General features: G+C 72.7%; 50 protein-coding genes, 1 tRNA gene and 1 riboswitch (2 of these 52 cut by a window edge). Of the genes, 22 read left to right on the top strand and 29 right to left on the bottom strand.

All coding sequences use genetic code 11. The features are described 5' to 3' along the window. Both AB0Q90_RS13800 and AB0Q90_RS13795 read right to left on the bottom strand, forming a co-directional pair. Positions 1-570, bottom strand: the 5' portion of a protein-coding gene (locus AB0Q90_RS13800; RefSeq protein ID WP_363162033.1) for an OB-fold domain-containing protein. Its footprint begins 372 nt before the window's first position; the window shows 570 of its 942 coding nt (coding positions 1-570); the start codon lies at positions 568-570; the stop codon falls past the left edge of the window. A gap of 13 nt (positions 571-583) precedes the next feature. After that, positions 584-1,384, bottom strand: a complete 801-nt coding sequence (locus AB0Q90_RS13795) for a crotonase/enoyl-CoA hydratase family protein (RefSeq protein WP_363162032.1) — start codon at positions 1,382-1,384, stop codon at positions 584-586. A gap of 166 nt (positions 1,385-1,550) precedes the next feature. Between AB0Q90_RS13795 and AB0Q90_RS13790 the strand changes: the two genes are divergently transcribed. The 3 genes from AB0Q90_RS13790 (at position 1,551) to AB0Q90_RS13780 (ending at position 5,560) form a co-directional block, all read left to right on the top strand. After that, positions 1,551-3,143, top strand: a complete 1,593-nt coding sequence (locus tag AB0Q90_RS13790) for an acyl-CoA synthetase (RefSeq protein ID WP_363162031.1) — start codon at positions 1,551-1,553, stop codon at positions 3,141-3,143. Between the two features lie 310 nt (positions 3,144-3,453). After that, positions 3,454-5,004, top strand: a complete 1,551-nt coding sequence (locus AB0Q90_RS13785; RefSeq protein WP_363162096.1) for a sulfatase — start codon at positions 3,454-3,456, stop codon at positions 5,002-5,004. 190 nt (positions 5,005-5,194) lie between these two features. After that, positions 5,195-5,560, top strand: coding sequence for a hypothetical protein (locus AB0Q90_RS13780; protein ID WP_363162030.1), 366 nt, complete (start codon positions 5,195-5,197; stop codon positions 5,558-5,560). 85 nt (positions 5,561-5,645) lie between these two features. Here AB0Q90_RS13780 and AB0Q90_RS13775 read toward each other — a convergent pair whose 3' ends face one another. From AB0Q90_RS13775 to AB0Q90_RS13765, 3 genes are read right to left on the bottom strand one after another with little or no spacing between them, the layout of a single operon-like run. After that, on the bottom strand, positions 5,646-6,494 hold the full coding sequence (locus tag AB0Q90_RS13775; protein ID WP_363162029.1) for an alpha/beta hydrolase: 849 nt from the start codon (positions 6,492-6,494) through the stop codon (positions 5,646-5,648). Positions 6,495-6,544: 50 nt separating this feature from the next. After that, entirely contained in the window at positions 6,545-7,165 is a 621-nt protein-coding gene (locus AB0Q90_RS13770; protein WP_363162028.1) for a dihydrofolate reductase family protein, read from the bottom strand. 11 nt (positions 7,166-7,176) lie between these two features. Beyond that, positions 7,177-8,676 carry an acyl-CoA synthetase gene (locus AB0Q90_RS13765; RefSeq protein ID WP_363162027.1) on the bottom strand — a complete coding sequence of 500 codons (1,500 nt, stop codon included), beginning with the start codon at positions 8,674-8,676 and terminating at the stop codon, positions 7,177-7,179. Between the two features lie 133 nt (positions 8,677-8,809). Between AB0Q90_RS13765 and AB0Q90_RS13760 the strand changes: the two genes are divergently transcribed. After that, positions 8,810-11,221 (top strand): penicillin acylase family protein, encoded by a 2,412-nt coding sequence (locus AB0Q90_RS13760; protein ID WP_363162026.1) that lies wholly within the window; start codon positions 8,810-8,812, stop codon positions 11,219-11,221. A gap of 18 nt (positions 11,222-11,239) precedes the next feature. Here the strand turns inward: AB0Q90_RS13760 and AB0Q90_RS13755 are convergent, their stop codons facing one another. From AB0Q90_RS13755 to AB0Q90_RS13735, 5 genes are all read right to left on the bottom strand, one after another. After that, positions 11,240-12,112: a hypothetical protein gene (locus AB0Q90_RS13755; RefSeq protein WP_363162025.1), complete on the bottom strand. Its 873-nt coding sequence runs from the start codon at positions 12,110-12,112 to the stop codon at positions 11,240-11,242. Between the two features lie 31 nt (positions 12,113-12,143). Beyond that, positions 12,144-12,500 (bottom strand): hypothetical protein, encoded by a 357-nt coding sequence (locus tag AB0Q90_RS13750; protein WP_363162024.1) that lies wholly within the window; start codon positions 12,498-12,500, stop codon positions 12,144-12,146. Further along, complete coding sequence (locus tag AB0Q90_RS13745; RefSeq protein ID WP_363162095.1) at positions 12,497-14,236, bottom strand: hypothetical protein; 1,740 nt, start codon at positions 14,234-14,236, stop codon at positions 12,497-12,499. Before AB0Q90_RS13745 ends, AB0Q90_RS13750 begins: the two co-directional genes overlap by 4 nt. A gap of 160 nt (positions 14,237-14,396) precedes the next feature. Next, a complete protein-coding gene (locus AB0Q90_RS13740) occupies positions 14,397-15,950 on the bottom strand; it encodes an acyl-CoA synthetase (protein WP_363162023.1) in 1,554 nt (517 codons plus the stop codon). Continuing rightward, the gene (locus AB0Q90_RS13735) at positions 15,947-17,056 is read right to left on the bottom strand and encodes a nitronate monooxygenase family protein (RefSeq protein WP_363162022.1); all 1,110 of its coding nucleotides are present in this window, start codon (positions 17,054-17,056) and stop codon (positions 15,947-15,949) included. Before AB0Q90_RS13735 ends, AB0Q90_RS13740 begins: the two co-directional genes overlap by 4 nt. Positions 17,057-17,222: 166 nt before the next feature. Here AB0Q90_RS13735 and AB0Q90_RS13730 point away from each other — a divergent pair, with 166 nt between their 5' ends. Both AB0Q90_RS13730 and AB0Q90_RS13725 read left to right on the top strand, forming a co-directional pair. Further along, complete coding sequence (locus tag AB0Q90_RS13730; RefSeq protein WP_363162021.1) at positions 17,223-18,986, top strand: serine hydrolase; 1,764 nt, start codon at positions 17,223-17,225, stop codon at positions 18,984-18,986. 65 nt (positions 18,987-19,051) lie between these two features. After that, positions 19,052-19,112 (top strand) — tRNA-OTHER (locus AB0Q90_RS13725). 112 nt (positions 19,113-19,224) lie between these two features. Here AB0Q90_RS13725 and AB0Q90_RS13720 read toward each other — a convergent pair. From AB0Q90_RS13720 to AB0Q90_RS13705, 4 genes are all read right to left on the bottom strand, one after another. Further along, a complete protein-coding gene (locus AB0Q90_RS13720) occupies positions 19,225-19,440 on the bottom strand; it encodes a hypothetical protein (protein ID WP_363162020.1) in 216 nt (71 codons plus the stop codon). A 96-nt stretch (positions 19,441-19,536) separates the two neighbouring features. Next, complete coding sequence (locus tag AB0Q90_RS13715) at positions 19,537-20,532, bottom strand: MBL fold metallo-hydrolase (RefSeq protein ID WP_363162019.1); 996 nt, start codon at positions 20,530-20,532, stop codon at positions 19,537-19,539. Further along, the gene (locus AB0Q90_RS13710; RefSeq protein ID WP_363162018.1) at positions 20,529-21,383 is read right to left on the bottom strand and encodes an NAD(P)H-binding protein; all 855 of its coding nucleotides are present in this window, start codon (positions 21,381-21,383) and stop codon (positions 20,529-20,531) included. Before AB0Q90_RS13710 ends, AB0Q90_RS13715 begins: the two co-directional genes overlap by 4 nt. Next, positions 21,380-22,267, bottom strand: a complete 888-nt coding sequence (locus tag AB0Q90_RS13705; RefSeq protein WP_363162017.1) for an alpha/beta fold hydrolase — start codon at positions 22,265-22,267, stop codon at positions 21,380-21,382. Before AB0Q90_RS13705 ends, AB0Q90_RS13710 begins: the two co-directional genes overlap by 4 nt. Before the next feature lie 214 nt (positions 22,268-22,481). On the opposite strand from AB0Q90_RS13705, the gene AB0Q90_RS13700 reads away from it, so the two are divergent. Beyond that, positions 22,482-23,399, top strand: a complete 918-nt coding sequence (locus AB0Q90_RS13700) for a LysR family transcriptional regulator (RefSeq protein WP_363162016.1) — start codon at positions 22,482-22,484, stop codon at positions 23,397-23,399. A gap of 22 nt (positions 23,400-23,421) precedes the next feature. On the opposite strand, the gene AB0Q90_RS13695 is transcribed toward AB0Q90_RS13700, so the two are convergent. Next, positions 23,422-24,273 carry a helix-turn-helix transcriptional regulator gene (locus AB0Q90_RS13695; RefSeq protein WP_363162015.1) on the bottom strand — a complete coding sequence of 284 codons (852 nt, stop codon included), beginning with the start codon at positions 24,271-24,273 and terminating at the stop codon, positions 23,422-23,424. An 87-nt stretch (positions 24,274-24,360) separates the two neighbouring features. Between AB0Q90_RS13695 and AB0Q90_RS13690 the strand changes: the two genes are divergently transcribed. Continuing rightward, on the top strand, positions 24,361-25,140 hold the full coding sequence (locus AB0Q90_RS13690; protein WP_363162014.1) for a glucose 1-dehydrogenase: 780 nt from the start codon (positions 24,361-24,363) through the stop codon (positions 25,138-25,140). 147 nt (positions 25,141-25,287) lie between these two features. Here the strand turns inward: AB0Q90_RS13690 and AB0Q90_RS13685 are convergent, their stop codons facing one another. The 6 genes from AB0Q90_RS13685 to AB0Q90_RS13660 form a co-directional block, all read right to left on the bottom strand. After that, positions 25,288-26,859: an NAD(P)/FAD-dependent oxidoreductase gene (locus AB0Q90_RS13685; protein ID WP_363162013.1), complete on the bottom strand. Its 1,572-nt coding sequence runs from the start codon at positions 26,857-26,859 to the stop codon at positions 25,288-25,290. 23 nt (positions 26,860-26,882) lie between these two features. Further along, positions 26,883-29,147, bottom strand: a complete 2,265-nt coding sequence (locus AB0Q90_RS13680; protein ID WP_363162012.1) for a serine/threonine-protein kinase — start codon at positions 29,145-29,147, stop codon at positions 26,883-26,885. 63 nt (positions 29,148-29,210) lie between these two features. Beyond that, positions 29,211-30,059: an oxygenase MpaB family protein gene (locus AB0Q90_RS13675; protein ID WP_363162011.1), complete on the bottom strand. Its 849-nt coding sequence runs from the start codon at positions 30,057-30,059 to the stop codon at positions 29,211-29,213. Positions 30,060-30,184: 125 nt separating this feature from the next. Further along, positions 30,185-31,363, bottom strand: a complete 1,179-nt coding sequence (locus AB0Q90_RS13670; protein ID WP_363162010.1) for an acyl-CoA dehydrogenase family protein — start codon at positions 31,361-31,363, stop codon at positions 30,185-30,187. Between the two features lie 119 nt (positions 31,364-31,482). Further along, on the bottom strand, positions 31,483-32,244 hold the full coding sequence (locus AB0Q90_RS13665; RefSeq protein ID WP_363162009.1) for a CbtA family protein: 762 nt from the start codon (positions 32,242-32,244) through the stop codon (positions 31,483-31,485). A 25-nt stretch (positions 32,245-32,269) separates the two neighbouring features. Then, complete coding sequence (locus AB0Q90_RS13660; protein WP_363162008.1) at positions 32,270-32,500, bottom strand: CbtB-domain containing protein; 231 nt, start codon at positions 32,498-32,500, stop codon at positions 32,270-32,272. A 38-nt stretch (positions 32,501-32,538) separates the two neighbouring features. Beyond that, positions 32,539-32,694, bottom strand: a riboswitch (cobalamin riboswitch). 94 nt (positions 32,695-32,788) lie between these two features. On the opposite strand from AB0Q90_RS13660, the gene AB0Q90_RS13655 reads away from it, so the two are divergent. Further along, positions 32,789-33,379 carry a histidine phosphatase family protein gene (locus tag AB0Q90_RS13655; RefSeq protein WP_363162007.1) on the top strand — a complete coding sequence of 197 codons (591 nt, stop codon included), beginning with the start codon at positions 32,789-32,791 and terminating at the stop codon, positions 33,377-33,379. 17 nt (positions 33,380-33,396) lie between these two features. Here the strand turns inward: AB0Q90_RS13655 and AB0Q90_RS13650 are convergent, their stop codons facing one another. After that, the gene (locus AB0Q90_RS13650; protein WP_363162006.1) at positions 33,397-33,771 is read right to left on the bottom strand and encodes a ferredoxin; all 375 of its coding nucleotides are present in this window, start codon (positions 33,769-33,771) and stop codon (positions 33,397-33,399) included. Positions 33,772-33,877: 106 nt separating this feature from the next. Between AB0Q90_RS13650 and AB0Q90_RS13645 the strand changes: the two genes are divergently transcribed. After that, complete coding sequence (locus AB0Q90_RS13645) at positions 33,878-34,003, top strand: hypothetical protein (protein WP_363162005.1); 126 nt, start codon at positions 33,878-33,880, stop codon at positions 34,001-34,003. Between the two features lie 55 nt (positions 34,004-34,058). On the opposite strand, the gene ppdK is transcribed toward AB0Q90_RS13645, so the two are convergent. After that, positions 34,059-36,746, bottom strand: coding sequence for a pyruvate, phosphate dikinase (ppdK, locus tag AB0Q90_RS13640; RefSeq protein ID WP_363162004.1), 2,688 nt, complete (start codon positions 36,744-36,746; stop codon positions 34,059-34,061). Between the two features lie 10 nt (positions 36,747-36,756). Next, positions 36,757-37,659, bottom strand: a complete 903-nt coding sequence (locus tag AB0Q90_RS13635) for a universal stress protein (protein WP_363162003.1) — start codon at positions 37,657-37,659, stop codon at positions 36,757-36,759. 186 nt (positions 37,660-37,845) lie between these two features. Here AB0Q90_RS13635 and AB0Q90_RS13630 point away from each other — a divergent pair, with 186 nt between their 5' ends. The 12 genes from AB0Q90_RS13630 (at position 37,846) to hypE (ending at position 49,438) form a co-directional block, all read left to right on the top strand. Beyond that, positions 37,846-38,658: a universal stress protein gene (locus tag AB0Q90_RS13630; RefSeq protein WP_363162002.1), complete on the top strand. Its 813-nt coding sequence runs from the start codon at positions 37,846-37,848 to the stop codon at positions 38,656-38,658. Positions 38,659-38,772: 114 nt separating this feature from the next. Continuing rightward, positions 38,773-39,261, top strand: a complete 489-nt coding sequence (locus AB0Q90_RS13625; protein WP_363162001.1) for a hydrogenase maturation protease — start codon at positions 38,773-38,775, stop codon at positions 39,259-39,261. A gap of 250 nt (positions 39,262-39,511) precedes the next feature. Next, positions 39,512-41,797 (top strand): carbamoyltransferase HypF, encoded by a 2,286-nt coding sequence (hypF, locus tag AB0Q90_RS13620; protein ID WP_363162000.1) that lies wholly within the window; start codon positions 39,512-39,514, stop codon positions 41,795-41,797. Positions 41,798-41,803: 6 nt separating this feature from the next. After that, positions 41,804-42,061, top strand: a complete 258-nt coding sequence (locus tag AB0Q90_RS13615) for a HypC/HybG/HupF family hydrogenase formation chaperone (protein ID WP_363161999.1) — start codon at positions 41,804-41,806, stop codon at positions 42,059-42,061. 109 nt (positions 42,062-42,170) lie between these two features. Next, complete coding sequence (locus AB0Q90_RS13610) at positions 42,171-43,325, top strand: 4Fe-4S dicluster domain-containing protein (protein WP_363161998.1); 1,155 nt, start codon at positions 42,171-42,173, stop codon at positions 43,323-43,325. A gap of 3 nt (positions 43,326-43,328) precedes the next feature. Then, complete coding sequence (locus AB0Q90_RS13605; RefSeq protein ID WP_363161997.1) at positions 43,329-43,793, top strand: cyclic nucleotide-binding domain-containing protein; 465 nt, start codon at positions 43,329-43,331, stop codon at positions 43,791-43,793. Beyond that, positions 43,790-44,596: an FAD/NAD(P)-binding protein gene (locus AB0Q90_RS13600; RefSeq protein ID WP_363161996.1), complete on the top strand. Its 807-nt coding sequence runs from the start codon at positions 43,790-43,792 to the stop codon at positions 44,594-44,596. Before AB0Q90_RS13605 ends, AB0Q90_RS13600 begins: the two co-directional genes overlap by 4 nt. Beyond that, the gene (locus AB0Q90_RS13595; protein WP_363161995.1) at positions 44,596-45,348 is read left to right on the top strand and encodes an oxidoreductase; all 753 of its coding nucleotides are present in this window, start codon (positions 44,596-44,598) and stop codon (positions 45,346-45,348) included. Before AB0Q90_RS13600 ends, AB0Q90_RS13595 begins: the two co-directional genes overlap by 1 nt. Continuing rightward, entirely contained in the window at positions 45,345-46,694 is a 1,350-nt protein-coding gene (locus tag AB0Q90_RS13590; RefSeq protein ID WP_363161994.1) for a nickel-dependent hydrogenase large subunit, read from the top strand. Before AB0Q90_RS13595 ends, AB0Q90_RS13590 begins: the two co-directional genes overlap by 4 nt. Next, complete coding sequence (locus AB0Q90_RS13585) at positions 46,687-47,307, top strand: CBS domain-containing protein (RefSeq protein ID WP_363161993.1); 621 nt, start codon at positions 46,687-46,689, stop codon at positions 47,305-47,307. The genes AB0Q90_RS13590 and AB0Q90_RS13585 overlap by 8 nt, the downstream gene beginning before the upstream one ends. Then, positions 47,304-48,407: a hydrogenase formation protein HypD gene (hypD, locus tag AB0Q90_RS13580; protein ID WP_363161992.1), complete on the top strand. Its 1,104-nt coding sequence runs from the start codon at positions 47,304-47,306 to the stop codon at positions 48,405-48,407. Before AB0Q90_RS13585 ends, hypD begins: the two co-directional genes overlap by 4 nt. Continuing rightward, the gene (gene hypE / locus AB0Q90_RS13575; protein WP_363161991.1) at positions 48,404-49,438 is read left to right on the top strand and encodes a hydrogenase expression/formation protein HypE; all 1,035 of its coding nucleotides are present in this window, start codon (positions 48,404-48,406) and stop codon (positions 49,436-49,438) included. Before hypD ends, hypE begins: the two co-directional genes overlap by 4 nt. Before the next feature lie 143 nt (positions 49,439-49,581). Here hypE and AB0Q90_RS13570 read toward each other — a convergent pair whose 3' ends face one another. From AB0Q90_RS13570 to AB0Q90_RS13550, 5 genes are all read right to left on the bottom strand, one after another. After that, positions 49,582-50,571: a hypothetical protein gene (locus AB0Q90_RS13570; RefSeq protein WP_363161990.1), complete on the bottom strand. Its 990-nt coding sequence runs from the start codon at positions 50,569-50,571 to the stop codon at positions 49,582-49,584. A gap of 29 nt (positions 50,572-50,600) precedes the next feature. After that, complete coding sequence (locus tag AB0Q90_RS13565) at positions 50,601-51,104, bottom strand: flavodoxin domain-containing protein (RefSeq protein ID WP_363161989.1); 504 nt, start codon at positions 51,102-51,104, stop codon at positions 50,601-50,603. A 26-nt stretch (positions 51,105-51,130) separates the two neighbouring features. Then, on the bottom strand, positions 51,131-51,862 hold the full coding sequence (locus tag AB0Q90_RS13560; RefSeq protein WP_363161988.1) for a CBS domain-containing protein: 732 nt from the start codon (positions 51,860-51,862) through the stop codon (positions 51,131-51,133). A gap of 12 nt (positions 51,863-51,874) precedes the next feature. Next, positions 51,875-54,571 (bottom strand): GNAT family N-acetyltransferase, encoded by a 2,697-nt coding sequence (locus tag AB0Q90_RS13555; protein WP_363161987.1) that lies wholly within the window; start codon positions 54,569-54,571, stop codon positions 51,875-51,877. A gap of 186 nt (positions 54,572-54,757) precedes the next feature. Next, a protein-coding gene (locus AB0Q90_RS13550; protein ID WP_363161986.1) for a phosphoketolase family protein crosses the window boundary here: on the bottom strand, positions 54,758-56,003 show its 3' portion. 1,136 nt of this gene lie beyond the right edge of the window; the window shows 1,246 of its 2,382 coding nt (coding positions 1,137-2,382); its start codon lies beyond the right edge, outside the window; its stop codon occupies positions 54,758-54,760.

The following is a 56,003-nucleotide window of genomic DNA, read 5'->3' as shown; positions in this document are numbered from 1 at the left end:
GTCGGCGAGGGCGGTGATGTAGGCGGACTGGGCGCGGCCGGGTGAGTAGGTGTAGTCGAGCCGGGCCGGGGCGACGATGCCGGTGACCGGGTCGGCGAACGCGCCGCTGTGGCCGCCGGGTTCGGCCCGCTCGCCGTCGTGGGGTTCAAAGCAGGCGATGTCCGTGATGGCGCCGGATCGTGCGTCGGACCAGCGGATGCGGACGCGCATGCCGGTGCGGACGGCGTCGGGGCCGGGGGCGTCGAGGGCGTGCAGGAGGGCGGTGTCGGCGCCGTCGAGGCGGACGAGGACCCAGGCGAAGGGGGCGGAGAGGGGCTGGCCGCGGCGGGGGGCGTGGTTCCAGGCCCAGGTGGTGACCGTGCCGGTGGGGGCGACCTCGATCAGCTCGCGGAGCTCCTCGGCGGTGACGGGGTCGTACTCGACGGGCGGGACGAGGGTGCGGCCGTGGGCGGTGCGTACGCCGAGGACGACGCGTTCGCGCAGGCCGGTGAGGAAGGCGCTCTGGACGGGGCCGAGGGAGCGAGTGAAGGGGAACTCGACGACGAGGGGGGCTTTGAGGACTTCGGGCACGGTGGCTCTCCCCTTAGGCACGTTTGTAATCGGGCGGGCGCTTCTCCGCGAAGGCGCGGGCGCCTTCCTTGGCGTCGGCGGTGTCGAAGACCGGCCAGCCGCGCTTGAGTTCGGCGGCGAGGCCGTCGGTCTCGGTCATCTCGGCGGTCTCGTACACGGACGCCTTGACGGCCTCGACGGCGAGCGGGCCGCAGGCGTTGACCTGTTCGGCGATCTCCAGGGCCTTGGCGAGCGCCGTGCCGTCGGGGACGACGTGTCCGATCAGCCCGATGTCCGCGGCCTCCCGGGCGGTGTACGGGCGCCCGGTGAGCAGCATCTCCAGGGCGTGCGTGCGGGGAATCTGCCGTTGCAGGCGGACCGTTGAGCCCCCGATCGGGAACAGCCCGCGTCTGACCTCGAAGAGACCGAACGTGGCGGACTCGCCCGCCACCCGGATGTCGGTGCCCTGGAGGATCTCGGTGCCGCCGGCCACGCAGGGGCCCTCGACGGCGGCGATCACCGGTTTGCGGGGGCGGTGGTGGCGCAGCATGGCCTTCCAGTGCAGGTCCGGGTCGGCCTTGAGGCGGTCCCGGTAGTGCTCGCCCGTCATGCCGTTGCCGGCCAGGGCCTTGAGGTCCATGCCGGCGCAGAACGCGCCGCCCGCGCCGGTGAGGACGATCGAGCGGATCCTGTCGTCCGCGTCCGCTTCCAGCCAGCCGTCGTGCAGGCCGACGAGCATCGGCAGTGAGAGCGCGTTCCTGGCCTGTGGCCTGTTGAGCGTGAGCACCAGTGTGGCGCCTTCGCGCTGCACTGTGAGGTGTTCCGTCCCACCCATCGACCGTCTCCCCTCGATAAGAACGAGAACAGGTTGCAGGAGGCGCCGGGGCACTTCAAGGGTTTTCTGACAGACAGTCAGATTTCTTGTGCGCGGGCCCTTCCCAGTTGTGCCGCCCTTTGCTCTGATGACCGGCAGCCGGGTCAGAGCGAGGTCAGGAGGAGCGGTGGAGTACAACCTTGCCGACCTGTTCGAGTCGGTCGTCGACGTGGTCCCGGACCGTGAGGCGCTGGTGTACGTCGACCACCCGGGCACGGGTGCGGAACGCCGTCTGACGTACGCGGAGCTGGACGCGGCGGCCAACCGGATCGGTCACCATCTGCTCGACAGCGGGGTACGCCCCGGCGAACACCTCGGGCTCCATCTCTACAACGGCGTCGAGTACCTCCAGACAGTCCTTGGCTGCCTGAAGGCGCGGATCGTGCCGGTCAACGTCAACTACCGCTACGTCGAAGACGAGTTGGTGTATCTCTACCGGGACGCGGACCTGGTGGCGCTGGTCCACGACGCGGAGTTCGCGGACCGGGTGGCGGCGGCGCTGCCCCGGGCCCCGAAGCTGCGGCATCTGCTGCAGGTCGGCGACGGCACCGCCTTCACGGAGGCCGAAGCGCAGGGCTCGCCCGAGCGCGGGTTCCCGGCGCGGTCCGGCGACGACCAGTTCATCATCTACACCGGCGGCACCACCGGCATGCCCAAGGGCGTGATGTGGCGCCAGGAGGACCTGTTCTTCGCCGGTCTAGGCGGCGGCGCGCCGACCGGTGAGCCCGTCAAGAAGCCGGAGGAGCTGGCCGAGCGGGTCGCGGCCGGCGGGTCCGGGATCACCTTCTTCCCCGCTCCCCCGCTGATGCACGGCACCTCCACCCTCACCGCCTTCATCGGCTTCAACTTCGGGCAACGGATCGTGCTGCACCGCAAGTTCGTGCCCGAGCAGGTGCTGCGCACCATCGAGAAGGAGAAGGTCTCCAGCATGTCGCTGGTGGGCGACGCGATGCTGCGGCCGCTGATCGACGCGCTCAGCGGGCCGATGAAGGGCACGGACTGCTCCTCGATGTTCAGCGTGTCCTCGTCCGGGGCGATCATGTCGGAGACGGTACGCAGGCAGTTCCTGGAGCTCGTGCCGAACGTGATGCTGCTGAACAACTTCGGCTCCTCCGAGTCCGGCTTCAACGGCACCGCGACAGAGGACGCGGGCCCCGAGCGCGGCTTCCGGATCCGCGTCAACTCCCGTACCCAGGTGGTCGATCCGGCCACCCACGAGCCGGTGGCCGTCGGTGAGGTCGGCCGGGTCGCGCAGTGCGGCCATGTCCCGCTGGGCTACTACAACGACCCGGTGAAAACCGCCGAGACCTTCTTCGAGAAGGACGGCCGGCGGTGGGTGCTGCTCGGCGACATGGCGACCGTCGACGAGGACGGTGTCGTCACCGTCCTCGGCCGGGGTTCGCAGTGCATCAACACCGGCGGCGAGAAGGTGTACCCGGAGGAGGTCGAGCAGGCGCTCAAGTCCCATCCGGACGTGTACGACGCGCTGGTGGCCGGGGTCCCCGACGCCAAGTGGGGCCACCACGTGGCGGCCGTGGTCCAGCTGCGCGAGGGCGCGGACCGGCCCTCCCTGGAGGACATCCAGCGGCACTGCCGGGACCGTCTCGCCGGCTACAAGGTCCCCCGCCAGCTGGTGGTCACGGATGCCGTACGCCGCTCGCCGAGCGGCAAGGCGGACTACCGGTGGGCGCGGCAGGTGGCGGTGGCGGCCGACCGGTGACACGAACAGGGCCGAACCGGTGAATCACGGAACCGCGTGATTGAACCGAAGGTGACGTGCGACCGTACTGGTGGTGGCGGGCCCGGTCACCGGGCCGGCTCCGCCGTGCCATCACCGCAAGTCGCAGGGAAGGTTCTCCGTGTTGCACCTCGCGCGCCCTCGTCAGCTGCCGGACACCGAGGGCGGGGCCGCAGGGGGTGACGGCCGCCCGGGGTGGTTCGGCTGGCGGCACAAGTACCCCCGCGCGGCCCGGAGCGTCACCGTCGGCACCACCGTGCTGGCGGGCGCCCTGGTCCTGTTCGCCCTCCTCATGCCGAACCGGCTGGAGCGGATGTCGTTCGACATGTTTGTGCGCATCCCCGCCGAGGGCGTCCTGCTCGCCGGACTGCTGCTCGCGCTGCCGCCACGGGCCCGGCGGATCACGGCAGGTATCGCGGGGGCGTTCCTCGGGCTGCTCACCGTGCTGAAGTTCGTCGACATGGGCTTCTACTCGGTGCTGGCCCGCCCCTTCGACCTGGTCCTGGACTGGATCCTGCTCGACGACGCGGCCGAGTTCCTGCGGACGTCGGTGGGCCGCACCGGAGAGGTGCTTGCGATCGTCGCCGTCCTGGTGCTGCTCGTGGCCGTGCTGGTGCTGACGACGCTCGCGATGCTGCGGCTGACCTCGCTGATGGTGCGACACCGTCCCGTCGCCGCCCGGACCACGCTGATCCTCGGCACCGCGTGGATCACCTGCGTCACGCTCGGGGTGCAGTTCACCGATGTGCCGGTCGCCTCGAAGATCAACGCCGACTATGTCGACAACCGAATCGAGCAGGTCCAGGCCGGGCTGCGGGACGCGCGGGTCTTCGAGAAGCAGGCGGCCGTCGACGCCTTCGCCGACACACCGCCCGACCAGCTGCTCACGGGGCTGCGCGGCAAGGACGTGCTGTTCACCTTCATCGAGAGCTACGGCCGGGTGGCGATCGACGATCCGGACATGGCCGGGCAGACCGACGCCGTGCTCCAAGAAGGCACGCAGCGGCTGAAGGCGGCCGGTTTCGCCTCGCAGAGCGGCTGGCTCAGGTCGCCGGTGACGGGTGCGGGCAGCTGGCTCGCCCACTCGACCTTCCTGTCCGGACTGTGGATCAAGAACCAGCAGCGGTACCGGAGTCTGACCACCAGCGACCGGGCCACGCTCACCAGCTACTTCCAAAAGACCGGCGACTGGCGCACGGTCGGGATCGTGCCGGGCGTGCGGCGGGCCTGGCCGGAGGGCAAGTACTTCGGGCTCGACCACATCTACGACTCCGAGCACCTCGGCTACCACGGCCCGTACTTCAGCTGGACGCCCGTGCCCGACCAGTTCAGCCTGGAGGCCTTCGAGCGCCTTGAGCACGGCAGGAAGAACCGCGACCCGATCATGGCCGAGATCATCCTGGCCTCCAGCCACAACCCCTGGGCGCCCGTCGCCCGCATGATCGACTGGGAGGAGCTCGGCGACGGCTCGGTCTTCCACGGCATCAAGGAGGACGGCAAGGACCCCAAGGAGGTCTGGAAGAGCCCGGACAGCGTCCGCGCCGAGTACGCCAACGCCGTCGAGTACTCCCTGCGCAGCCTGGTCGAGTACGTCGAGCGCTACGGCGACGACGACACCGTTCTGGTCTTCCTCGGCGACCACCAGCCCGTGCCGACGGTCACCGCGGGCAGCGACAGCAAGGACGTGCCGGTCACGATCGTCGCCCGCGACCCGAAGGTGCTGGACCGGATCGCCGACTGGGGCTGGACGGACGGGCTGAAGCCGGCCGCGGACGCCCCGCAGTGGGGCATGGACAAGTTCCGGGACCGGTTCATGACGGCGTACGGCCCGGACGGCGGGTGACGTACGGGGCGTGGGCGTGCGGGATCCGGCACGCGGGTTCAGGAGGATGCCGAGCGACGGCAGTTCACCGGCCGGTGCGGTGGTGTCGATCTGCTGGTCGCGGCCATCGCGGTTGGCCACATCCGTCGGCTGTCGATCAGCCTCGTAACATCGTCCGCTGGTGGCTCACATCGCTGATCGGGGGACAATCATGGGACGGCCTGACGACCGCATCGCATCAACCCTGCGCTTTGCGACGGAACTTGTCGCCTGGGTCGCCACCCCCTGGGCGCTGTCCGGGTACTCGTGGCTGCTCGCCGCCCTGGCTGTGGCGGCTTTGATCGGTCTCCCGACTGTCTTCTCCACGCCGGGAGACAAGGCGCAGGTCATCGTCCCGGTGCCGGGCTGGGTCACGATCGTGCTTGTGCTGCTCCAGCTTGCCGCGGCCGTGATCTCCGCGTGGCTGGTTTGGCCCTCCTGGGCGGCGACCCTCGTGTCCCTGCTGGCCACCACCACGCTCGTAACGGAGCGCCGACGTTGGCGGTGGCTGATGTCAGCTGATCGGCACTCCGGCTGAGGCTTTCGCCCACCACGCCCCGGTGCGCTCGGGGGCCAGTCGTGCGGCACCGGCCCCACCGCGTTGTCCCGGCGGCGCTCGCCGTTCACCCTGAAGCGGGCCCGTCGAGGAAGCCGTCGACGCGGCGTGCGAACCACTCCGGATCGTCCAGCCAGGGGAAGTGACCGGCGCCGGGCTGGACCGCGAATTCGGCGTGCGGGAACACCTCGGCGGTGCGGCGGGCCAGCTCGGGGCTGGGTCCGCCGTCGAGCTCACCGGCGAGGACGAGCACGGGGGAAGGGAGGCGGGAGAGCGCGGCGCGGGTCGCGGGCGGGTCGAAGGCGCCGTCGGAGCCGTACACCTCGGCGGCCGCGTCGTTGAACTCCTCGTCCCCGCGGGCGTCGTGTTCCCGCGCCGCCTCGTCCCAGCGGCCGTAGAAGAAGGGCGCGAGTTCGGGGCGGAAGTCTCCGGTGCCCGTGAGCCAGGCCTGCAGTGCTCCGAACGCCTCCTCGAACCAGGGCTCGTCCTTGCGCAGCCGTGCGGCCGCCAGCCGGTCCTCGGGCGTGGCCGGTGTCCCGAGCGCCCACGGGTTGGCGGTGACCAGCACCAGCCGCCGTATCCGGTGCGGATGGCGGGCCGCGTAGAGCATGGCGAGGCTGCCGCCCGCGGAGTGCGCCAGCAGGTCCATGCGGTCCAGGCCCAGCTGGGCGCGCAGCGCCTCCACGTCGTCGACGAGCCGGTCGCAGCGGTACGTCGCCGGGTCGGCCGGGGCTTCGGAGTCGCCCGTGCCGCGCAGGTCGAGCCGGACCAGCCGGCGCCGGGCGGCCAGTCCGCCCAGGTCTCCGAGGTAGGCGGAGGCCCGCATCGGGCCGCCGGGCAGGACGACGAGCGGGTTGCCCTCGCCCTGGGAGTGGTAGGCGAGGGCGGTTCCGTCGGGTGCGGTGAAGATCGGCATGGCGCCGAGACTAGGCCGTTCGTGCTGCCCAGCGGGGGAAACCTGTCGGTTCAGGTCAGCACGCGATAGGTCACATGCGTCACCAGACTCGCCGCCCTCGACTTCACCTGCTCCAGCTTCAGCGGCGGAACGCCCTCGAACAGCCGCGTGCCGGCGCCCATCGTGAACGGCGCGATGTGCAGGCGCACTTCGTCGACCAGGCCGGCCGCGAGGTACTGGTTGATCGTGGTCGCCCCGCCGATGATCAGCACATCGCCGTTGCCGGCCGCCGCGCGGGCCTGGGCCAGTGCCGAGGCGATGCCGTCGGTGACGAAGGTGAACGTGGTGCCGCCGTCCATCGGCTGCGGTTCGCGCGCATGGTGGGTGAGCACGAACACCGGCGCGTGGAACGGCGGATTCTCGCCCCACCAGCCGTTCCACTTCCGGTCCCACTCGCCGCGCACCGGGCCGAACATGTTGCGCCCCATGACGAAGGCCTTGGCGGCGGCCAACTCGTCGACCTCGGCCCGGTTCTCGTCGGGGGTGTCGAACATCCAGGCGTGCAGCTTGCCGCCGGAGCCGTCGCCGCCGTCGTCGCCGAAGGGCCGCTCCTCGGTCTGGTTCTGCCCGGCCGAGTATCCGTCGACCGAGATCGTGATGTTGCAGATCACCCTGCCCGTGCTCTGGTTCATTGCTCTCCTCCTCAGGCACCAGTTAAGCGGTCCCGCAGCTCCCTTTTCAGGATCTTGCCGCTGGCGTTGCGCGGCAGTTCGTCGACGAAGAGGACCCGTTTGGGGGCTTTGAAGGAGGTGAGCTTCTCGCGGGCGTGGTCGATGAGTTCGGCCTCGGTGACCTCGCCGCGCGGCACGACGACCGCGGTGACCGCCTCGATCCAGCGCTCGTCGGGCAGTCCGACGACGGCGACCTCGGCGACGGCCTCGTGGGTGTAGAGGGCGTCCTCGACCTGGCGCGAGGCGACCAGGACGCCTCCGGAGTTGATGACGTCCTTCACCCGGTCGACGATCGTGAAGTAGCCGTGGGCGTCACGGACGGCCAGGTCGCCGGAGTGGAACCAGCCGTCGCGGAAGGCCTCGGCGGTCTCCTCGGGCTTGTCCCAGTAGCCCTCGCACAGTTGCGGGGAGCGGTAGACGATCTCGCCGGGTGTGCCGTCGGGCACGTCCTTGCCGTCCTCGTCGACGACCCGGGCGTCGACGAACAGGACGGTGCGCCCGCAGGAGTCCATCCGTCCCTTGTGCTCGTCTGGTGCGAGGACCGTGGCCAGGGGGCCGATCTCGCTCTGGCCGAAGCAGTTGTAGAACGCCAGCTTCGGCAGGCGTGCGCGCAGCCGCTCCAGCACGGGCACCGGCATGATCGAGGCGCCGTAGTACGCCTTGCGCAGGCCCGTGAGCTCGCGGGTGGTGAAGTCGGGGCGGTTGGCCAGGCCGATCCAGACCGTGGGCGGCGCGAACAGACTGTCCACGCGCCCGCCTTCGATCAGGTCGAAGAGCCGGTCGCCGTCGGGCGCGTCGAGGACGATGTTGCTCGCGCCGACCGCGAGATAGGGCACCAGGAAGACGTGCATCTGCGCCGAGTGGTACAGCGGCAGTGCGTGCACGGGCCGGTCGCCCGCGCTCAGGTCGAGGGCGGTGATGGCGCTGAGGTATTCGTGGACGAGCGCGCGGTGCGTCATCATCGCGCCCTTGGGCAGGGCCGTCGTACCCGAGGTGTACAGCAGTTGGACCAGGTCCTCACCGCGCGCCTCGGGGCCGTCGTACGGCGGTGTCGTGGGCAGCAGGTCCAGCAGGGAGCCCTCGGCGTCGCGCAGGGGCAACGTCCGTACGCCGTCCGGGAGTCGGGCGGCGAGGTCGGGGTCGGTGAGCACGAGCGCGCTGCCGGACTGGCCGACGATGTACGCCAGGTCGTCGCCGGTGAGGTTCTGGTTGACCGGCACATGCACCAGGCCGGCGCGGGCGCAGGCGAGGAAGCCGATCAGGTAGGCGTCGGAGTTGTGGCCGTAGGCGCCGACCCGGTCGCCGGGGGCGAGGCCCTGGTCGAGCAGGACGTTCGCCGCGCGGGAGACGGCGTCGTCGAGTGCCTCGTACGTCCAGGAGCGGTCGCGGTGTTCGACCGCGATGCGCGCGGGCGTGCGCCGGGCGCTGCGCCGAAGCACCCCGTCAACCGTGCTGCCGTGTCCAGGCGTCATGGGCAATGATCCTCGAACCGCCGCGGGAAACGGTCAAGATGCCCGGACGCAGATCGCATACCGACCGGTACGCGGATCGTATACCCGTTGGTACGCTCAACCGCCCCTTCCCTCAATGACGTTGGGAGGCACAATGCGCACCCGCCTGAGACGGCTCGTCGTCACGGCCGTGGCCCTGCTCACCGCCACCGCCACGCTGCCGGCGGCAGCGGCCGAGCGGCAGGATCACCAAGGCCGCCACGAACATCCCTCGCACGGCCGCCTGTCCGCCGTGATCCGCTACACCGAGTACGGCATTCCGCACATCGTCGCGAAGGACTACGCGAACCTCGGCTTCGGCACCGGGTGGGCACAGGCCGCGGACCAGGTGTGCACGCTCGCCGACGGTTTCGTGACCGTGCGCGGCGAACGCTCCCGCTACTTCGGCCCCGACGCCACCACCGACTTCTCGCTGTCCTCGGCCACCAGGAACCTGTCCAGCGATCTGTACTTCCGCGGGGTGCGGGAGTCGGGCACGGTGGAGAAGCTGCTCGCCGAACCGGCGCCGCGCGGGCCCGGCCGTCAGGTCAAGGAGCTGATGCGCGGCTTCGCGGCCGGCTACAACGCCTGGCTGGCGCAGAACCCGGTCACCGACCCGGCCTGCAAGGGCGCGGCCTGGGTACGCCCGGTGACCTACCTCGACGTGGTGGCACGCGGCTTCGCCCTGGCCGTGCTCGGCGGCCAGGGACGGGCGGTGGACGGCATCACGGCCGCGCAGCCGCCGACGACCGTCTCCACGCAGTCGCCCGACGCGCAGGACACCGCCCGTGCCGCGCGGGAACTCCTCGCCTCCGACGGCGCGATGGGCTCCAACGCGGTCACCTTCGGCGGGACGACGACCGCGAACGGCCGCGGGCTGCTGCTGGGCAACCCGCACTATCCGTGGCACGGCGGGCGCCGCTTCTGGCAGTCGCAGCAGACCATCCCCGGTGAGCTGAACGTCGCCGGCGGCTCGCTCGTCGGCTCCCCCACGATGTCCGTGGGCCACAATGCGCAGGTTGCCTGGAGTCACACCGTGGCGACGGGCATCCCGCTCAACCTGCACCAGTTGACGCTGGATCCGGCCGATCCGACGGCGTATCTCGTCGACGGCAAGCCGGAGCGCATGACGAAGCGCACGGTCACCGTGGGGGTGAAGGACGGCAATCCCGTGACGCGCACGCAGTGGTGGACGCGGTACGGGCCGGTGGTCACCTCGCTCGGCGCCGTACTGCCGCTGCCGTGGACGAGCACGACGGCGTACGCCCTGAACGACCCCAACTCCGTCAATCTGCGCGGCCTCGACACCGCCCTCGGCTTCAGCAAGGCCCGCAGCGCCGAGGACGTCCTCGGTTCACTCAAGCGCACGCAGGGGCTGCCGTGGGTGAACACGGTCGCCGCCGACTCCGCGGGCCACACCCTGTTCACGCAGTCGCAGGTGCTGCCCCGGATCACCGACGAGCTGGCCCAGCGCTGCTCCACGCCGCTCGGCCGGGTCACCTATCCGTCCTCGGGGCTGGCGATCCTGGACGGTTCGCGCGGTGACTGCTCGCTCGGCGCCGACGCCGACGCCGTCCAGCCGGGGATCTTCGGACCCGCGAAGCTGCCGACGCTGACGGACGCGCCGTATGCGGAGAACTCCAACGACAGTGCCTGGCTGGCGAATACGGACCGGCCGCTGACCGGGTACGAGCGGATCTTCGGCACGGTCGGCACGCAGCGTTCGCTGCGGACGCGGGGCGCGATCGAGGACGTGGCCGGGATGGCCGGGCGCGGCGCGCTGACCGTGCGGGATCTGCAGGCGCTGCAGTTCTCGAACCGGGCGCCCGCGGGCGACCTGACCGCCGCGGACGCGGCGAAGGCCTGTGCCGCGCTGCCCGGTGGCACCGCAACGGGCAGCGACGGCAAGGCGGTTGACGTCTCGGAGGCCTGCGCGGCGCTCGCGGCCTGGGACCGCACCACGGACACCGCAAGCCGCGGCGCACTGCTCTTCGACCGGTTCTGGCGGAGGCTGACGGCCACCGTCCCGGCGGCGCAGCTGTGGAAGGTGCCGTTCTCGGCGACGGACCCCGTGCGCACCCCCAACACGCTCAACACGGACGCCCCGGGCTTCGCCACGGCGCTCGCGGATGCGGTCGCAGAGCTGCGGGCGGCGGGCATTCCGCTCGGTTCCCGGCTCGGGGACCACCAGTTCGTCGTGCGGGGCGGCGAGCGCATCCCCGTCCCGGGCGGCACCGAGGGGCTGGGCGTCTGGAACAAGATCGAGCCGGTGTGGGACCCGGCGCACGGCGGCTATACGGAGGTCACGACCGGCTCCAGCTACATCCAGGCCGTGGGCTGGGACGGCAGCCGTTGCCCGGTCGCCCGCACCTTGCTGTCGTACTCCCAGTCGTCGAACCCCGCCTCGGCCCACTACGCCGACCAGACCCGCCTGTTCTCCCAGGAGCGGTGGGTGACCTCCCGGTTCTGCGAGAAGGACATCCTCACCTCGCCGGATCTGCGGATGGTCCGTGTGTCGGAGCGCTGAGCCCCGGATGGTGCGGGGCTAGACGCAGGAGGTGGCGGGCGGGCAGAACCAGCTCACCGCCATCTGCAGGAGCCGCAGTTCGTCGTCGCCGCCGTCGGCGGCGGGGCCGTACGAGGCCACGGCGTAGATGTTGCCGTCCTCGCCCACGAAGCGCAGGTCGTAGACGTGCCAGGGGCCGGGGGCGGCTTCGCCGTCGAGGGAGTCGGCGGCGTACTCCAGCAGGGAGCCGGTGAAGTCGGCGTCGTCCAGGTTCGTCAGGGAGAGCTGGACGAAGCCGTCGGGTTTGGGGAAGTCGGGGGCCAGGAACAGCTCGAAGGACGCGTCGGGAGAGGACTCCGCCACCTCGAACACCTGGAGTTTCCGCTCCCCTTCGGGGCTGCGGTAGGCGACCACGTCCATGCCGTACTGGGACTTCGTCGCGGTGCGCGACCACCAGTCCTCGGGAACGGCGATCCGGAAGCCCTCCGGGTCGTCGAAGAGCACGTAGTCGGCGGGGAGTTCCCCGTTGTCGGGCGTGGGCGTCGTGTCCGACGGGGACGGCTCCGGCTCGCTGCGGGGCGTGGTGGGCGAGAGGTCGGGTGAGGCGGGTGTGCTCGCGCCCGCCGCCCGGCCGTTGCCTCCGCCGTCCGCCAGGGCCACGGCCAGGCCCACGGCGGCCCCGACGGCGACGACCGTGAGCAGCACCGCCGTCCACACCGTCCGGCGGTCCCGTCCGGCGCGAGGGTGGGGCGCCGGCCGGGACAGACGCACGGTCGTGTCGGGCGCCGGCGGGGGCCCGGTGGGGGCCTCGTCCGGACGGGGCGGCGGGGGCGGGGTGGTCTGGCCCGGGCCCACGGGGCCGTCCTCCCAGCGCTGGGTCTCCTCGTTCCAGTGGCGTTGTCCGCCGTTCATCCCTCTCGTCCCCCGCTCATCTCTTCATCTCTCACATCCCGAGCAGCCCGGCCACGGCGCCGGCCGACGCGAACAGGCCCAGCACGGTCTCGGCGTCCGCGAGCAGGTCACGCAGCCGTCGCCGGCCGCCCTCGCCGGCGCTTCCGGTGCGGGTGATCTCGTCCTCGGTGTCGGCCAGGGCCTCGTCAAGGCGCCGGGCCGGGTCGTCCTGGCGCAGGCGCGCGAGGTCGGCACGGAGTTCGCGTACGGCCTTCAGCAGCTCCGCGGTGGCCTGGTCGGGCCCCTGCGCCGTACCGTGCCGGCCCTCCGCGCGGGCGTGGCTGCCGATGGCGAAGGTGCTGCCGTGGACGTCGCCGATGCTGACGGTGGGTTCGTTCGCCGAGGTCATCGCTGCCGGTTCCCTTCTGGCGGTACGGGGCCGCCGGTCGACGCGGAGGAGGCGTGTGCGTGCCTGCCGACCGCGAACGTGCTGTGCGCGACGGAGTCGATGTGCACCCCGCCCTGGCTGATGTTGATGACCTTCTGCACGAACTCGCCTGTCTGGTAGCCGTGTTGGGCAAGAGCCGTGCGTACGCCGTGGGTGATGCGGTCCTGGACGCTCCTGAGGTAGCGGTCGACGTCCATCTGCTGGAACAGCGATCCGGACCGGGCCGCGCCCAGCTCGCGCACCGACAGCGCGGGGCCGTCGGGCAGCGCGTGTCCGTGGCCGCCGGTCAGCAGCTGCCAGCCGTAGACCACCGCCTGGCACACGGTGACGAAGGAGCGCACCGCGGAGGCGGGCACCTGGGCCGCGGCCCAACTGATCTTCCCCAGTGCGTTGTTGTTGCGGAACCGGTGGGCCGCGCGGTCGGCGTCCTTGAAGTCCTCGCGGATCGGCATCAGTACGTGCGGGGCGATCTCCAGCATGAGCATGTTGCCCTGTGTGTGGGTGCGCACGAAGACGGTGACGACCAGTTCCTCCTCCCAGCCGCCGACGCGGACGCGCAGGAAGTGCCGCCGCTTCTCGGCGCCCTCCTCGACCGCGCGCGCCCGGTGCTCCTCGAAGGCCTGCCGGTGGTACGGCGCCTCCTCGCGCCGCCCGATCCCCTCGGCGGGCAGGAACACGCACTCGTCGACCTCCAGCCAGCGCAGCCGGTCACGCACCAGCTGGCCCGCGTACTTCGAGGGGATCCGCAGCCCTTCGAGGAGCGGCCGGACGGTCTCCAGGACGGTCCGGTTGCTCAGCGGCCGGGGTGTGCCCGTGTCGTCGGGCCGCATCTCGACGGCGAGCACCCAGGTGTCGTAGGCGGCGCCGGCCCCGCAGAACGGCCGGGCCTCGTGGTACATGATCAGCGGTTCGTGCTGTTCGTGGCGGATGCGGTCCTTCACGTACTGGAACCGCAGTCCCTCGGCCCGCTCCGCCGGGTCGCCCGCGGCGTCCGGGAAGCGCCGCGGGGACAGTTCGCCGCCCAGGGCCCGTGCGAACTGGCTGCGCTGGGCGCCCGCGCACAGTGCGACCGCCACGAACAGCGCAAGGGCGAGCCAGGCCTGAAGCGGGGTGATCGAGCCATCGCCGCCGGCCACCGCCGAGGCGAGCGGCAGCAGCGCCCTGAGCTCGCCCTTCCAGCCCGGTTCGTCGTCGTAGGGGTCGGTCAGGTCGTCGGTGCCGGTGAAGGCGACCATCGCGGTGGCGGCGAGGAAGAACGCAAAGACGACACGGCCGAGCCAGCGCAGGACCAGTGACATCAACCGCCGGGCGAACGGCGGGCGTTCCTCCTTGCCGCGCACCGCGACCCCGCCCGCGAGCAGCAGGCTGGGCAGCAGATAGCCCGCCAACAGCCGGTCGGTCAGCGGCAGTCCCAGCACCCACAGGGCCACGATCCCCGCGGCCCAGGCCACCTCCAGGCGCCGGGACCGCAGGGCGTGCGCGAGGACACGGGCGGCGTCGAAGCCCAGCGAAGGGGCCACGATCCGCTGCTTGTTGAGGTGCAGTTCCTCGATGACCCGGTCCCGGAAGACGGGGTCGAGATAGGTGCCCGCACACAGCAGCCGGGTGGCCTCGCTGGCGTGGGGCGGAGTGGCGGGCGCAAGTGGTGCGGACGCGGGTGTCCACGGCGGTTGTTGCGGTACGGTGTTCAACGAAATCCCCCGATGTACCGAAAACCACCTCAGAGTCAAGCCTTCTGAGGACCCATCAGCATACGACGGGCTGCCGTTCCCACCGAGGCTCGGGAATGCGAATACGCTCTGTGATGGCGCCGATGACGGGGTGGCCTCACCTGCTCAAGGCGTAGCCGGCCCGGTGTCACACCGGTCGTGTGCGGCCCTCCCAGTACGGATCGCGCAGTCGCCGCTTGTACAGCTTGCCGTTGGGGTCGCGGGGCATCTCGGTGATGAAGTCGATGCTCCTGGGGCGCTTGTAGCCGGCGAGGCGGTCGGCGCAGTGGTCCAGGAGCGTGCCGGCGAGGGCGGGGCCGGGGTCGTGGCCGGGGGCCGGTTCGACGACGGCCTTGACCTCCTCGCCCCAGTCGTCGTGCGGTACGCCGAAGACGGCGGCGTCGGCGACGGCGGGGTGGGCGAGGAGGGCGGACTCGATCTCGGCGGGATAGATGTTGACCCCGCCGGAGATGATCATGTCGATCTTGCGGTCGCGGAGGAAGAGATAGCCGTCCTCGTCGAGGTAGCCGAGGTCACCGACGGTGAAGAAGTCGCCGATCCGGTTCTTCTTCGTCTTCTGTTCGTCCTTGTGGTAGGCGAAGCCGCCGGTGTTCATCTTCAGGTAGACGGTGCCGAGTTCGCCGGGCGGGAGGCGGTTGCCGTCGTCGTCGAAGACGGCCAGTTCGCTGATCGGCCAGGCCTTGCCCACGGTGCCCGGCTTCTTCAGCCAGTCCTCGGCGGTGGCGAAGGCGCCGCCGCCCTCGCTGGCCGCGTAGTACTCCTCGACGCAGTGGCCCCACCAGTCGATCATGGCCCGTTTGACGTGGTCGGGGCAGGGCGCGGCGCCGTGGATGGCGTGCCGCATGGAGGAGACGTCGTAGCGCTGCCGTATCTCCTCGGGGAGGGCCAGCAGGCGGTGGAACTGGGTCGGGACCATATGGGTGTGGGTGCACTTCTCGCGGTCGATCAGCCGGAGCATCTCCTGTGGCGTCCACTTGTCCATCAGCACCAGTCGGTGCCCGATGTGCAGGGACGCGCCCGCGAACTGGAGCACGGCGGTGTGGTACAGCGGCGAGCAGACGAGGTGCACGTTGTCGTCGAACGGCCTGATGCCGAAGATGCCGAGGAATCCGCCGAGGTAGGCCTCCTCGGGGAGCTTGCCGGGCAGCGGGCGGCGGATGCCGCGGGGGCGGCCGGTGGTGCCCGAGGTGTAGTTCATGACCCAGCCGAGGGTGCGGTCCGCGGGCGCCGACTCCGGCTGCCCGTCGAGGAGTTCGGCGTACGGGCGGAAGCCCTCGACCGTCCCGACCGCGAATCGGTGCGTGGCCGGCAGGCCCGCCTCGTCGGCGGCCCGGCGCGCCTGGTCGGCGAAGCGCTCATGGGTCACGAGGACCTTGGCGCCGGAGTCGGCGACGATCCAGGCGATCTCGGGGCCGACGAGGTGGTGGTTGACGGGCACGAGATAGAACCCGGCCTGGGAGGCGGCCAGGTAGGCGGTGAGGAACGCGACGCCGTTGGGCAGCACGACCGCGAAGGCGTCGCCGCGTTCCAGGCCGGCGGCGCGCAGTCCGTGCACGAGGCGGTTGGCGGCGGCGTGCAGGCGGCCGGCGGTCCACGCCTCGCCGTCCGGGGCGACGAGGACCGTGCGGTCGGGGTCGGCGGTGGCCTGGGCCCAGAAGCCCGCGGGGGCTGCGCTCGTCACTGGCCGCTCCTTCCGGCGATGCGGTTGATGCGGTCGACGGCCCGCTCGAAGCCGCGGGTGAGGTCGTCGAAGACGGCCCGGACGCTGCGTTCGCTGTTCATCCGGCCGACGATCTGACCGACAGGTGTGCCGAGGAGCGGTTCGACCTCGTACTTCTGGATGCGTGAGACGGCCTCGGCGACGAGGAGGCCCTGGAGCGGCATCGGGAGGGTGCCGGGTCCGGCCGGGTCGTCCCAGGCGTCGGTCCATTCGGTACGCAGCTGGCGTGCGGGTTTCCCGGTCAGTGCGCGGGAGCGGACGGTGTCGCCGGAGCCGGCGGCGAGCAGTTTGCGGGTCAGGGCCGCCGAGTGGAGGTCGGCTTCCGTGGTGGTCAGCCACAGGGAGCCCAGCCACACACCCTGGGCGCCGAGGGCGAGTGCGGCGGCGACCTGCTGTCCGCTGCCGATGCCGCCCGCGGCGAGGACGGGCAGCGGGTCCACGGCGTCGACGACCTCGGGGGTGAGCACCATGGAGGCGATCTCGCCGGTGTGGCCGCCGGCCTCGTAGCCCTGGGCGACGACGATGTCGATGCCCGCGTCCTTGTGCTTGACGGCGTGGCGGGCACTCCCCGCCAGCGCGGCGACGAGGACGTCCTGGTCGTGGGCGCGGTCCACCACGTCGGCGGGCGGCGAGCCGAGGGCGTTGGCCAGCAGCTTGATCGGGTAGTCGAAGGCGACGTCGAGCTGGGTGCGGGCGACCTGCTCCATCCAGCCGGTGATGCGCCAGCCGGAGGCCTCGCCCTCGGCGAGTTCGGGCACGCCGTACTTGGCGAGGGTGTCCTGGACGAACGCCCGGTGCTGCGCGGGGATCATCGCCTCGACATCGGCCTCGCTGACGCCTTCGACCTTCTTGGCGGGCATGACGACGTCCAGGCCGTAGGGCCGGCCGTCGATGTGCGCCTCGATCCAGTCGAGGTCGCGTTTGAGGTCGTCGGGGGCGGTGTAGCGGACCGCGCCGAGCACTCCGAAGCCGCCGGCCCGGCTGATGGCCGCGGCGACGGCGGGGAACGGCGTGAAGCCGAAGACGGCGTGCTCGACTCCCAGTGTCTTGCTCAGCTCCGTCTGCATGGGCGCAGGATGCCGGAGTCCCGTGGAGGACGGAAGGGGTTTCCTGATGGACCGTCAGATTTCTTCTGGCGGTGGCCTGGTTGACACGACCTGCGCCTGACACGAAAGTTTCACCGCGCAAGGTGATCCCGGAAAGATACTTTCAGGCGCAGCGGGAGGACCCTCGATGACCGACAGCAGACACGGCCTGACCCGACGTCAACTGGGCCGAAGAGCCCTGGCCCTGGGCGGCGCCCTGACCCTCGCCCCGCTCCCCGCGGGACCGGCGGCCGCCGCCACCGGCCGCAGCACCCTGCGCCCCGGCACCCCGGAGGAGGCCGGACTCCTCCCCGCCCACCTGCGCAAACTCGTCACCGACGCCGAGGCGTTCCTGAGCCCCTCCCCCAGGCACCCCTGGTACGCGGGCGCCGTCCTGCTCGCCGGCCGGGGCGGCACCGTGGCCCTGCACCAGCCGATCGGCATGGCGGTGCGCTATGCGGCGTACGACGAGAAGACCGACACCGGCGTCGAGTTCCCGGCCGACGAACAGATCCCGATGGCCGAGGACACCGTCTTCGATCTCGCCTCGGTGTCCAAGCTGTTCACCTCGATGCTCGCCGTGCAGCAGATCGAGCGCGGCACGCTGGAGCTGGAGGCGACGGTCGCCTCGTACCTGCCGGAGTTCGGCGCGGCCGGCAAGCAGGACATGACGATCCGTCAACTCCTCACCCACACCTCGGGATTCCGCGCCTGGATCCCGCTGTACAACGCGCCCACCTACGAGGAGAAGCTCCGCCTCATCTGGAACGAGGCCCCGCTCAACCCGCCCGGCACCCGCTATCTCTACTCCGACCTGAATCTGATCTCCCTCCAGCTCGTGCTGGAGCGGATCACCGGACGCACCCTGGACGTCCTCCTCCACGAGGACATCACCGGCCCGCTCGGCATGACCGGCACCCGCTACAACCCGCCCGCCTCCTGGAAGCCGCGGATCGCGGCCACCGAGGACGCCCGCAAGCCCTGGTCCGGCCTGGACCGGGGGCTGGTGTGGGGCGAGGTGCACGACGAGAACGCCTTCAGCCTCGGCGGAGTCGCCGGGCACGCGGGCGTGTTCTCCTGCGCCTGGGACCTGGCGGTGCTCGGCCGGACCCTGCTCAACGGGGGCGCGTACGGCAGAACGCGCGTCCTCGAACCCGAGTCGGTGGAGCTGATGTTCACCGACTTCAACACCGCCTTCCCCGGTGACGAGCACGGCCTCGGCTTCGAGCTCTACCAGCACTGGTACATGGGCGCCATGGCAACGCCGCACACCGCCGGGCACACCGGGTTCACCGGCACCTCGCTGGTGCTGGACCCGTCGACGGACTCGTTCCTGGTCGTGCTCGGCAACTCCGTGCACCCCGTGCGCAGTTGGCGCTCCGGCTCGGCCCCGCGGGTGGCCGCCGCCAACAACCTGGCGCGGGCCGTGCCGGTCCGCCCACGCCATGGCCGTACCGCCTGGTTCTCCGGCATGGCGGGCTCCACCACCGCCACGCTCGCGCTGCCTGCGCTGGACACCTCGGCCGGCGGCGCACGGCTGCGCTGCTCCCTGTGGTGGGACACCGAGCCGCAGTCGGACGTCCTGGTGCTGGAGGCCTCGGCGGACGGGGGTGCCACCTGGCAGCCGGTGCCGTTCACGACCGTCCGGCCCGGCGGGCAGCCGCAGGAGCGTCCGGCAGGCTCGGTCACCGGCTGGTCGGGACGCGTCTGGCACCGGCTCGCGGCGGACCTTCCGGCCGCCCGGCAGCTCACGCTGCGCTGGCGCTACGCCACCGACCGGCTGTACGTGGGCCGGGGCGCGTACGTCGACGGGCTGCACGTCGAGAACGCCGACGGCACGCTGTTCGACGAGGCACGCCCGGCGGACGCGGCGCGGATCACGGCATCCGGCTGGACGGCGTCCGCCGACTGAGAGGCGGGGGGAAATTCGGGTGCCGACCGGCAAGGCGCGCACTACGGTGGTCGTCGTTCAGGTGCGCTGGCTGTGGCTACTTCGCCTCTCAAGCGGGCAACGCGGGTTCGAATCCCGTCGCCGGCCCTGCCGGTGTCGTCCAGCGGCCCAGGACGCCTACAGTGCGCCGCCGCCGTTCCAGATCTCTGAACACCTTGGCACGAGCCGCCCGCAGCACGGCGGGCGGCTTCGCCCCCTTTCAGGGCTCCCACACCTCCGGTCCGCCGCCCTGCCACTCGATCAGCGAGGACTGGACGACGTCCATCTCGTCCCAGTCCTGCAGCCCAGCCTCCTGCACGAACGCCGCGACATCGAGCAGCCGATAGGCGATACCGACGTATCTGCCGTCGATACGGACGCGACGGCCGCCGTCCGCGACGGGCGGGAGCACGACGACAGGGTGATCGGTGGCCATGACGCCAGCCTGCCGGTGCGGCGGGCGGGGCGCACGGTGGGGTGCTCCAGTCGCGGGGCGGGGCAGCGCACGGAACGGCTCCGGCATCGGCCGCCCCTACCGCGCCTGATCCGCACAGGCTGCCGGGACCTGCGTGGCGTCCTCGGCGGTCAGCTCCCGTGCCACGGCCTTGATGTTCTCCTCGACGATGGTCGGAAGGTCCGCGACCGGAGGATGGCCGGGGTAGGCACGCTCCATCGCGGCGGTGATCGACTTCTGCTCGCCGGAAGTGACCGTGTCGCCCCCGGGCGAGTCCGGGGCGACGGCCGGACGGACGAGGCCCCGGAACCGCTGGAGGTACCGGCGCTGGTCGTCGATGAGCGCCCGGGCCGGACCCGGGGCTCCGTGGCCCGGGTACAGCGTCCTCGCCTCGGGGAAACGGCCGCCGAGCCGGGTCAGGACCCGGAGCCAACCGCAGGTGTTCCCCTCGATCAGGGCCGGCGTGACGTCGCGTGTCGCCAGGTCGCCGGAGAAGAGGTCCGCGGTGTCGGGACGGTAGTAGACGGTCGCGGTGTCGGACTCGCCCTCGGCGAACTGGGCGGTCTCGAAGCGCAGACCACCGACCCGCACCGATGCGCCGTCGTCGAAGGTCCGGTCGGCGTAGGTGAGTTCGGCGGGGAATCGGGGGTTCGCCGAACGGGCCAGCGGATAGAAGCCGCGCCTGTCCTCCCGCATCGCCTTGTCGGTCGCCCTGGAGGCATGGATGGGGGCGTCCGGGAATGCCTTGTGGAAGGCGCCCGCGCCGCCCACATGGTCGGGATGGGAGTGGGTCAGCAGAATGGCGACGACGGGTTCGCCGGTCTTCCTGATCCGCTCGATCGCCGTCCGGGCGTCGGCCGGCGTGCGCAGGGTGTCGACGAGGACCAGCCCTTCCGGCGCCTCGATCCAGTAGGTGTTGACGGATCCCGGGTTGGGCGAGGCGTACCGTCCCGGCGGTGTCGCCTTCGCTGCCGGCTTCTCGGAGGTGTCGTCGTCCGCACAGCCGGCGACCCAGGTGAGGGCGCATACGGTGGCGGAGCCGGCGGCCAGCAGCCGCCGCAGTCGCTGCTTCATCCGGAACCTTCGTGACGTCGGGCACGCGAGGGAGCGGCGAAGGCGTCCCGGTGCGCGAGGGCCCACTGGCGGAAGGTGCGGGGCGGGCGGCCGGTCACCTCCTCCACGGTGGGGTGGATCAGGGACTCGTCGATGGTCCCGTCGCGGTAGAAGCTGAAGAACGCGTCGATGTACTCCTCCGGGACACGTCCGCTCATGTCGGCCCGCGCCTCCTCGTCCGTGAGGGCATCGAAGCGCAGATCGCGGTCGAGTACCTCGGCCAGGACGGCCAGACGCTCGGCGGGCAGGAGCCGTTCCGGGCCGCTCAGTACGTGGACGCGCTCCTCGTGGCCGGAATCGAGCAGGGCCCGGACGGCGACGGCGGCGATGTCGTAGGGGTCGACGGAGGCGATGGGCACGTCGCCGAAGGCGTCCTTGACGACGTCGCCCTCGCACAGTTGGGGCAACCAGCGCAGGGCGTTCGACATAAAGGCGCCTGGACGCAGGAACGTCCAGGCCAGGCCGGACTCGCGGGCCGCCGTCTCGGAGCGGATCATGAACTCCGAGATGGCGTTGCGGGTGTCGGTGGCGACGGCGGCCAGACTGGACACCAGCACCACGCGTTCCACCCCCGCCCGGCGCGCCCCGGCGAGCAGGCCCGGCATGTCGCGGTAGCCGGGCAGCAGGAACACCCCGCGGACGCCGTCGAGGGCCGGGCCGAGGGAGTCCGGATCGTTGAGATCGCCGACGACTTGCTCGACGGGCAGCTCGGCGGGTTTGCGCACCAGCGCGCGAGCCGGCTGCCCGGCCCGGACGAGCGCCTGGACGACTTCGCCGCCGACCTGGCCGGTGGCTCCGGTGACAAGGATCATCGCAGGGTCCTCCCGAAGTGTGCGGCCACCGTGTCCGCGGCAAGGGTGACCTGCGGGTTCTGGTCGTAGAAGTCGAACTGGGTGCCCTCTGTCCAGAGGATGTCCCTGGGGCCGGCCAGCCCCGCGTGGAAGCGGCGGGCGCCGTCCGGGATGGCGGCGTCCTCGCTGTGGACGAGCACGGTGGGCCGAGTGATCCGCGGTGCCAGGGCGATGGAGTCGTAGGTGAGCCAGTCCTCCCAGGCCAGCACGGCGAAGCGGTTGGGCCAGGCCGGAGTTCCGCCGCGTTCCGGGTTGAGGTAGAAGTCGATGTCGTACGGCATGGCCGCGCGTTCGTCGGTGGCGCTGACCACCGGGACGTAGTCGATCTCGCCGGTCCGCGCGAACCGGGCGCGGGCCTCGCCGGCGAGCTTGATCTTCTGGGCGACCGCGTCCGCGCCCCCGTAGGCGGCCTCGCAGATCGCGGCGTCGTGCAGCCAGGGTGCGACCAGGGCGAGGGAGCCGATGCGCGGGTCGTGCGCCGTACTGTCGGCCATGTACATCGCGGCCGCACAGATTCCCAGGGCGCCCAGCCGGTCGGCGTCGACCGACGGGTGGGCGGCCAGGAACGTCACCGCGTGCCGGATGTCGTTGACCTTGCGCGCCGGGTCCTCCACATCGCGCGGCTCGCCCTCGGACTCGCCGAAGCCGGTGAAGTCGAACGACAGGGCGGCGTATCCGCGGTCGGCCAGCCGTGCCGCGTAACGGTCGGCCATCAGCTCCTTGACGCTCGTCCAGGTCCCGGCCACCACGATGCCCGGAGCCGGGGTCCCGCCCTCGGGCAGGAACAGATTGCCGGTCAGGGTGACCCCACCGCTGGGGAAGGTGACCTTGTGCTGGGTCGTCACGAACGGTCCTCTCTCGATGGGCAGTTGGCTTGAGCGAGTCGGCACGGACGAGGGCGGAGCCGGACACCGTGAAGGGGGCGTTCGCGAGTTCTTCCGCACCGTGCTGGGCCGTTCCGGCCGACGGGAAGATTCTGGCCGCGGCGCAGTCGTCGGGGGAAACAGCGAAATCTTGTGCCGGGCACCGCATATCGCTGTGGCGGCTAGGGTGTTGGACGTGAGCGACATCGAACTGCGGCACCTGCGTTCGTTTCTGGTCGTGGCCCGGCAGCGGTCCATCACCGGTGCGGGGGCGGCGCTCCACCTCACACAACAGGCGGTGTCGACGCATGTGCGGCAGCTCGAACGCGCCCTGGGTGTCGACCTGTTGGTGCGCACCTCGCGCGGCGTTCTGCTCACGGCCGCCGGGGAGGAGCTGGCTTCCGGGGGCTCGACGGTCATCGACGACGTCGCCCGCCTCGCGGCACGGGTCCGCGCCGTGGCGAACGCCCAGACCGGCACCCTCCGGCTGGCCTGCTGCCCCGCCGCCACCACCCTGTTCGCCGTCGATGTGGCCGAGGCCCTGGAGGCGGCGATACCCGGTCTGCGGGTGACCCTGAAGGGCGCCCAGACCCCCCGGCAGGAGCTCGACCTGCTCGGCAACGGGCGTGCGGACGCGGCCTTCATGTGGCTGCCGGTCGGTGACGTGGGGCTGCACACCGCGGTCGTCCGCACCGATCCGCGAGCCGTCGTGCTGTCCACCCGCCATCCCCTGGCCGACCGCCCCACCCTCACGCTCGCCGACCTGGCCGACGACCCGGTGGTGCGGCCCGACGTCCTTACGTCGCCGGAGTCCGAACGGTTCTGGCTCGCCGACCCGCGGCCCGACGGCCGCCCCGCGCCGCGCGGCCCGCTGGTGGCCGCCGTGGAGGACTGTCTGCTGGAGGTCGGCCGCGGCCGCGGCATCTGGTTCGCCCCGCACCCGCTGCACGCCCTGATGCCCGCGGGCAATGTGCGCTGGATCCCGGTCACGGACGCGGAGCCCTTCGACCTCGCGGTGGTGTGGAACGACCCCGCCCCACAGCCTCTGATCACGCGTCTGATCGCCGAGGTCCGCGCCGTCACCGGCCACGACCGGCACCTTCACGCCGCGTGAAGCCGTAACGCCGAAGGGCCGCTCAGCCGGGCACGTCCAGGCGCTGTGTGCCGACCACCGAAAGCAGTCGCAGCGCCTCCTCGGACGGCGAGCCCGGCTCGGCGGTGTAGATGACGACCCGCTGGTCGAGTTCGGTGATGTCCAGGACGTCGCAGTTGACCAGCACCCGTCCGACGAGCGGGTGGTCGAAGGTCTTGCGGAGGGTGGGCCGGGCGATCACGCAGTGCTCGGCCCAGAGCCGGGCGAACTCCTCACTGCCGGCGAGGAGTTCGTCGACCAGCCCGGTCACCTCGGGGTCGTTCGGGTAGCGGGCCGCCGCGGCGCGCAGGTCGTTGGTGGCGGCAGCGGCGAACCCGCCGGCGTCGGAGATGCCGTACAGCGGCTTCCCCTCCTGGTAGGGGCCGAGGAAGCAGCGCCGGATCAGGTTGCGTTCCGGGCGGGAGAGCGCGGAGAAGTCCTCCATCAGGGCGGTGGCCAGATGGTTCCAGGCGATGACCTCGTACGTCGCCGAGATCACGATCGCCGCGGCCATCGGCAGCCGGTCCAGCAGGTCGACGAGGCTCTGCCGCACCTCGCGCGAGGGTCCGGGCGGCGGGCCCGGCGGGGTGCCGGCCAGGTGGTGGAGATGGTCGCGCTCGGGGTCCGACAGCCGCAGGGCGCGGGCGAGCTGGGCCAGCACCTCGCGAGACGGATGCGGGCCGCGGGCCTGCTCCAGCCGGGTGTAGTACTCGGTGGAGATGAACGCCAGCTGCGCCACCTCCTCGCGGCGCAGCCCCGGGGTACGGCGGCGCGGCCCCGCGGGCAGGCCCACGTCGGCGGGGGTGATGCGCTCGCGCCGGCTGCGCAGGAAGTCGGCAAGTTGTCGTCGGTCCACCGCTCCAGTGTGCGGGGGCGGCGAGCCGGTCATCCAGGTACCGGGAGTGCCTGGATGGGCCCCGCGGCCGGGCACAGGCTCGTCGGTATGACTCACACAGCAACCACCACACCCCTGCTCGCCGACAAGGTCGCCCTCATCACCGGCGCCGGCCGGGGCATCGGCGCGGCCGCCGCCCGGCTCTTCGCCCGGGAGGGCGCCCGTGTCCTGCTCGCCGCCCGCACCGAGAGCCAGCTCAAGGCGGTGACCGAGGAGATCCGGGCCGCCGGGGGCACCGCCGACCACGTGCGCTGCGACCTGGCGGACCCGCAGAGCGTGCGGGCCGCCGTGGACCGGGCCGTCGAGTTGTACGGCCGTCTCGACATCGCCTTCAACAACGGGGCGACGGCCCAGGAGCCCGGCCCGATGGACCGGCTGGCGGAGGCCGACTTCGACCACGTGTACACGGTGAACCTCAAGGGCCCCTGGCTGGCCATGAACGCCGAGATCGCCGCCATCCGCGCCACCGCCGGACGCGGGGCGATCGTCAACACCTCCAGCGTCGGCAGTCTGATGGCCAACCCCTGGCTGCCCGCGTACGGCGCGCTCAAGCGAGCGTTGAACAGCCTCACCGCGTCGGCCGCGGCCACGTACGGCCCGGAGGGCATCCGGGTCAACGCCGTCTCGCCGGGCACCACGCTCACGGAGATGCTGCACGAGTGGGACGAGCGGACTCCGGGCATCATCGACCAGCTCAACTCCCAGACCCCGCTGGGCCGCGCCGCGGACCCGGAGGAGATCGCCGAGGCCGCCGCGTGGCTGCTCAGCGACCGTGCCTCCTATGTCACCGGGACAGTGCTGCGGGTGGACGGCGGGATGCAGGCCTGAGCGCTCCGCTCGAAGTGCAGCGCTGTGCCGTCGGTCGGCCGCGGCGCCGTCGTGGCTGGTCGCGCCCGCGCGGCGGAGCTGCAAATCGATACAGCCCCGCGCCCCTTCGGGGCGCTACCGAACCGCAGCCGACTTCACCCGACCCGCTTAGTCCGCCTCCAGCACCGCCATCGCCGCGTTGTGCCCCGGCACCCCGCTCACCCCTCCCCCGCGTACCGCGCCCGCCCCGCACAGCAGGACGTTGGCGTGCGTGGTCTCCACGCCCCAGCGGCCGGTGCCGTCCTGGGCGTGGGGCCAGGAGAGGTCGCGGTGGAAGATGTTGCCGCCGGGCAGTCGCAGGTCCCGCTCCAGGTCCAGCGGCGTCTTCGCCTCGATGCACGGCCGCCCCTCGGCATCCGTGGCCAGACAGTCGGCCAGGGGTTCGGCGAGGTGGGCGTCGAGCTGGGCAAGCGTCGCCTTCAGGAGCTCTTCCCGTACGGCGTCGTTGTCCCGCTCGAACAGCCGGGCGGGCGTGTGCAGTCCGAACAGGGTGAGGGTCTGGTAGCCCTGTTCGACCAGGTCCGGGCCGAGGATGGTCGGGTCGGTGAGCGAGTGGCAGTAGATCTCCGAGGGCGGGGCCGCGGGCAGGTCGCCTGCGGCTGCCTGGGCATGGGCGGCGGCCAGCTGGTCGTAGCCCTCGGCGATGTGGAAGGTGCCGGAGAACGCCTCGCGCGGGTCGACGGAGGTGTCGCGCAGCCTGGGCAGCCGCTTGAGCAGCATGTTCACCTTGAGCTGGGCGCCCTCGGCGGGGGTCGGGGGCGTGTCGCCGGTGAGCTCGGCCAGGGCCTGCGGCGAGGCGCCCACGAGGACGTGGCGTGCGGTGGCCACGCCTTCGCCGTCGGCGGTCCGGTACGTGATCTCGGCGGTACGGCCGTCCGTGTCGATGCGGACCGCCTCGTGGCCGGTGGCGAGGACGGCGCCCGCGTTGCGCGCGGCGGCGGCCAGGGCGTCGGTCAGGGCGCCCATGCCGCCGACGGGCACGTCCCAGGCGCCGGTGCCGCCGCCGATCACGTGGTAGAGGAAGCAGCGGTTCTGCTTCAGGGTCGCGTCGTGGGCGCCCGCGAAGGTGCCGATCAGGGCGTCGGTGAGGACCACGCCGCGCACCAGGTCGTCGGCGAAGCGGTCCTCGATGGCGACGCCGATCGGCTCCTCGAACAGGATCCGCCAGGCCTCCTCGTCGTCGACGCGTCGGCGCAGTTCCTCGCGGGCGGGCAGCGGTGCGGTGAGCGTGGGGAAGAGCCGCTCGGCGACCTGGCTGGTGAGGCCGTAGAAGCGCCGCCAGGCCTCGTACTCGCGCTCGCCGCCGGTCAGCTGCGCGAACGCCTCGCGGGTGCGTCGCTCGCCGCCGCCCACCAGCAGTCCCGTGGCCTGTCCCGACCGTTCCACGGGGGTGTAGGAGGAGACGGTGCGGGTGCGGACCCGGAAGTCGAGGCCCAGGTCCCGCACGATCTTCCTGGGCAGCAGGCTGACCAGGTAGGAGTAGCGGGACAGGCGTGCGTCGACGCCCGCGAAGGGGCGGGTGGAGATGGCGGCGCCGCCGGTGCGGTCCAGCCGCTCCAGGACCAGCACGGACCGTCCGGCACGGGCCAGGTAGGCGGCCGCGACCAGGCCGTTGTGGCCGCCGCCGACGATGACGGCGTCGTACGCGCGATGTCCCGGGTGTCGCTCGTGTGCAGGCATGGTTCTTCGTAACACGTGATGATCTAGGTCGGCCAGAGGTGGGGCGTGCCGCGGTCAGCCCCGGTCGCCCCCTGCTGCCGCAGCACCGCCACCCGCCGGTACAGCTCGACCGCCTCCGCGGCGCGGCCGAGTTGTTCCAGGCAGTGGGCCTCGTCGTTGCGGCTGGCGAGGGTGTCGGGGTGGGCGGGGCCCAGGACGCGTTCGCGGGCGGCGGCCACCGTGCGGTACTCGGTCAGGGCGTCCGGCCAGCGGCCCAGCCAGCCGAGGCCGACGGCGACCTCGCGGCGGCTGACGAGGGTGTCCGGGTGCTCGGGGCCGAGGACGCGCTCGCGGATCGCGCACACGTCGCGGGACTCGGCGAGGGCCTCCTCCCAGTGGCCCAGCCGGCCGAGGTTGACGCCGAGGCCGTGGCGGGCGCGCAGGGTCTCGGGGTGGGTGGGGCCGTGGACGCGGGTGCGGTCGTCGATCAGTTCGCGGTACAGCCGCAGGGCCTCGGGGCTGCGGCCGAGCCGGCCGAGGCTGATGCCGACCTCGTAGCGGGCGGCGAGGGTGTCGGGGTGGTCCGGGCCGAGGGCCTGGGCGCGCGCCTCGGCGACCTCCCGGTAGGTGTCGAGGGCCTCCGCCCAGCGGCCCAACTGGCCGAGCGCATAAGCGACTTCGTAGCGGGTGACGAGCGTGTCGGGGTGGTCGGGGCCGAGGACGCGGGCGCGGGCGGCGGCCACCTCGCGGGCCATGCGGTAGGAGTCCTCAAGACGGCCGAGGCGACTGAGGTTGAAGGCGAGGTTGTGGCGGCAGCGCAGGGTGTCGGGGTGGTCGGAGCCCATGGCGTGCTCCCGTGCGGCGAGCACCGAGCTGTACACCTGGTGGGCGTCGAAGTGGCGGCCCAACTGGCCCAGGACGAAGGCCATTTCCTGGCGGGCGGCGAGGGTTTCGGGGTGGTCGGGGCCGAGGGCCAGGCTGCGGGCGCGGGCGACGTGCTTGTACTCGCGCAGGGCGTCGGCCGCGCGGCCGGTGCGGCTGAGGGTGAAGGCCACCTCGTAGCGGCTGGCCAGGGTGTCGGGGTGGTCGGGGCCGAGGAGGTGCTCGCGTTCGGCGGCGACGGCGCGGTGCACCTCGCCGGCCTCGGCCCAGCGGCCCAGCCGCCCCAGACTCAGTCCGGCGTTGTGCCGGCCGGCCAGCGCGGTGAGCGCCGCCGGGTCGGGAGCGGGCGGGTCCTGCGGCAGAGGCTCCTCGGGCCGTCCGGCGATCGCACGCGGGATCCACTCACCGGTCAGGCCCGCCCCGGCGTCCGGGGGTGCGGTGCGCAGTCCCGCGCCGGTGGCCTTGTGGCCAGTGGTCATGCCCTGGGTCCAGGACGGCAGCCGGGCCTCGCGGGAGACCGGCTCGGGCGGCCGCAGCTCCGGGCGCGGGGTGACGACGGTCGGTACGTACGTGGGTGTGGTGCGGCCGGCGCCGATCCGGCGGGCCACCTCGCGGGCGTCGTGCGGGCGGTCCTCGGGGCGTTTGGCCAGCAGGTCCAGGATGATCTTCTCGAAGTAGCCGGGGAGTTCGGCGCGGTGCTCGCGCGGCGGGCGGGGCGGGGTGTCGCGGTGGCCGACGAGGACCGCCCAGGCGTCGTCGAGGTCGAACGGCGGTACGCCGGTGGCGATCTCGTAGAGCACACAGCCCAGCGAGTACAGGTCGCTACGCTGGTCCACCTCGGTTCCGCCGATCTGCTCCGGCGACATGTAGTGCGGGGTGCCCATCGCGATGCCGGTGCCGGTCAGCCGGGAGGTGAAGCCGATGTCGGCGCCGAGCCGGGCGATGCCGAAGTCGCAGATCTTCACCGTCCCGTCGGTCAGCCGCACGATGTTCGCGGGCTTCAGGTCGCGGTGCACGATGCCCTGCTGGTGGGTGTAGGCGAGGGCGGCGGTGACCTGGTCGGCGATGTCGACGACGGCGTGGACGGGCAGCGGATGGTGCTTGTTGTCCTCCAGCAGCTGGCTGAGGTTGCGCCCCTCCAACAGCTCCATCACCAGGTAGAGAATGCCGTCGGACTCGCCGAAGTCGTGGACGACGGTGACCCCGCGGTGCTGGAGCGCGGCGGCCACCCGGGCCTCACGCCGGAACCGCTCTCTGAGCACCCGGGTGAAGGACTGGTCGTGGTGCTGGCCCAGCGGTTTGAGGCACTTCACGGCGACATGCCGGCCGAGCGACTCGTCGCGGGCCCGCCACACCTCGCCCATGCCCCCGCGCCCGATCAGGTCGAGCAGCCGGTACCGGCCCTGGATGAGCCTGCTGTCCCCCATCTTCCGCGATCGCCCCCGTCGCTGTGGTGCCCCGCCCTCCCCTGGCCCGTCCAGTATGGCGAGCTATCGTCCGAGTTTGTACGGTGCCGGGCGCGAGCCGGGGCCGAGCCGGTCCATGGCCCGCAGGATGTGTTTGGGCGGGAGTTGCCAGCGCAGACGTGCGGGAATGCAGCGCAAAAGGGTGCCGGTGGCACGCAACTGGCGGGTGACGGTGGCGGGTTCGGGAGCCGGTCTGCCGTACAGCTCGTGGGCGTACGGCGGCAGAGCGGCGTACGCCAGATGCGCCACGCGCCGCCACAGCACTTCGCGCGCCGGGACGAGGAGGGGATGCGTCGGAGGGCGGAGCAGAAAGTCGTCCACCGCGCGTGCCTCGGCTTCGGCGGCGAGCTCGGGGCGCACCTTCTCGAAGTACGCCGCCATCTCCGCCCGGTTCGCCGGTACGGCCTCGGGGTCGAGCCCCACCAGGCGTGCGCTGACCCGGTGTTCGCCGATGTACCGGTCGGCCTGCGCGTCGGTGAGCCGGAAGCCGGAGCGGCGCGCGACGTCCAGGTAGGAGTCGATCTCGGCGCAGTGCACCCACAGCAGCAGCTCGGGTTCGTCGACGCCGTACACCTCGCCGGTGTCCGGGTCGGTGGCCCGCAGCATGCTGTGAATCTTCCGCACCCGGGCGCCGGCCTTCTCGGCGGCTTCGGCAGTGCCGTAGGTGATGGTCCCGACGAAGTTCGCGGTCCGCATCAGCCTGCCCCAGGCATCGCGCCGGAAGTCGCTGTTCTGCATGACTCCGCGGACCGCACGCGGGTGCAGGGCCTGGAGGTAGAGCGCGCGGACCCCGGCCACCCACATCATGGGGTCGCCGTGCATCTGCCAGGTCACGGACGAGGGCCCGAAGAGGCCGGGGTCACCGCTGTGCATGGCTCCACCTCCGCGGGAGCGACGACGGCCACGGCTTGCGCTGGTCGCGCGGCTCGAATTGGTGTTCTTCTCGCTGTCTTCCCAGGTTTCCGGGTGATCAGTCCGGAGGGGTGGGGGTGGCGCGGCTAACGCCGCACCCGCGGCATCCCCAGTCCGATCCACGAGATGATCTCCCGCTGGATCTCGTTGTTCCCCCCACCGAAGGTGAAGATGACGGCGGAGCGGTAGCCCCGCTCCAGTTCGCCGTGCAGCACGGCTCCCGCCGAGCCCTCCTTCAGCGCGCCCGGCGCGGCCACGATCTCCAACAGCCACGCGTAGGCGTCCCGGCGGGCCTCGGAGCCGTAGACCTTGACGGCGGAGGCGTCCTGGGGGGTGAGGGTGCCGGCCTGGACGGCGTGCACCATCTGCCAGTTGAGGAGTTTGAGGGCGTCGAGGCGGGCGTGGGTGCGGGCGAGGCGGGTGCGGACCCAGGGCAGGTCGACGACGCGGCGGCCGTCGGCGAGCTTGGTCTCCATTGCCCAGCGTTGGACGTCGTGCAGGGCGCGGATGGCCATGGTGCCGTGGGCGGCGAGGGTGACGCGTTCATGGTTGAGCTGGTTGGTGATCAGCCGCCAGCCCTGGTTCTCGGCGCCGACGCGGCGGGAGACCGGGACGCGGACGTTCTCGTAGTAGCTCGCCGTGGTGTCGTGCCCGGCGAGGGTGTTGATGAGGGTGCAGGAGTAGCCCGGGTCGGTGGTCGGGACCAGGAGCATGGTGATGCCCTTGTGGGCGGGGGCGGCCGGGTCGGTGCGGACGGCCAGCCAGACCCAGTCGGCGGTGTCGCCGTTGGTCGTCCAGATCTTCTGGCCGTTGACGACGTACTCGTCGCCGTCGCGTACCGCGCGGGTGCGGAGGGAGGCCAGGTCGGTTCCGGCGTCCGGCTCGCTGTAGCCGATCGCGAAGTCGATCTCGCCGGAGAGGATCCGGGGCAGGAAGTACGCCTTCTGCTCGTCGGTGCCGAACTGCATGATCGTGGGGCCGACGGTGTTGAGGGCCATCAGCGGCAGCGGGACGCCGGCCTGGGCGGCCTCGTCGAAGAAGATGAACTGCTCCATCGCGCTGAGGCCGCGCCCGCCGTACTCCTTGGGCCAGCCGACGCCCAGCCAGCCGTCCGTGCCCAGGCGGCGGATCGTTTCGCGGTAGAAGCGCTTCTGGGCGGCCGGGTCGTGGTGGCGTGTGTGGGCCGAGTCGGGCACCAGCTCGGCGAAGTAGGCGCGCAGTTCAGTGCGCAGCCGCTGCTGCTCGGGCGTGTGGTCGAGATGCACGGCGCCTCCAGGGTCCCCAAAGCCGGTGCTGACGGCGCACACCGTAGAACGTGTTCCAGAAATTGGGAATGGCGAAGGGCCCCCGGCATGCGCGCCGAGGGCCCTGCGAGGTGAAGCGATCAGTGCGGTACGGGAGTTGCCCGCGCGGGCGCCGTCACCTCCGCCTCGCGCCGGGGGGCCAGCAGCCGTTCCGCCAGTGCCCCGAAGACCAGCCCGAAGGCGGTCCACAAGGTGACCTGGACGGCGAGGGCGGCGAGCCGGTACTGCCACAGCAGGGTGGCCGGGAAGTCGTGCGGGGCTTCGTTGTACGACGGCAGGAAGGCGTACGCCAGGCCGACGACGAGAACGAAGAACGCGCCCGCAGCGGCGGTGGCGTTGAAGTTGCCGAGGCGTGGGGCGAGGCGCTGCCCCAGGATGACCGCCCCCACCGTCAACAGCACGCCGAGCACGACCATGAGGAAGAACAGGGTGGTGCGCTGGTTGAGCGTGTCGGGGTCGCCGACGGCCGGAGGGTTGGCGGGGTACTTGAGGAACGGGACGACGTAGACCGCGACCAGTCCGGCGGCCGCCAGGAGCAGCGCGCTCGCGCGCGGCCCGAAGCGGCCGATCCGGCCGAGGGCGAAGCAGTACGCCAGTGCGGCGATGCCGCCGAAGGCGACCCCGTAGACGAGGACGCCGGTGGACAGACCGGCGGTGGACTGCATAGTGCGGCTGACCAGTTCCTCGCCGCCGTGCTCGTGGGCGTGCGCCTCTTCGAAGGCGATCGCCTCGTCGACGCGCGGTTCGCCCAGGAAGTAGGCGACGACGAGGGCGGCCAGGCCCGCGACGAGGCCCGCGAGCATGCCGCGGACCAGGAGGTTTCTGACAGTTGCGGAGTTCATGTGCGGTTGCGCTTCCTCGTCGCTGTCAGTGGCAGGGGAAGCCGAGGAGGTGGCGGGAGTCGTGCACCCACTCGTGCACGCCCTCGCCGGAGATGAGGGAGGTGGCGCCCTGTTCGGCGCCGACGAAGTAGAGCAGGACCAGCATCAGGATGCCGAGGAAGACCGCCCAGGGGACGATCGCGCCGATCGGCAGCTTGGCGGGGACGGCGGTGGAGCCGGTGGTGCCGAGGGTCGGCTGGACGGCGGACTGCGCCATGGCAGGTACCTCCTGGGGGAACTCGCGTCCCGTCTCGGTGGTGCACAGGACAACGGGGCGGGTCTGACTTACCCGGCCCGCACCCGTGGGTGCGTGCCCGGCTTACAGTGGCGCGACCGTGCCGGATTCTCACCGGCTTCCGCAGGGACCGTCGTCGATATCGACGAGAAGGTACCGCGTGTCGGGAGCGCGGCCAAGGGCGCACGGTACGGCGTCGTGCGCCCTCAGGGGGCATGGGGCGGGTCAAGTACCGGACAGGGATGGGGTATTGACGTTGAGGACGGGCGCATGACAAGTCGGGTGATGTTGGTCTCACCGGCGATCACCGCGGCGCTGCGGGAGGCCCGCTTCGACGACGGCTGTCCGCTCGACGCCTCGGGGCTGCGGCTCGCCCGGGCCGCGGCGGGCGCTCTGCCGGCGGCGGAGCGGGCCTGGGTCTCCCCCACCGTCCGCTGCCGCCAGACCGCCGACGCGCTGGGCGTCCAGGCGCTTGCGGAGCCCCGGTTGGCGCCGCTGGACGCGGGACGGTGGCGTGGCGCGACGCTGGCGGAGGTCGGCGCGCGCGAGCCGGCGGAGCTGGCCCGCTGGCTGGCGGATCCGCAGGCCGCGCCGCACGGGGGTGAGTCGGTGCGCGCGGTGTGCGACCGGGTCGGCGGATGGCTGGAGGCGACCGCCGAGGTGAGCGGGCGGACCGTCGCGGTGGTGGAGCCGGAGGTCGTCCGGGCCGCGGTCGTACGGGCGCTCGGGGCGCCGGAGGCGGCGTTCTGGCGCACCGACGTGCCGCCGCTGACGGTGGTGGAGCTCAGCGGGCGGTCCGGGCGCTGGAACGTGCGGATGGGGCGGCCGCTCGAAGAGCGAGTCGCCGACCGACCTCAGTGAGGCGGCGAGTCGCCGGCTCACCTCAGTGAGGCCAGAAAGTCCGTGCACGCCTGTGCGCACTCGCGGCACGCCTTCGCGCCGTCCTCCGCGCCCGGCCGTCCGTCGAAGACATGGGCGCACTCCAGGCAGACCGTGCGGCACCACTCCAGCTGGACGCGGATGCCGCTCTCGTCCGTCTGGCTCTGCTCGGACAGCACCCGGCAGGTCGCGTCGCACACCTCGGCGCACATGATGCCCTTGCGTCGTACGAGTTCCTGTTCCTCCGTCCCGTCCGGATCCACCAGGCTCGCGCGCAGCGCACAGGAACGCGCACACTCGGTGCACGCCTGGGCGCACGCGAAGCGGTCCTCCAGGTACTGGAAGAGCTGCTGCTGCGATGTAGTCGAGGTCACACCCTGCGGGTAGCCGACTCGCAGGGCGCCAAACCCGGTGTCGGCCAGGGTTTCGCCAGGTCGCGACGGCCGGGTTCACGAAGGTCGCCCCGGGTACTCGCGGGCCATGGACACACCCTGGAGGGACATCGCCGCCGGGAGCGGCGCGCTCGGTGTCGGACTGATCGTCGCGGGCATGGCCGTCGTGGCGCTGCTGGAGGGCAGGGAGGCCGACGAGGTGGGCAACACCTGACGCCTGCCGGCGGACCCCGGGAACCCTCCGCCCCCGGGGCATACCCCGACGCACCTCACCTGCTGTCGCTGTTCCCCGTTGTGTCGGCGACCGCCGCCCGGCCCGCCTCAAGGCGGGCCGCCGGGATGCGGAACGGTGAGCAGGAGACGTAGTCCAGGCCCGCGCGGTGGAAGAAGTGGATCGACTCGGGGTCGCCGCCGTGTTCGCCGCACACGCCGGTCTCCAGCTGCGGGTTGACGGCGCGTCCGGCCTCGACGCCGAGCTCCACCAGTCGGCCGACGCCTTCCTGGTCGATGGTCTCGAAGGGCGAGACCTGGAAGACGCCCTTGTCCAGGTAGAGCGGGAAGAAGGAGGCCTCGGCGTCGTCGCGGGACAGGCCCCAGGTGGTCTGGGTGAGGTCGTTGGTGCCGAAGGAGAAGAAGTCGGCGGCCTCGGCGATCCGTCCGGCGGTGAGCGCCGCGCGCGGCAGCTCGATCATCGTGCCGATCGGGCAGTCGAAGCGCGTGCCGGTCTCGGCGGCGACCTGAGCAAGGACCTCTTCCGCCTCGGCGCGAGCCAGGCGCAGTTCCTCGACCGTTCCGACCAGCGGGATCATGATCTCGGCATGCGGCCGGCCGCCGGCCCGCAGCCGTTCGGTCACGGCCTCGGCGACGGCACGCACCTGCATGGCCGTCAGACCGGGCACGGCCAGGCCCAGACGGACGCCGCGCAGGCCGAGCATCGGGTTCTGTTCGTCCATCCGCTCGACGGCCGCGAGGAGTTCCCGGTCGTGCTCGTCCGGGTGCTCGGTGGAGGCGAGGCGGACTGCCAGGTCGGTGCGGTCGGGCAGGAACTCGTGCAGCGGCGGGTCCAGCAGCCGGATCGTCACCGGCAGCCCGTCCATCGCCTCCAGGATCCCGGTGAAGTCCTCCCGCTGGAGCGGCAGCAGCGCGGCCAGCGCCCGTTCGCGGGCGTCGTCGTCGCGGGCCAGGATCATCGCCTCCACCAGTTCCCTGCGCTCGCCGAGGAACATGTGCTCGGTACGGCACAGTCCGATGCCCTGCGCGCCGAGCGCACGCGCGCGTACGGCGTCCTCGGGGGTGTCGGCGTTGGCGCGCACCTCAAGGCGGCGTACGGAGTCGGCGTGGGCGAGCGCGCCCAGGACGGCGTCGGTGAGCGGGCCGGAGGACGTGCCCGTCTCCAGGGCGCGGCCGACGTCGGATGCGGTGAGCGGCAGTTCGCCGAGGTGGACGGTGCCGGCGGTGCCGTCGACGGAGACGGTGTCGCCCTCGTTGACGACGGTCCCGTCCGGCGTGGTGAACCGGCGCGCGGCCGGGTCGACGGTGAGGGCCTCGGCGCCGCACACGCACACCTTGCCCATGCCGCGGGCCACCACGGCGGCGTGGCTGGTCTTGCCGCCCCGGCTGGTCAGCACGGCCTCGGCGGCGATCATGCCGGGCAGGTCGTCGGGGGTGGTCTCCCGGCGGACCAGCACGGTGTGTTCGCCGGCCGCGGCCCGCCGTACCGCCTCGGCGGAGTCGAAGACGGCGACGCCGACGGCCGCGCCGGGCGAGGCGGGCACGCCGTGGGCGAGGGGCACGTCGTCCGAGGTGGTGTCGAAACGGGGGAACATCAACCGGGTCAGTTCGGCGCCGTCGACGCGGATCAGGGCCTCGTCGGCGCTGATCGCGCCTTCCTCGCCGAGGTCGTGGGCGATACGGAAGGCGGCTTCGGCGGTGCGCTTGCCGACGCGGGTCTGCAGGATCCACAGCCGGCCGCGTTCGACGGTGAACTCGACGTCGCACAGGTCGCGGTAGTGGTCCTCCAGGGTGCGCAGATGGTCGCCGAGTTCGACGTACGCGCGCGCGTTGAGCGACTTCAGTTCGGTCAGCGGCAGCGCGTCGCGGACGCCCGAGACGACGTCCTCGCCCTGGGCGTCGGGCAGGTAGTCGCCGTAGACACCGCGTTCGCCGGTGGCGGGGTCGCGGGTGAAGGCGACGCCGGTGCCGGAGTCGTTGCCGAGGTTGCCGAAGACCATCGCCTGGACGTTGACGGCGGTGCCGAGGTCCTCGGGGATGTGTTCGCGGTGCCGGTAGACGCGGGCGCGTTCGCCGTTCCAGGAGTCGAAGACGGCGCGAATGGCGCGGGCGAGCTGGTCGGCGGGGTCCTGCGGGAAGTCCTCGCCGGTCTCCTTGCGGATGATCGCCTTGAAGTCGTCGGTGAGCTTGATCAGTTCACTCGCGTCGAGTTCGTGGTCGGTGGCGACCTCGCGCTGTGCCATGTGATCGGAGATGGCCTGCTCGAACAGGCCGCCGTCCACGCCCATCACGGTCCGGCCGAACATCTGGATCAGCCTGCGGTAGGAGTCCCAGGCGAAGCGCTCCTGCCCGGCGGCCTTGGCGAGCCCGGTGACGGACTCGTCGTTGAGGCCGATGTCGAGGATGGTCTCCATCATCCCGGGCATGGAGAAGCGGGCCCCCGAGCGCACGGAGACCAGCAGCGGGTCGTCGGGGGCGCCGAGGGAGCGGCCCATGGCCCGTTCCAGACCGACGAGGGCCTGGGCGGCCTCGACGCCGAGTTCGTCGGGTTCCTCGCCGGTGGCCAGGTAGACCTTGCAGGCCTCGGTGGTCACGGTGAATCCGGGCGGGACGGGCAGGCCGATCCGCGTCATCTCGGCGAGCCCGGCCCCCTTTCCGCCGAGGAGCGCTGCCATGTCCCGGCCGCCCTCGGCGAATTCGTAGACGTACTTCGTCGGCGCAGTCATCAGGGGCCTCTCAGTCGTGAGGGACGACGGCCACGGGGCAGTCGACGTGGTGGATGGCGGCGTGCGCGACGGGGCCGGTGCGGGGGCCCGCCGGGCGGTCGGTGGTGCGGCGGCCCACGACGAGCAGGCTCGCCCCGGACGCGGCCCGCACCAGGACGGACGGGGCCCGGCCGGCGGTGACCGTCTCGACGACCTGGACGTCCGGGTACTTGTCGCTCCACACCTGGAGCACGGCCGTCATGAAGCCCAGCCACTCCTCCGCCTGCCGCGGGGCGTCGGCCAGGCCGATCTCGCCGGGGCCGAGCCCGAGGGGGGAGGGGGGCTGCCAGGCGTGGACGACCTTGAGGCGGGAGCCGCGCAGCCGGGCGGCCTCGAAGGCGAACGCGATCACCTCGTCGCAGGGGTCACCGAGGTCGATGCCCAGCACGACGTCCCGGTAGCCGGTACGGACGGAGGCGTTGCCGCCGGGACCCGGCAGGTGCTCGTCGGCGGCCTCCTCGTCCGCGCGGACGAGGACGACGGGCCGCTCGGCGCGGGCCACCACGCCGAGGGCGACCGAGCCGACCAGGAAGCCGGTGAAGCCGCTGAGGCCGCGGGAGCCGAGGACGAGCAGGTCGGCGCGGTCGGCGGCGCGCAGCAGGGCCGCGGTCGCCGGGCCCTCGACCTGGTCCTCGTCCAGGGTGACGCCGGGGGTGGTGCGAAGGATGCGTTCCTCGGCCTGGTGCAGCGCGTGTCGTGCCAGGTGGCGCTGGGCGGCGGTGGCCAGGTGGCCGTCGTCCTGGCGTGGGTGCCAGCTCCAGGCGTGCACCAGGCGCAGCGGCCGGTGCCGGCGCACCGCCTCACGGGCGGCCCACTCGGCGGCGGCGAGGCTCTCGGTGGAACCGTCGACTCCGGCGATCACGGGCAACAGCATGGCGCGCACCTCCTGCGGTCGGTCCTGCTCCTCACTGCCAGCCTCGTCCCACGGCCCCGCCCGCAGACAGGGGCCGCCAGGTCTCCGCCCGGGGACCGTTCGGCCCCTGCCGTGGGCGCAATTGCGCCGGGAGGGTGGGCATCGGCCGGGCTTGGGCCGGGTTCCCCGGCCGGAAGGCGGCAGACCATGGAACGAGTGATCATCGCCGGAGTCGACCGGTCGGCCCGCAGCCGTACGGCGGCGGACTGGGCCGCGCGTGAGGCGCTGCTGCTGGGACTGCCCCTGTGGCTGGTGCACGCGGCCCCGCCGGGGGCCGAGGACACGGCCGAGCGATGGCCCTACCGCCCCGAGGCGGTGGCGGAGCACGTCGTGGCCGAACTCGTCGGCCGCCACCCCGGGCTGGCCGCCCGGAGCGTCTGTGCGACCGGGACACCCCTGGCCGCGCTGCGCGGGGCGGAACTGCTCGTCGTCGGTCTGCGCGGCGAGGGCGGTCACGCCGGGATCGCCGTGGGGTCGACCGCGTCGGCGCTGGCCACGGGGGTCGACGGGCCGGTGGTCCTGGTGCCCGGCGCGCTCGCCGACCCGGGGCCGGCGCATCCGGCCGACGGAGTGGTCGTCGGCGTCGACGCGCGCGACCCCGCGGGCGCGGCGCTCGACTTCGCCTTCACCGCGGCGCGGCTGCACGGCACCCGCCTGCACGCGGTGCACTCCTGGCGGCTCCCCGAGGGTGCCGCCTGTCTGCCCTTCCCCGTCCCCGAGGCGGCGCGCGCGACCTGGGAGGACCACGAGGTCCAACTCCTGGCGGACGCGCTGCGGCCGTGGCGCGAGAAGCACCCCGGCGTCGAGGTCCTGCAGGACGTGGTGCTGTTGCCGCCGGCCGTGGCACTGGCCCACGCGTCCGCCACCGCCGGGCTGGTGGTGGTCGGTCGCCGCTCGGGCACCACCGCACTCGCCCTGCTGGGACACGCCAGGTGCCCGGTGGCGGTGGTGCCGTCGTAGTGGCCGGGCGAGGGGCACCGCCGGGCGCCTCAGAGCCGTGAGGGGCGGACCGGCCCGGGGGCATGGGTCGTTCGGCCCCTGTGGCGTGCGGAGGCCGCGGCCCAGGGTGGAGGTATGAGCAGGCGTGGGCGGATCGCCGTGATCGGCGTCGGGAACGAGTTCCGGCGCGACGACGGCGTGGGCTGGGCGGTGATCGCCCGGCTGCGGGAGCGGGCGCTGCCGGCGGACGCCGTGCTGGCCACCTGTGACGGTGACCCCGGCCGGCTGATCGGCCTGTGGGAGGGCGCACGGCTGGCCGTGGTCGTGGACGCGGCCCACGCACACCCCGGATCACCCGGCCGCGTGCACCGGCTCGTCCTCGACTCCGGACGGCTGCCGCAGCCGTCGGCCACCAGCTCCCACGGGCTGGGCCTGGGCGAGGCGGTCGAACTGGCCCGCGTCCTCGACCTGCTGCCCGAACGGCTCGTCGTGTACGCCGTGGAGGGCACCGACAGCGACTACGGCACCGGCCTCTCGCCCGCCGTCACCGCGGCCGTCGACCCCTTGGCCGAGGCCGTCGAGGCGGAACTCGCCCTGTACCTGGCACCCCGGGAGCGGACATGACTGCGCGCCGCTTCCGAGACGACCCGATCGTCCCGGACGTTAACTCCCGGCCCTGCGAACATCGCACGGCGGCCGTCGCCACCCTGGCCGATCGCCCCGTACCTGGCGCCCCGGGAGCCGGCATGAGTACGCGCCGCTTCCAAGACGACCCGATCGTCCCAGACGTCAACTCCCGGCCCCGCAAACATCGCACCACGGCCGTCGCCGCCCTGGTAGAGCTCGCCCCGTACCTGGCACCCCGGGAGCCGGCATGAGTGCGCGCAGTTTCCGGGTGGACGGGATCGTGCAGGGCGTCGGCTTCCGGCCGTTCGTCCATCGCACCGCGGCCGAACTCGGCCTGGACGGCTGGGTGGCCAACGTCAACGGCCATGTGGAGGGCGAGGTCTCCGGACCGTCCGCCAGGATCGAGGAGTTCGCCGCGCGGCTGCGCACCGACGCCCCGGCCCTTGCCCGGGTGCGGCATGTCCGGCTGAGCGACGGCTCGGAACGGGCCGCGTACGGCGGCGGCTTCGAGGTCCGCCCCAGCGCCGCCGGGGCCCCGGAACCGGCCGCGCGGGAGATCCCGCCGGACGCGGCCCTGTGCGAGGCCTGTCTGCACGAGCTGCGCGACCCCGGCGACCGCCGCTTCCGCTATCCGTTCATCAACTGCACCGCCTGCGGGCCGCGCGCCACGATCATCGAGGACCTCCCCTACGACCGGATCCGCACGACCATGCGCCGCTTCCCGCTGTGCGCGGACTGCGCGGCCGAGTACGCCGACCCCGCCGACCGGCGCTTCCACGCCGAACCGGTGGCCTGTCCCGTCTGCGGGCCGCGGCTCGCCTGGGAGGAGCTGCGCGGGGAGGCGGCGCTGCGGGCGGCGGTGAAGACCGTCGACGGGGGCGGCATCGTCGCGCTGAAGGGGCTGGGCGGCTACCAGTTGGTGTGCGACGCGGGCGACCCGCGGGCCGTGGCGGAGCTGCGCCGCCGCAAACGCCGTCCGGCGAAACCATTCGCCGTGATGGTCCCCGACCTGGCGGCGGCGGAACGACTGGCCTGGATCGGGGCCACGGAACGGCAGTGCCTCCTCTCCCCCGAACGGCCGGTGCTGCTGCTCGGCCGCCGCCGCGGCGGCCCTCCCGCCCTCGCGCCCGAGGTCCATCCCGGGCTGCACCGCGTCGGCCTGTTCCTGCCCACCACCGGGCTGCACCACCTCCTGCTCGACGAGCTCGCCCGCCCGCTGGTGGTGACCAGCGGCAACCTCACCGACGAGCCCATCGCCGTGGACGACGCCGAGGCCCGGCGCACGCTGGACGGCGTCGCGGACGGCTTCCTGACCCACGACCGGCCGATCCGCTCCCGCTACGACGACTCCGTGGTGCAGTTCACCGGGCGGATCCGGATCACGGTCCGCCGGGCCCGGGGCCTCGCCCCCGCCCCGCTGCCACTCGCCGCCCGCGAGCCGGTCGCCGGCGCCGGGGCGCAGCTCAAGCACACCTTCACGCTGGCCGCCGACGGTCGGGCCCTGCTCGGCCCGCACACCGGCGACCTGTCCGACCTCACGACCCACGACGCGTTCCTGGCCTCGTACGCACACCTCAAGCGGCTCAGCGGCATCGAGCCGGTGGCGCTGGCCCACGATCTGCACCCCGGCTATCTGTCCACGCAGTGGGCGCAGGCCCAGCCGGTGCGGCGGATCCCCGTGCAGCACCACCACGCTCACGTGGCCGCCTGCGCGGCCGAGCACGGGGTGCGGGGCACCTTCCTCGGCGTCGCCTACGACGGGCTGGGCCTGGGCGACGACGGCACCCTGTGGGGCGGCGAGATCCTCGTCGCCAACCTGAGCGGCTACCGCCGCGTGGGCAGGTTCGCGACCGCGCCCCTGCCCGGCGGCGACGCGGCGGTGCGCCATCCCTCCCGCACGGCACTGGGCCACCTGCTGGGCGGCGAGACGCTCGGCTCCCCGCGCCCCTACCCCTGGCTCACCCGGCCCTTCACCGACCGGCTCGACCTGGCCGAGGTCGCCGCCGTGCGCGCCATGATCGCCCGGAACGTCAACTGCCCGCGCGCGTCCAGCGCCGGCCGGCTCTTCGACACGGTGGCCGCACTGCTCGGCCTCGCCGACCGGGTGAGCTACGAGGGCGAGGCGGCCGTGCTGCTGGAGGCGGCGGCGGGCAGCGAGCACGCCGTACCGCTCGCCCATCGCGTCGTGCTGGCCCAGGGGCTGTGGGTCTACGACCCCGCCCCGACCCTCGCCGATCTGCTGGAGCGGCGGCTGGCCGGGGAACCGGTGGGCCGGCTCGCCGCGGCCTTCCATCTCACGCTCGCCGACGTCACCGCGGAACTCGTCGCCCGGGCGGTCGCCGAGGGCGCGCCCCGCACGGTGTGCCTGGGTGGCGGCTGCTTCGTCAACCGGCGGCTGCTGACCGAGGTGCGGCGCCGACTGCGCGCGCAGGGGCTGCGGGTACTGGTCGGCGGGCAGGTCCCGGTCGGGGACGGCGGCATCAGCTACGGCCAGGCCGCGGTCGCCGCCGCGCGGCTGAGCGGGGAAGGGTGAGCGCTGATGTGTCTGGGGATTCCGGGACGGGTCCTGGAGATTCACGACGACGCCGGGCTGCGTATGGCGACGGTGGATTTCGGGGGTGTGCGGCGTGAGGTGTGCCTCGACTGCACGCCGGGGGCGGGGGTCGGCTCGTATGTGATCGTGCATGTGGGGTTTGCGATCACCGAGGTCGACGAGGTGGAGGCGCAGCGCACGCTGGAGGTGCTGCGGGCCATGGCCGACGCGGTCGAGGGTGAGCTGGGTGAGCCGCTTCCGTGACGGGCGCTTGACCCGATCGGCCCGTCAAGAGGGCCGGTCAGCCCCTGCCTGACAGCCCCTGCGCAGGCGGACGCTGACCTTGGAGGACCGCACTCGGAGGAGAGCCGTCATGACTGCCAACCCGGACGCCGTACTGGACCGCGACGGTCTCAACGCCCTGGTCGCGGCCCTGGTGGCGCAAGGGCGGACCGTGATCGGGCCCACCGTCCGCGACGGAGCGATCGTCCTCGCCGAGCTGGAGTCCGCGGACGCGCTGCCCTTCGGCTGGGGTGTCGAGCTGGAGGCCGGACGGTACCGGCTGGTGCGCCGCGAGGACGGGGCCGCCTTCGCGCACAGCGCGGGGCCGCAGTCCTGGAAGAACTTCCTGCATCCGGCCCGCGAACGGCTGTGGAGCGCCGACCGTACGCCGTCGGGCGAGCTGTCCTTCACCCCGGACGAGCCGCAGGCCCCGTCGTACGCCTTCCTCGGCGTCCGGCCCTGTGATCTGCGGGCCATCGCGATCCAGGACCGGGTGCTGGCCGGCGGGCGGTACGAGGACACCGGGTACGGGCGGCGCCGGGACGGGGCCTTCCTGATCGCGGCCGAGTGCACCGAGCCCGGTGCGACCTGCTTCTGTGTCTCCACGGGTGGCGGTCCCGCCGCCGACCCCGGGTACGACCTGGCGCTCACCGAGGTGGGCGGTCGTTTCCTGGTGCGGGTCGGCAGTGCGGAGGGCGCCGCGCTGCTGGAGCAGGTGCCGCACCGTGTCGCGGATGCGGAGGTCGAGGGCGCCGCGCGCGCTGCCGTGGACGCGGCCCGCGAGCGCATGGGGCGTTCCCTGCCCCCGGTCGACGTACGGGCGCTGCTGGGCGAGAGCGCCGACGCCGCGCGGTGGGACGAGGTCGCCTCCCGCTGTCTGACCTGCGGCAACTGCACGATGGTCTGCCCGACCTGCTTCTGCACGACGACCGAGGAGGTCACCGACCTCACCGGCGACCACGCCGAGCGGTGGCAGCGTTGGGACTCCTGCTTCGACCTGGACTTCTCGTATCTGCACGGTGGCCCGGTGCGCGCGTCGGGGCGCAGCCGCTACCGGCAGTGGCTCACCCACAAACTCTCCACCTGGCACGACCAGTTCGACACCTCGGGCTGTGTCGGCTGCGGGCGCTGCATCGCCTGGTGCCCGGCCGGCATCGACATCACCGAGGAAGTCACCGCTCTGGCCGCCGAAGCCGCCGGCGCCACCGAAGCCGCCGTAGCGGCCGATCACGGAACGGAGACCTGACCGATGCCTCCCTCGATCGCCCTGCGCATGAACCACGCCCTGCCCCCGGAGCACCGCGACCGGCTGCTGCGCGTCGGCCGGGAGGCGCACTTCGCGCAGGGCACCCGGCTGTTCGACGAGGGCGGTCACGCCGACCGCTTCTGGATCGTCCGGGACGGCACGCTCGCCCTGGACCTGCATGTGCCCGGCCGCCGGGCGCCGGTCGTCGAAACCCTCGGCGTCGGCGACCTGGTCGGCTGGTCCTGGCTGTACGAACCGTACGTCTGGCAGTTCGGCGCCCAGGCCGTGACACCCCTGCGGACCTACGAGTTCGACGCCGTCGCCGTCCGGCTGATGTGCCTCAACGACGCCGAGTTCGGCCGCGCCGTCGAGCACTGGGTCGGCCGGGTGCTGTCCCACCGGCTGCGCGCGGCCCGGACCCGGCTGCTCGACCTGTACGGCCCCGGCGGGAGCGGTGGTGCACGATGACGGACGTACCGGTCCCGTACCGCGTGGTCGCCCGCAGGCCGGAGACCGCGGACACGGTGACGCTGCGTCTTGAGCCGGTCGGCGTGCCGCTCGGTGACTTCGCGCCGGGCCAGTTCGCGATGGTGCACTGCTTCGGGCGGGGCGAGATCCCGGTCTCGGTGAGCTCGGTGCAGGCCACCGGCGGTCTCGCGCACACGGTCCGGGCGGTGGGCGCCGTCTCGGCGGGACTGTGCGCGGCGCAGACCGCCGATGTGCTCGGTGTGCGCGGGCCGTACGGGACCGGCTGGGAGCTGGAGCGGGCCCGGGGGCGGGACGTGATCGTGGTCGCGGGCGGCATCGGCCTGGCGCCGCTGCGGCCGCTGATCCTGGGCGCGCTGGCCGACCCCGAGGCGTACGGCAGGGTCAACGTGCTGATCGGGGCGCGCACCCCGGCCGATCTGATCGCCCGCAAGGAGATCGAGGGCTGGCGGACCGCGTACACCGGGGTGACCGTCGACCGGCCCGACGACGGCTGGCGCGGTGACGTCGGTCTGGTCACCGATCTGCTGGACCGGGCGGACTTCGAGCCCGCCGACGCCTGGGCGTTCGTGTGCGGGCCGGAGCCGATGATCCGGGCCACGGCCCGTGAGCTCGCCGCCCGGGGGATGCCCGGCGCGCGGATCCGGGTCTCGCTGGAACGGAACATGCGCTGTGCGACCGGCCACTGCGGGCACTGCCAGCTGGGGCCGCTGCTGCTGTGCCGGGACGGCCCGGTCGTGGACTGGGAGCGGGCCGAATCCCTGCTGTCGGTGAGGGAGTTGTGATGGCACCCAGACTCGCCGTGTTCAAGCTGGCCTCCTGCGACGGCTGTCAGCTCACCCTGCTGGACTGCGAGGACGAACTCCTCGCTCTGGCGGGCGAGGTGGAGATCGCCCACTTCCTGGAGGCATCCAGCGCCGTCGAGCCGGGCCCCTACGACCTGACGCTGGTCGAGGGCTCGGTCACCACCGCCGAGGACGCCGAGCGGATCCGGGCGATCCGGGCCGCCTCCCGCGTCCTGGTGACGATCGGGGCCTGCGCCACGGCGGGCGGGATCCAGGCGCTGCGCAACTACGCGGACGTCGACGAGTACCGGCGCGTGGTCTACGCCCGCCCCGAGTACGTCTCGACCCTGGCCACCTCCACCCCCGTCTCCGCCCATGTGGACGTCGACTTCGAGCTGCGCGGCTGCCCGATCGACCGGCGGCAGCTCCTCGAAGTGATCACCGCGTTCCTGGCCGGCCGCAAGCCCGACGTGCCGAACCACAGCGTCTGCTTCGAGTGCAAGCGGCGCGGCACGGTCTGTGTCACCGTCGCCCACGGCACCCCATGTCTGGGCCCGGTCACCCACGCGGGCTGCGGGGCGCTGTGCCCGGCCTACCACCGCGGCTGCTACGGCTGCTTCGGGCCGTCCGGGTCCGTGAACCTGCCCGCGCTGATCCCTCTGCTGCGCCGTGACGGCATGGACGAGGACGCCGTGGAACGGTTCCTGCACACCTTCAACGCCCCTGCGTTCGACGAGGAGTTGAGGAAGTGACCCATCGAGGATCCCGTGTGCTGCACGTCGGCTCGCTGTCCCGGGTCGAGGGCGAGGGCGCGCTGCGCCTGGGCGTGCACGACGGCACGGTCACCGAGGCGCGGCTGGAGATCTACGAGCCGCCGCGCTTCTTCGAGGCGCTGCTGCGCGGACGGTCGTACACCGAACCGCCGGACATCACCGCCCGGGTGTGCGGGATCTGCCCGGTGGCCTACCAGATGAGCGCATGCGCGGCGATCGAGGACGCGTGCGGGGTGAGCGTCGATCCGGTGATCCGGGATCTGCGCAGGCTGCTGTACTGCGGGGAGTGGATCGAGAGCCAGGTCCTGCACATCTATCTGCTGCACGCCCCCGACTTCCTGGGCCGGGCGAGCGCGATCGAGCTGGCCCGGACGCACCGGGCGGAGGTGGAGCGGGGGCTGCGGCTGAAGAAGGCGGGCAACTCGCTGATGGAGCTGCTCGGCGGGCGGGCCGTGCATCCCGTGAACGTTCGCCTCGGCGGCTTCCACCGGGCGCCCGCGCGCGCCGAACTGCGGTCGTTGGCCGAGGAGTTGAAGCGGGCGCTGGACGACGCGTGGGACACCGTGCGCTGGGTGGCCGGGTTCGAGTTCCCGGACGCCCGGGTCGAAGCCGATCTGCTGGCCCTGGCCGCGCCGGACACGTACGCCATCGAGTCCGGCACCCCGACCGTGCTGCGCGCCGACGGGACACAAGCCTCCTTCCCGGTACGGGACTTCACCCGCCGGGTCACCGAGACCCATGTGCCGCACTCGACCGCCCTGCACTCGCGGCTCGACGGCCGGCTGCATCTGACCGGCTCCCTCGCCCGGTTCGCGATCGGCGGCGCACGGCTGTCCGAGGTCGCGCGCCAGGCGGCGGTGGAGGCCGGTCTCGGCGATCCGCGGGCGGGTGCCGTGTGCCGCAATCCGTACCGGTCCATCCTGGTGCGGGCGGTGGAGACGGTGTACGCCGTCACCGAGGCGCTGCGGCTGATCGAGGCGTACGAGCCGCCCGAGCGCCCGTACACGGAGGTTCCGCCGGTCGCGGGGGTCGGGCACGGCGCGACCGAGGCGCCGCGCGGGGTGCTCTACCACCGCTACGAACTCGCCGCGGACGGGACGGTCACCGACGCCGTGCTGGTGCCGCCCACCGCGCAGAACCAGGGCGCGATCGAGGACGACCTGCGACGGCTGGCCCAGCGGGCGATCAGCGAAGGAGCCCCGGACGACGCCGAGTTGACGGATCTGTGCGAGCGGGCGATCCGCAATCACGACCCGTGCATCTCGTGCTCCACCCATTTTCTCGACCTGACGGTCGTCCGAACCACAGGAGACAGCGATGCCTGAATCCCCTTACAGCGTGAGCGATGTGATGACGCACACCGTCGTCGCCGTCGGCAGTGAGGCGAACTTCAAGGAGATCGTCGAGCTGCTCGACCAGTGGAAGGTCAGCGCCCTGCCGGTGCTGGCCGGCGAGGGGCGGGTCGTCGGGGTGGTCTCCGAGGCGGACCTGCTGCTCAAGGAGGAGTACCGGGACACCGACGAGGGCGATCTGGCGGAGCGGGCCAAGGCCGGCGCGGTGACCGCGGGCGAGCTGATGAGCACCCCGGCGGTGACCGTGCACGCGGACGCCACGCTCGCCGAGGCGGCCCGCATCATGGCCCGCCGGCACGTCAAGCGGCTGCCGGTGGTGGACGGGGTCGGGCTGCTGCAGGGCGTGGTCAGCCGCAGCGACCTGCTCAAGGTGTTCCTGCGCTCCGACGAGGAGATCGCCGAGGAGATCCGCGGCAGCGTCCTCGGCCAGCTCCCGATCGTCACGCCCCTGACGGTCAAGGTGACCGAGGGCGTGGTCACGCTCGGCGGTGCCCTGCCCGACCGTACGCTCGTGCCCATGCTGGCCCGGGCGGTGCGGGCGGTGGAGGGGGTCGTGGACATCCGGCTCGATCTCACGCACCGATGAAGTACCTCGACGAGTACCGCGATCCCGTGCTCGCCCGGCGGCTGCTGGACGAGCTGCGGCAGACCGCCACGCGCCCGTGGCGGATCATGGAGGTGTGCGGCGGGCAGACCCACACCCTGGTCCGGCAGGGCATCGACGAACTGCTGCCGGCCGGCATGCGGATGATCCACGGGCCGGGCTGCCCGGTGTGCGTGACCCCGCTGGAGACCCTGGACCGGGCCATGGCCGTCGCCGCCCGGCCCGGCGTGATCCTCACCAGCTTCGGCGACATGCTGCGCGTGCCCGGCACGGACACCGATCTGCTGTCCCTGCGGGCGCGCGGCGCCGACGTCCGGGTGGTCTACGCCCCGATGGACGCCGTACGCCTGGCCGCCGAGCACCCCGACCGCGAGGTCGTCTTCCTCGCCGTCGGCTTCGAGACGACCGCGCCCGCGAACGCCACGGCGGTCCTGCACGCGGCCCGCCTGGGCCTGACGAACTTCTCGATGCTGGTCAGCCATGTCCTCGTGCCCCCGGCCATGACGGCGCTGCTGGACGACCCGGACTGCGAGGTGCAGGCCTTCCTGGCGGCCGGGCATGTGTGCGCGGTGATGGGTTGGCGCGAGTACGAGCCGATCGCCGCCCGCTACCGGGTGCCGATCGTGGTGACCGGCTTCGAGCCGCTGGACCTGCTGGAGGGCATCCTCATGGCGGTACGGCAGCTGGAGTCGGGCCGGTTCGAGGTGGAGAACCAGTACGTGCGGGCCGTGCGCCGCTCGGGCAACACGCAGGCGCAGGACGCCGTCCGCGAGGTGTTCCGGGTCGCCGACCGGTCCTGGCGCGGCATCGGGGCACTGCCCGGCAGCGGCCTCGAACTTGCCGAGAAGTACCAGGAGTTCGACGCGGCCCGCCGCTTCGACGTGGGCGGACTCAGCCCCGTCGAGGACCCGGAGTGCATCGCGGGCGCGATCCTCACCGGGGCCCGGCTGCCCACCGACTGCGCGGCGTACGGCACCCGTTGCACGCCCCGTCACCCCCTCGGCGCGCCGATGGTGTCGTCCGAGGGCACCTGCGCCGCCTTCCACGCGGCCGGACGCACCCGTACGAGGAGCACGCCATGACTCTCGACTGTCCCGTCCCGAACCACGAGGACGAGGTCGTCCTGCTCGGCCACGGCGCCGGCGGCCGCCTCACCGCGGAGCTGCTCGACCGGATCGTGCTGCCCGCCCTCGACTCGGGCGACGGCCCGCTGGAGGACGCGGCGCTGCTGCCGGGCCACCCGGATCTGGTGATCAGTACCGACAGTTTCGTCGTCAGCCCGCTGTTCTTCCCCGGCGGGGACATCGGGTCCCTCGCCGTCCACGGCACGGTCAACGACCTCGCGATGCGGGGCGCGTGGCCGCTGGCGCTGTCCGTCTCCCTGATCGTGGAGGAAGGGCTGCCGCTGGCCGAACTGCGGGCCGTGACGGAGTCGTTGGGCAAGGCGGCCCAGGAAGCGGGCGTGCCGGTGGTCACCGGGGACACCAAGGTGGTGGGCCGGGGCGCGGCCGACCGGCTGTTCATCACCACCACGGGCGTCGGGCGACGGCACCCGCTCCTCACCCCATCGGCGGCGCTGGCCCGTCCCGGGGACGCGGTGCTGCTGTCCGCTCCGATCGGCCTGCACGGCACGACCGTGCTCAGCACCCGCGAGGGCCTCGGCTTCGAGAGCGACATCGCCTCGGACTCCCGGCCGCTGCACCGCCTGGTCGACGCCCTGGCCCCGCTCGCCGGCGCCGTCCACGTGCTGCGCGACCCCACCCGCGGCGGCCTCGCGGCGACCCTCAACGAGATCGCCCGCGACTCCTCCGTCGCCGTGGAGATCGACGACGCCGCCATTCCCGTACCCGAGCCGGTCGCCGCCGCCTGCGATCTCCTCGGCCTGGACCCACTGGTCGTCGCCAACGAGGGCTGCCTGGTCGCCTTCGTCGCCCCGGACGCGGCCGAGGACGCACTGACCGCCCTGCGCTCCCGGCCCGAGGGCCGAGAAGCGGTGCGCATCGGCGAGGTACTGCCCCAGGGGCCGCGCGGCCGGGTCACGCTGCGCACACTGGTCGGTGCCCGGCGCATCGTGGAGATGCCACTGGGCGAGCAACTGCCGCGGATCTGCTGACGGGCGGTATGGGCGCCGCGCCCATCGTCACAGGCCTGCCGGCACCTCGGCAGGGGCTGGCTGGTCGGCTTCGCGGCCGAGGACACGTAGCCGCACTGCGCTCGCGGCCCGGGCGGCTACGGACACCGGTCCGCACCCCGTCGTCACCGACCCACCGGCACGCTCCCCCGCACCAACACCTCGGCAGGGGCCCGCCGGGGCACGTTCCATACCTCGGTCGTGTGGCCGAGGCGCAGGATGGCCTGGGGGAAGCGGTGGGCGGCGAGGTGGGTGCGCAACTCTGTGCGGAGTTCGGGGAGTTCGAGGGGCTGGGTGTGGAAGGCGGCCATGACCTGGCGGGTGGCCGCGTGCAGCAGCAGCCGCTGGAGGGCCTGGCCCGAGCGCAGCCAGTCGGTGCGGTCGTCGTGCAGGGTGGTCAGGACGACGACCGTGCCCGTGGCGCGCCACTTGCGTCGGCTCGGGAGGGTGATCCGCCGGGCGAGGCCCAGGTAGTCGCGGCTGGGCAGGAACGTCCGGTCCGGGTGGTGGCGGCAGGCGTCGACGGGCAGCCCGTACGGGCCTATGCACCGGGCCAGTTCGGCAGTGTGGCCGTGGTCCGCGCGGTGCACGTTCTCCGCGGCGCGGACCAGCTCGGCGAGGTGGTCGAGCCCTTCGGGTTCGTCGATGATCTGCAGGTCGGCGCCCTCGGCCCGGGCGTGGTCGCGCAGTTCGGCCAGGAGCGTGTCCGGCAGCGGTTCGGTCCCGAACGGCCCGCGGTGGGTGTGGCGCAGGGGTATCGCACGGGCCAGGCGTGCCTCGTCGGCGGTGGCCGGGGCGTGCGCGGCGTAGCCGACCTGGGCCAGGAAGCCGGAGTCGCGGGAGTCCGGCAGGAGCGTGACGGCCGGCCGGAAGCCGAGGTGCCGTACGGCGATCCGTACGTTGAACAGGGCGGCCCCGCAGGCGATGACCGCCTCGCGGCCGGCGGGGTCGGTGAGGATCAGCCGCCGCCCCCGGTCCAGGTGGATCTCGAAGCCCTGGTCACGCCCCTCCTCGGCGAAGAACCACGGCTGGCTGTTGTGCGGCGAGGGCGCGAGCACGGCCGCGCGGGTCAGATGATGAGCCGCGCGGCCGGCGCTCGCGTACGGCAGGGACATGACACCTCCACCCTTCGTGGCGACGGGGGTCAGTGCTTCTCCCCCGCCACCTCCTCGGCGACCTGGGCCGCCCATTCCTCGATCCGGCCGAAGTCCCGGAAGTCGCCGCCCTTTCCGTTGCGGACGATCATCCGGGCGATACGGCCCTTGGCGCCCTCCTGAAGGCAGCCGCCGAAGGTCACGTGCCCGCGCGCGTCCAGGCGCTCCATGGCCCGTCGCAGGCCGGGCACGGGCGGGATGTCCCGTTCCGAGGCGGAGGGGTCGAGCGGGCCGCTGCTGAACAGCCACAGCGGGCGTTCGGCCAGGGCGCCGCGGTGCCGGCGCAGGAAGCGGCGGGCGTCCTTGTGCCAGCGTCCGGCGTACAGTCCGCCGCCGACGACGACGGCGTCGTAGTCCGTCAGCCGGGCGACGGCGCCGGCGGGCAGTGCCTCGGCGGTGCAGCCCTCCTTGCGCAGGACCGCGGCCACGGCCTCGGCGATCTGCGCGGTCGATCCGTTGGTGGTCCCGTAGGCGACCAGCACCTTGGCGGTCATGACGGGCACCTCCTCTCAGGGTCCTGTCACAGCTTGCGCAGCCAGTCGTCGGCCACGCCGTGCAGGGCCTGCTCGTCGGGCTGGAGCCGGGAGTCGTCCAGCCGGTGGGTGAGCCGGTCGACGACGGCGACCACGCCGTCGGTCTGCCGGGTCATGGAGACAGCGATCTCCGTCTCGCTCTTGCGCTCCATCTGACCGGAGAGCGTCACCACGCCCTCGGTGACCGAGACGTCCACCGCGCGCGGACTCAGCCACAGCGACCGCACCAGCACCTCGTCGATGACCTCGGCGCGGATCTCCGCGTCGGGCCGCAGGAAAACCTGGAGCAGGTCGCGGCGGGTGACGATGCCGACGAGCCGGTTCTCCTCGTCGAGGACGGGCAGCCGTTCGATGTGGTGCTGTGCCATGGTCCGGGCAGCCTCCACGATGGTGTCGTCGGCGTGCACCGTGACCGGCGGTTCGGTCATCAGCTGGCCGGCGGTGCGGGCCTTGGCCTTGGCGGCCCGCGTCCGGCCCTCCCGGGTCAGACCGGCGAACCAGGAGCGCTTGCGCGGCTCGAACGGGTCGGGCGTCTCGGCCTGCCGGACCAGCAGGTCCGTCTCGGAGATCACGCCGATGACCTGTTCGTCCTCGTCGACCACCGGCAGTCCGCTGATGCGGTGGTCACCGAGCAGCCGGGCCACTTCCTTGAACGGCGTGCCGTACTCGGCGCGGACGACCTCCGTGGTCATCACGGAGCCCACCTTGTTGTGCTTCATGTCTGTCCCTCCTCAGCGGAGCCTGCGCAGATACGGGTCCTGGGGCCTGCGGGGCAGCAGGCGCACGCGTGCATCGAGCACGGTGACTCCGCCCGGTGTCGCGAGAACGGGGTTGAAGTCGGCCTCGGCGAGCTGCGGCAGGTCGCTCGCCATCCGGGACAGCCGCAGCAGCAGCTGCTCCAGGGCGGCGAGGTCGACCGGTCCGCCGCCGTGCGCGCCGAACAGCAGCGGGGCACAGCGCGGGGCCGTGATCAGGTCGTGCACGTCGTGGTCGGTCAGCGGGGCCAGCCGGGCGGCGTGGTCGGCGAGGACTTCGGTGGCGGTGCCGCCGAGCCCGAAGAGCACGAGCGGTCCGAAGACCTCGTCCTGGACGACACCGGCGAACAGCTCGGTGCCGCGCGGGGCGAGCGGCTGGAGGACCACGCCGGTCAGCAGTCCGGCGAACCGGGTCTCCAGGTCGCGGAAGGCGGCGCGCACCTGGTGGTCGCCCCGCAGATCGAGGTGGACGGCGTGCTGGGCGCTCTTGTGCAGCAGGCCCGGCCAGTAGCCCTTCATGACGACCCGGCCGTCGGCGCCGCGCAGCCGGTCGGCGGCGAGGACGGCGTCGTCCTCGCTGTCGGCCCAGGCCCACGGCAGTTGCGGGATGCCGTAGCAGTCCAGAAGCTCGGCGCACACGCGCGGGGCGAGCCAGCCGCCGTCCGGGTTCTTGTCGAGGTAGGTCTCGACGACGGCGTGGGCGCGCGCGGTGTCGACGCCGTCCAGGTCGGGGACGGTGCCGGCGGGCCGGGCGAGCCAGGCGGCGCGGTGCGCGGCGTGGGCCAGGGCACGGGCCGCGGCCTGGGGTTCGGCGTACGCGGGGACGGTACCGCCGCCCTCGGCGGGCAGCAGCTCCACGGGCAGGCCCTGTTCGAGCCGCACCGCGGCGACCGGCTTGGGACGTGTTCCGGGGGCGGCGCGGGTGAGAGCCCGGATCAGGTCGTCGCCGGTCGCCGCGGCGACCGCGGTGGGCACCAGGGCCAGGAGGACGGCGTCGATCCCGCCGTACCGCATGATCCGGTCCACGCAGGCCGTGAGCTGTTCCTCCGTCACCGCGGCGGTCGCGTCGACGGGGTTGCCGACGGCGGCGCCTTCGGGGAGTACGGAGAGCAGGTCGTCGACGAGTTCGGGGGTGGGCGCGGGCAGTGTGAGCCCGGCCTCGGCGCAGGCGTCGGCGGCGAGGACGCCGGCTCCGCCCGCGTTGGTGACGATCGCGACCCGGGCTCCGGCGGGCAGGGGCTGGGAGTGCATCAGGGCGGCGGCTTCGAGGAGTTCGCCGCACGAGTGGGTGGCGGTGATGCCGGCCTGGGTGAACAGCGCGCCGCGGGTCATGGTGCGGGTGGCGGCGGCCGCGGTGTGGGAGGCGGCGGCCCGGCGGCCGGCGTCGGTGCGGCCCGCGTCGACGGTGAGCACCGGCATGCGGCGGGTGACGCGGCGGGCGGTGCGGGAGAACGCGCGCGGGTTGCCGAAGGACTCCAGGTGGAGCAGGGCGAGGTCGGTGCGGCCGTCGCTCTCCCACCACTGGAGCATGTCGTTGCCGCTGACGTCGTACTTGTCGCCGAGGGAGGCGAAGGAGGAGACGCCGATGCCCAGCCGGGACAGCCCGTCGAGCAGGGCGATGCCGACGCCGCCGGACTGCACGGCGATGCCCGCGGTGCCGGGGCGCGGATGGCCGGCGGCGAAGGTGGCGTCCAGGCGCAGGGCGGGGTCGGTGTTGCTGACGCCGAGGCAGTTGGGGCCGACCAGGCGCATGCCGTGGGCGCGGCAGGCCGTGAGCAGGGCGTCGGACTGGCCGGCGTCCAGGCCGGCGGTGACGACGAGGAGGGCGCGGACGCCCGCCTTGCCGCACTCCTCGGCGGTGTCCGCGACCGCGGTGGCGGGCACCGCGACGACCACCAGGTCCGGGGTGGCGGGCAGGGCGCTGACCGACGAGTAGGACGGAACGCCGAGAATCGCGTGCGCGCCGGGGTTCACCGCGAACAGACGGCCGGTGAAGTCGCCCGCGTGCAGCTGGTGCAGGATCGCCCGGCCCACGGAGCCCGCCTTGCGTCCGGCACCGACGACGGCGACCGTCGCGGGCCGCAGCAGCGGGCGGAGGCTGGCGACGTCGGCGGCGCGGCCGCGTTCCTCCACGGCCGACAGGTAGGTGTCACTCTCGTCGAGGGCGATGGTGCAGCTGACCTCGGGGCCCTCGAAGCGGCGGGCGGTGCGCAGGCCGAGGTCGGCGAAGAGGCGCAGGACCTCGTGGTTCTCGCTGAGCGCGTCGGCGGTGAAGGTCGTGATGCCCTCGGCGCGGGCGGCCGAGACCAGGTGCTCGACGAGGAGGGTGCCGACGCCCCGGTGGTGCAGGCCGTCGGCGACGGCGATGGAGATCTCGGCGGTGTCCTCGGTGTCCGTGACGCTGTACTCGGCCAGGCCGATGACCTGTCCCGCCGTCTCGGCCAGCAGCGCCCGGTAGCCGGGCCGTACCGGTCCGCAGGCCCGGTCGGCGGCCATCGCGGCCGACCGATGGCTCGCGGCGAAGAAGCGCAGCCGCAGATTCTCCGGGGACATCTCCTCGTACAGACCCTGGAGTTGGTCGTGGTCGGACCGGCGCACCGGGCGGATGCACACCATGGTGCCGTCCGCGAGCAGGGCGTGGACCGTGGGCCGGCTGAGCGCGTCGTCCGTCATCGCGGATCTCCTTCGCGTCTTCTCGTCACTTCGAGGATCCAGCGGAACGGACGGCGGCCCCATGGGCTGTCCGGGCGGAACGGTGGGGCCGGTCGGCCCTCAATGACAGACAGTTCCCCGCGCCCCGAGAGGGGCGCGGGGAACTGCGCGACCAGCCACGACGGCGCCGCGGAAGAGGGACGACCGCTACGCGTTCCAGCTCCACTCGGCGATCTCCGGCAGATCCGTGCCGTGCTCCCGGATCCACGCCTGGTGCCGGGTGCGTGCGTCGGCCATCTCCTGGCGCACCGCGGCCGCCCGCACCGCGAGCCCGGGGACCCGGTCGATGACGTCCATGACCAGCCGGTACCGGTCGAGGTCGTTGCGCACGACCATGTCGAACGGTGTGGTCGTCGTCCCCGACTCCTTGTAGCCGCGCACATGCAGGTGGCGGTGTCCGTTGCGGCGGTAGGCAAGCCGGTGGATCAGCCACGGATAGCCGTGGTAGGCGAAGATCACCGGTTTGTCCGCGGTGAACAGGCCGTCGTACTCGAAGTCGGTCATGCCGTGCGGGTGTTCCTCGCGCGGCATCAGGCGGGCGATGTCGACGACATTGACCACACGGACGGCGAGTTCGGGCAGGTGGCGGCGGAGCAGCTGCGCGGCGGCCAGGACTTCTTGGGTGGGCACGTCGCCGGCGCAGCCGAGGACCACGTCGGGTTCGCCGCCGTTCTCGCTGCCGGCCCACTCCCAGATGCCGGCGCCGCGGGCGCAGTGGGCGCGGGCGGCGTCCATGGACAGCCAGTCGTAGCAGGGCTGCTTGCCGGCGACGATGACGTTGACGTAGTCGCGGCTGCGCAGGGCGTGTTCGGCCACGGACAGCAGGGTGTTGGCGTCCGGCGGCAGGTAGACGCGCACGACTTCGGGGCTCTTGTTGAGGACGTGGTCGACGAAGCCGGGGTCCTGGTGGGAGAAGCCGTTGTGGTCCTGGCGCCACACGTGCGAGGTGAGCAGGTAGTTGAGGGAGGCGATGGGCGCGCGCCACGGCAACTCCCTGGAGGTCTTCAGCCACTTGATGTGCTGGTTGACCATGGAGTCGACGATGTGCACGAACGCCTCGTAGCAGGAGAACAGCCCGTGCCGGCCGGTCAGCAGATAGCCCTCCAGCCAGCCCTGGCAGGTGTGTTCGGAGAGGATCTCCAGGACCCGGCCGTGCCGGTCCAGGTGTTCGTCGACGGGCAGGATCTCGGCCTGCCAGGCCTTGCCGCTGCCGTCGAAGACGGCCTGGAGGCGGTTGGAGGCGGTCTCGTCGGGGCCGACGACCCGGAAGTCCCGGCGCTCGGTGGTGTCCTTCATGACCTGGGCGAGGAGGTCGCCGAGAACCCGGGTGGGTTCGTGGAGGGTGGTGCCGGGCTTGTCGACGGGCACGGCGAACCGGTCGAGCGGTGCGATC

The organism is Streptomyces sp. NPDC079141, from assembly GCF_040686775.1.
GTDB lineage: Bacteria > Actinomycetota > Actinomycetes > Streptomycetales > Streptomycetaceae > Streptomyces.
This window is presented reverse-complemented; position numbering and strand designations above follow the sequence as displayed.

Coding starts and splice junctions, on each gene's coding strand:
- AB0Q90_RS13795 (WP_363162032.1), bottom strand. CDS start 1,384: ATGGGTGGGACGGAACACCTCACAGTGCAGCGCGAAGGCGCCACACTG.
- AB0Q90_RS13785 (WP_363162096.1), top strand. CDS start 3,454: ATGCCGAACCGGCTGGAGCGGATGTCGTTCGACATGTTTGTGCGCATC.
- AB0Q90_RS13780 (WP_363162030.1), top strand. CDS start 5,195: ATGGGACGGCCTGACGACCGCATCGCATCAACCCTGCGCTTTGCGACG.
- AB0Q90_RS13775 (WP_363162029.1), bottom strand. CDS start 6,494: ATGCCGATCTTCACCGCACCCGACGGAACCGCCCTCGCCTACCACTCC.
- AB0Q90_RS13770 (WP_363162028.1), bottom strand. CDS start 7,165: ATGAACCAGAGCACGGGCAGGGTGATCTGCAACATCACGATCTCGGTC.
- AB0Q90_RS13765 (WP_363162027.1), bottom strand. CDS start 8,676: ATGACGCCTGGACACGGCAGCACGGTTGACGGGGTGCTTCGGCGCAGC.
- AB0Q90_RS13760 (WP_363162026.1), top strand. CDS start 8,810: ATGCGCACCCGCCTGAGACGGCTCGTCGTCACGGCCGTGGCCCTGCTC.
- AB0Q90_RS13755 (WP_363162025.1), bottom strand. CDS start 12,112: ATGAACGGCGGACAACGCCACTGGAACGAGGAGACCCAGCGCTGGGAG.
- AB0Q90_RS13750 (WP_363162024.1), bottom strand. CDS start 12,500: ATGACCTCGGCGAACGAACCCACCGTCAGCATCGGCGACGTCCACGGC.
- AB0Q90_RS13735 (WP_363162022.1), bottom strand. CDS start 17,056: ATGCAGACGGAGCTGAGCAAGACACTGGGAGTCGAGCACGCCGTCTTC.
- AB0Q90_RS13730 (WP_363162021.1), top strand. CDS start 17,223: ATGACCGACAGCAGACACGGCCTGACCCGACGTCAACTGGGCCGAAGA.
- AB0Q90_RS13720 (WP_363162020.1), bottom strand. CDS start 19,440: ATGGCCACCGATCACCCTGTCGTCGTGCTCCCGCCCGTCGCGGACGGC.
- AB0Q90_RS13715 (WP_363162019.1), bottom strand. CDS start 20,532: ATGAAGCAGCGACTGCGGCGGCTGCTGGCCGCCGGCTCCGCCACCGTA.
- AB0Q90_RS13710 (WP_363162018.1), bottom strand. CDS start 21,383: ATGATCCTTGTCACCGGAGCCACCGGCCAGGTCGGCGGCGAAGTCGTC.
- AB0Q90_RS13690 (WP_363162014.1), top strand. CDS start 24,361: ATGACTCACACAGCAACCACCACACCCCTGCTCGCCGACAAGGTCGCC.
- AB0Q90_RS13685 (WP_363162013.1), bottom strand. CDS start 26,859: ATGCCTGCACACGAGCGACACCCGGGACATCGCGCGTACGACGCCGTC.
- AB0Q90_RS13680 (WP_363162012.1), bottom strand. CDS start 29,147: ATGGGGGACAGCAGGCTCATCCAGGGCCGGTACCGGCTGCTCGACCTG.
- AB0Q90_RS13675 (WP_363162011.1), bottom strand. CDS start 30,059: ATGCACAGCGGTGACCCCGGCCTCTTCGGGCCCTCGTCCGTGACCTGG.
- AB0Q90_RS13665 (WP_363162009.1), bottom strand. CDS start 32,244: ATGAACTCCGCAACTGTCAGAAACCTCCTGGTCCGCGGCATGCTCGCG.
- AB0Q90_RS13660 (WP_363162008.1), bottom strand. CDS start 32,500: ATGGCGCAGTCCGCCGTCCAGCCGACCCTCGGCACCACCGGCTCCACC.
- AB0Q90_RS13655 (WP_363162007.1), top strand. CDS start 32,789: ATGACAAGTCGGGTGATGTTGGTCTCACCGGCGATCACCGCGGCGCTG.
- AB0Q90_RS13645 (WP_363162005.1), top strand. CDS start 33,878: ATGGACACACCCTGGAGGGACATCGCCGCCGGGAGCGGCGCGCTCGGT.
- ppdK (WP_363162004.1), bottom strand. CDS start 36,746: ATGACTGCGCCGACGAAGTACGTCTACGAATTCGCCGAGGGCGGCCGG.
- AB0Q90_RS13635 (WP_363162003.1), bottom strand. CDS start 37,659: ATGCTGTTGCCCGTGATCGCCGGAGTCGACGGTTCCACCGAGAGCCTC.
- AB0Q90_RS13630 (WP_363162002.1), top strand. CDS start 37,846: ATGGAACGAGTGATCATCGCCGGAGTCGACCGGTCGGCCCGCAGCCGT.
- AB0Q90_RS13625 (WP_363162001.1), top strand. CDS start 38,773: ATGAGCAGGCGTGGGCGGATCGCCGTGATCGGCGTCGGGAACGAGTTC.
- hypF (WP_363162000.1), top strand. CDS start 39,512: ATGAGTGCGCGCAGTTTCCGGGTGGACGGGATCGTGCAGGGCGTCGGC.
- AB0Q90_RS13615 (WP_363161999.1), top strand. CDS start 41,804: ATGTGTCTGGGGATTCCGGGACGGGTCCTGGAGATTCACGACGACGCC.
- AB0Q90_RS13610 (WP_363161998.1), top strand. CDS start 42,171: ATGACTGCCAACCCGGACGCCGTACTGGACCGCGACGGTCTCAACGCC.
- AB0Q90_RS13605 (WP_363161997.1), top strand. CDS start 43,329: ATGCCTCCCTCGATCGCCCTGCGCATGAACCACGCCCTGCCCCCGGAG.
- AB0Q90_RS13600 (WP_363161996.1), top strand. CDS start 43,790: ATGACGGACGTACCGGTCCCGTACCGCGTGGTCGCCCGCAGGCCGGAG.
- AB0Q90_RS13595 (WP_363161995.1), top strand. CDS start 44,596: ATGGCACCCAGACTCGCCGTGTTCAAGCTGGCCTCCTGCGACGGCTGT.
- AB0Q90_RS13585 (WP_363161993.1), top strand. CDS start 46,687: ATGCCTGAATCCCCTTACAGCGTGAGCGATGTGATGACGCACACCGTC.
- hypD (WP_363161992.1), top strand. CDS start 47,304: ATGAAGTACCTCGACGAGTACCGCGATCCCGTGCTCGCCCGGCGGCTG.
- hypE (WP_363161991.1), top strand. CDS start 48,404: ATGACTCTCGACTGTCCCGTCCCGAACCACGAGGACGAGGTCGTCCTG.
- AB0Q90_RS13570 (WP_363161990.1), bottom strand. CDS start 50,571: ATGTCCCTGCCGTACGCGAGCGCCGGCCGCGCGGCTCATCATCTGACC.
- AB0Q90_RS13565 (WP_363161989.1), bottom strand. CDS start 51,104: ATGACCGCCAAGGTGCTGGTCGCCTACGGGACCACCAACGGATCGACC.
- AB0Q90_RS13560 (WP_363161988.1), bottom strand. CDS start 51,862: ATGAAGCACAACAAGGTGGGCTCCGTGATGACCACGGAGGTCGTCCGC.
- AB0Q90_RS13555 (WP_363161987.1), bottom strand. CDS start 54,571: ATGACGGACGACGCGCTCAGCCGGCCCACGGTCCACGCCCTGCTCGCG.